This is a genomic window from Marinobacter excellens LAMA 842, from assembly GCF_001574445.1.
Lineage (GTDB): Bacteria > Pseudomonadota > Gammaproteobacteria > Pseudomonadales > Oleiphilaceae > Marinobacter > Marinobacter shengliensis.
In genome coordinates this window covers 1-49,062 of the sequence record NZ_LOCO01000018.1, presented here as the reverse complement: position 1 = coordinate 49,062, position 49,062 = coordinate 1, and the positions used below count along the sequence as shown (strand labels likewise).

Here is a 49,062-nt window from a genome sequence, read left to right as displayed (position 1 = left end):
CTTTCACCTCGTTGTCGGTGGTCGCCATGATCGTCGCTCCGTAATTCTCTCATCTGGGGCTTGGTGCCTGAGTGGCGGGTGGGGCTTTGTTGGCTGGCCCGCTTTCCCGTTGTTTCTGGCGAGTGATTATACAATACCAGAGTAATTTAGTCAGGTATTAAATCGGTCGATCAGGGATTATACCTTAATCGGCCCTCAGGGCACTAAGGGCCGACCGAAGGCGGGAGGTCAGCTGTGGGCAGGCAGGATGCGGGTCAGGTAGCTGAACTGTAGGGATTCCGGCAAGTCTTCGGGCCTGGGGATGCGCACAAAGTGGCCGCTGCCCGGTGCGTAGTCCATGGCTTCGCCGTTGCGGTTTTCCATGGAGCTGGCGCTGAAGCGCAGGTTGCCGGCCGGGGTGATGAGTTCGAGTTGGTCGCCGGGGGCGAATTTGTTTTTGACGTCGATGGTGAGCCATCGGTCATCCGCATCGGTAATGGTGCCTACCACTTGCTGGGTGCCGAGGTAGGAGGAGCCCTGTTCGTAGGTCTGGTATTCCTGGGGTACGTGGCGGCGGAGGAAGCCTTCGGTGTAGCCGCGGTTCGAGAGGGCTTCGAGTTCGTTCATCATGTGCATGTCGAAAGGTTTGCCGGCGAGGGCGTCGTTGATGGCCTGGCGGTAGACCTGGGTGGTGCGGGCCACGTAGTAGGTGCTTTTGGTTCGGCCTTCGATTTTCAGGGAGTGGACGCCCATGTTGACCAGTTCGGCGACGTGCTGGACGGCGCGGAGGTCTTTGGAGTTCATGATGTAGGTGCCGTGTTCATCCTCGTAGGCGGGGATGAAGCCGCCGGGGCGGTTGGGTTCTTCCAGGAGGATTTCTTTGGGTTCGTATGTTTCCACGGCGTTGGCGGAGGTGGCGATCAGGTCGCCGGTCTGGTCGTGGCTGTGTTGTACCGGTTTGTAGTTCCAGCGGCAGGCGTTGGTGCAGGCGCCCTGGTTGGCGTCGCGGTGGTTCATGTAGCCGGACAGCAGGCAGCGGCCGGAGTAGGCCATGCATAAAGCACCGTGCACGAACACTTCCAGTTCCATCCCGGGGACTTTTTCGCGGATCTCGCGGATTTCATTCAGGGCCAGTTCCCGGGACAGGATGACCCGGTTGATGCCCTGGCGGCGCCAGAATTCGACGGTGGCCCAGTTGACGGCGTTGGCCTGGACTGAAAGATGGATCGGTTGGTCCGGCCAGTGTTCCCGCACCAGCATGATCAGGCCCGGGTCAGACATGATCAGGGCGTCGGGCTTATGCTCCAGCACTGGCGCCAGGTCTCGCAGGTAGCTGCGTACCTTGTCGTTGTGGGGGGCAATGTTGGAGACCAGATAGAACTGTTTGCCAAGTTCGTGAGCCCGTTCAATGCCAGCGCCAAGGGCTGCAATGTCTTTGAAACTGTTGTTCCTTACTCTCAGCGAGTACCGTGGTTGGCCGGCATAGACGGCATCGGCGCCGTACGCGAAAGCGGTTTCAAGGTGTTCGGGGGTGCCGGCAGGCGCGAGCAGTTCCGGGGTGGTCATGGGGGCTCCGGGTGGTTCTGGTAATCAGTGGTTGCAGGAAGGGCATCATGAAAAATGTGGATTTTGCCCTAAACTGAGTGCATCGCCATTGATCTTGCTCAAAAGTCGTATTGATTGATCTCGGCTAACATGTGTACGCTGACAAACTTTCACAGTGGATTAAAACAGAATGGCAGGGGGAATTGGCATGGCATCGGAGCCTCTGGGGCCTGAGGTTTCAAAGCGTTCACTGAGTAATCGGGTCAGTGTGCTGATCCGGCTTCAGTTGGCGCGTGGCAAGGTGGGTGTGGAGGCGGTGGCAGGGCAGCTGAACATGAGTCGCTACACGTTGCACAAGAAGCTGCGGCAAGAGGGGCTGACGTTTGCGTCGCTGCTGGAGCAGGTGCGCCGTGAGCAGGCCATCACCTACATGAAGGATAAGACCAAGCCGCTGGTAGAGATTGCCGAACAGCTTGGTTTTTCGGAACTCAGCGCATTCAGCCGGGCGTTCAAGCGCTGGATGGGCACTCCGCCGGCTGAATATCGCTCGCTCAGGCTGTCCTGATCAGACTTTTTTGAAGATCAGGGTGGCGTTGGTGCCGCCAAAGCCGAAGCTGTTGCTCATCACCAGGTCCAGGTTCTGGTTGTCCTGACGTTCCCGAACGATGGGGTAACCTTCGGCGCCTTCGTCCAGGTTCTGGATGTTGGCAGACGGGGCAATAAAACCTTCCCTTTGCATGATCAGGGTGTAAATGGCTTCGTGCACGCCAGCGGCACCCAAAGCATGGCCGCACAGGGGCTTGGTGGAACTCAGTGGCGGGATCTTGTCGCCAAAGGTGTCCTTCAGAGCTTTCAGCTCGGTGATGTCACCGGCCGGGGTGCTGGTGCCGTGGGTATTGATGTATTTGATCTCACCGCCAGCCTGCGCCATGGCCTGCTTCATGCAGCGAACTGCACCTTCACCGCTCGGGGCGACCATATCGGCGCCGTCAGAGGTAGCGCCAAAGCCGACCAGTTCGGCCAGGATGGTGGCGCCGCGGGCTTCTGCGTGCTCCAGGGATTCCAGTACCAAAGCACCTCCACCGCCGGAAATAACAAAGCCGTCGCGGTCCGCATCGTAGGTGCGTGAGGCCAGTTCCGGTGTGTCGTTGTACTTGGTGGATAGCGCGCCCATCGCGTCGAACATCAGGCTCAGAGTCCAGTGAATGTCCTCACCACCACCAGCCAGCATGACTTCCTGACGGCCCAGGGCGATCTGATCTGCCGCGTGGCCAATGCAGTGGGCACTGGTGGCGCAGGCAGAGGTGATGCCGTAGTTGATGCCGGTAATACCGAACGCGGTGGTAATGGATGCGTTGATCGCGCTACCCATGGTGCGGGGCACCCGATAAGGGCCTACCCGGCGAATGCCTTTGTCGCGATGGGTGTCGATGGCGTCCAGAAGCTCCACGGTGGAGGCGCCGCCAGTACCAAATACCGCACCGGTGCTGTTGGCACGAACCTGTTCGTCGGTCAGGCCTGCCTGTTCGATGGCTTCTTTTGCTGACAGGTAGCAGTAGCCAGCCGCCGGCGACATGAAGCGCCAGATCTTGCGGTCGATCAGTTCCGACAGGTTCAGGTCGATCTTGCCCGCAACGTGGCTGCGCAAGCCGTTGTCTCTGGCCTCTTCGCTGAAGGCGATGCCGGAGCGGGATTCCCGAAGGGACTGGGCTACTTCTTTCTGGTTGGTTCCGAGGCTGGAGACAATCCCCATGCCGGTTACAACAACGCGACGCATCGTGCTAACTCCTAAAAGTCATCAGTAGATGTGAACAGGCCAACCCGAAGGTCTTTGGCGGTGTAGATTTCCCGGCCGTCGACTTCCATACGGGCATCCGCAATTGCCATGGTCAGCTTACGGCGGATGAGGCGTTTGATGTCCAGGCGGTAAGTAACCTTTTTGTTGGTCGGCAACACCTGGCCAAAGAATTTCACTTCGCCGGCACCCAGGGCGCGGCCTTTGCCTTCGCCACCAGTCCAGGCCAGAAAGAAACCCACCAGCTGCCACATGGCATCCAGGCCCAGGCAGCCGGGCATCACCGGGTCGCCCTGAAAATGCACTTTGAAGAACCAGAGGTCCGGGTTGATGTCCAGTTCGGCCACCAGGCTGCCTTTGCCGAATTCACCGTCGTCTGCCGCAATGTGGGTGATGCGGTCTACCATCAGCATTTCATCGATGGGCAGGCGCATGTCGCCCGGGAACAATTCGCCGTGACCACAGCGGATCAGGTCTTCTTTGTCAAAGTGATCAGGATACATATTGCCTGTGTCTCTGTTGCAGAATCATTTCTTCTACTTTAGCGCTTATCGCCAGAAGAGCTATTGACCTTTAGTGGATGATAGCCGGCGTGAAGTTCCTCTTGGTTTGGAAATAGTTCGCAGAAATCCTGTTTTGATGGTCATCAAGGTGCTCGCGCGGGAGGCTTGCTACTTTGGTCGCGCCTATGGGTTTTGAATCTCTCTACCCCTCTCGGCCATCGGCTCTGGGGCTGGCCAGTACACCGGTGTAGCGAACCAGGAAGATAGTGTAGGCGATCACCCACAGCGCGGTGCTGGTGCCGATGCCGGGGTGCCAGGGAATGACATCAAATGCGGTGATAACTCGAATAACCGCCGCCAGTTGCACCGCCACAAAAGCCAGAACCATGCCTTTGGGTAAAATCAGTGGGCGGCCGGTGTGACCCAGGGAGACCCGGGCGATCACGCCCAGAATCAGGCAGCCAACGGCGCCGGTACCCGCGGCGTGGGTCCAGGCATTGCTTGGCCAGCCTGCCAGCAAAGAACCGGCGAGTAACAGCAAGGCCACCGGTACCCAGAGAATGGACAGGTGCAGTATCCACAACAAGGGTTCACTGCGCACCAGCCAGCCTTTCCAGTTTGCCAGGCGAACCAGCATCAGCACGGCAGCCACCACCGCCAGTATGGCGGTTACCGTTTGCCACCCGGTAATCAGTGAGGCCATCAGCAGGATCATGGAGAACACCGCTGCCATATCCAGGGCTGGAATCATTTTGACAGCCTCGGCGTTGCCGCCTCGCTGGCGAAGCCAGCCGGCGGAGAAGGCTGGTGTAATACGGCCGCCAATGATGCTGATCAGGGCCATGGCCATAATCAGCGCGCCATAGCTGAAGGACATATCCAGCCGGGTCACAAAGCCGATCTGCATCAGCCAGAGCAGCCCCAGTACCACCAGTATCATCACCTGCCGTTTCTGCCGGGCTTTCCAGACACGCCAGCCGGCATCGATCATCACCAGCGGCAGGAAGGCGAGGTTGACGCCCTGCACCAGCCATTCCGGCAGGTTGCCGCCAAAGGCCAGGAGCAAGCGGCCAGCCAGCCAGACGCCCCAGAGACCCACCAGCAGTGAGCCATGGGTGCGTTCGGTTTGGGTCCAGACACATACCGCCGTCAGCAGAAAGCCCGCGATAGCCGCCGACAGGAAACCGAACAGCATTTCATGCTGATGCCAGAACAGGCCGGGCATAGCCAGGGGTAGTCGTACCGTACCGGTCACTTCCAGCACCCAAAGGGGGATGGCGACAATGGCCAGTACGGTCATAGACAGGAAGAAAATCCGGAATGGGTAACTGAAGAGCTGGCTGACGCTGGCGGAGGCGCGCTCAGGAGAGGCTGGAATGGACTGCATAACTAATCTCCCAAATACATGTATGTGCAGTATATGTTAAAGGTGATGGGATCGAGAAACCATACCTGCTTGGGGGTATTTTGCGTACAATGCGAGCATCATTTTGATTAGGAAAGGAATGTTCTATGAGTGCCTACGTATTGCTGAAGATGCTGCACATGGCCACCGCCTACCTGACGATTCTCCTGTTTGCTCTGCGGTTGGTCCTTGATGCGGCGGGTCGACCGGGCTGGCGGCAAACCCCGATGCGGTTTATTCCCCACATCAACGACACCATTTTGCTGGTGTCTGCCATCTCCCTGTTGTTTGTGGTCGGTTACATCCACGCCATGCCGGGCTGGCTGATTGCCAAGATTGTGCTGCTGATTGGTTACATTATTGCCGGCGTGTTTGCCTTGAAAACCACCGTGGCCAAGCCGGTGCGAATTGTCGCTTCTATTCTGGCCCTGGCCCAGGTGCTCGCGATTCTTCACCTGGCCATGGCCAAACCGTTCTTTGGCTAAAACGCCTATTTCCTCTCGCTGATCTGCCTGGTCAGCTCCTGGAGCTGCTGTTGAACAGCCTGGAGCTGGCGGGCGATCTCGTCCCGCTCGTCGTGGGCTTTCTCGGCTTCCTTGGCGTTCTGCTCTTCGCCCATCACTTCCAGTATTGCCCCGATCATCATGTTCAGAAACACAAACGCCGTCAGGAATATAAAGGTGAGGTAGTAGATCCAGCTTAACGGGTAGACCTCCATGGTGTCGTACATCACGTCAGTCCAGTCTTCAAACGTGGCGACGCGGAACAGAGTCAGCATGGCAATAGACACATCCCCCCACAGGAACTCGTCAATATCGGCAAAGAACATGGAGCCCATGGCCGCATAGATGTAAAAGATGATGAACATCAGCAGGGCGATGTAGCCCATGCGGGGGATGGCTTTGAGCAAAGAATTAATCAAAAAGCGCAGCTCAGGCACTACCGACACGAGCCGCAGCACCCGGAACACACGCAGCAGACGGCCGAGCAGCACAGCTTCGGCGTTATCCAGCGGAATCAGGCTGCCGATCACCACCAGGGTATCAAACAGGTTCCAGCCATCGAACAGGAAGCGTTTCTTGTTCTGGCAGACACCAAAGCGGAACAGGATCTCCACCAGGAAGAACAGAGTGATGGCGTTGTCCAGAACGCTCAGGCTTCGCTCTACCAGTGGTGGGACATCGTAGGTTTTGGCACCGGTGGTCAGCGCTGAAAGAATGATGATGGCAATCACCGCGCCCTGAAAGAGTTTGCTGGACTCAATGCGGCGCAGTTGCTCAAAACCGGAAACAGGGCTTAGTTCGGACGACATGGTAAACAAAGGCTCCAGAAAATTCGCGAGGAGCCGGATTCTAAAGCGCCGGGAGGGTATTGGGTAGCCTGAATGTTGATCAGCATTGGCCTGTGAGAGATGTATGCGTTTTATAAACAGTGCTTATTTCACATGATCAGAATTATTCATTCGTGCTATGAGGAAAGGGTTTCCATAATCAGGTGACTCACAACAAATACAAGAGAGTGACTTCCCATGGCAGAAAGACCTGAGTTAGCCGGCTGGCGCTGGGGCCCGTTTACCTTCCGCGTGCCGTTCTACCATACCCGGTTATGCTGGTCGGAGTTTCTGCAGGGGCTCTTTGTCTCTGCGGCGACCGGCCTGGCTTTGATACCGGTGATGACAGCCTTTTTCGGTTTGAGTTTTGAGGAGGCGGTTGCGCTTTCCATGATTCATGCTTCCTTGATAGCTTCGGCAGTCATTGTTTTCGGCGAACCCTACGCGGGCGGTTGGATTACGCCTGCCTTGCCGTTAATTCTTGCATTTGTGATCGGTGGCTACGACGACCCGGTCAGCCGGTTCCAGGCCATGACCGCCCTGAGCCTGGTGTTTGCCGCTCTGGTTCTGATGCTGGGCATTACCGGCTTGGGGCGGCGATTCATTATCTGGCTACCTGACACCCTGAAAGCGGGCATTATTCTGGGCGCCTCCATCGCCGCCCTCAAGCGGGTGTTCGTGGACGACGCCGAGCGTTTCCTGCTGGAACAGCCGATTGCGACAGGCCTGGCTTGTGCCATTTGCCTGATTTTCACCTTCTCGGTGCCGATGCAAAAACTGAAGGCACGAAGCCGGTTCTTCTTCATCCTGGGGGCGTTGGGTTTGTTGCCGGGCTTTCTGGCCGCCGCAATTATCGGGCCGCTGGTGGGTGAGGTGAGCTTTGATATCCAGTGGGGCTTTGTGGTGCCGCCATTGGGAGAGGCGCTGGCCAAGGCATCGCCACTGGTCAATGGCTGGCCGTCACGAGAGATGATCATCCAGAGTATTCCGCTGGCCCTGATTGCCTATATCATCCTGTTCGGTGACCTGGTTACCGGTAATGAAGTGCTGCGGGAAGGTCTGAAAGTCCGCAAGGACGAGCACATCGACATTAACCTGAACCGCACCCACTTTTCCCTGTCCATCCGCAACGCCATCATGGGCATTGTGGCACCGTTCTTCCCCACTCAGGGCGCGGTCTGGACCGGCGTGCACGTTATCGTGGTCCAACGCTGGAAGCAGGGGCCCAAGTCCATGAACAGCCTGCACAGTGGGCTGGCGTCTTATTACCTGATGGGCCTGCCGTTTATTTACTTCCTGCTGCCATTGCTGACTGGGCTCAAGCCCCTGCTGGGCGTGGCGTTGTCCCTGACTCTGGTGCTCACCGGCTTTGCCTGTGCCTACATCGCCATGTCGATACCCCGGGATAATGCATCACGGGGCACTGTGGTGCTGATTGGCGCGGCGCTGGCGTTTTTTGAACCCTGGCAAGGCTTGTTGCTGGGTGTAGTGGCTACTCTGGCATTGGTCGGCTGGGACCGGAGCCCTGACCCGATTCCCCACGACGAATGAGGTGGTGCACAGGCTGGATCAGCAATGGCTATCCAGCCTGTTTCAGAATGATCTGCCACTCTTCATCACTGACCGGCATCACCGACAATCTGCTGCCTTTCTTCACCAGCGGCAGGTTGTCGAGCCCCGGCAGGGCTTTCAGTTCATCCAGTGGGATCAGGCGCGGTAGTTTGCGCTCAAAGGCCATATCCACCGCCTGCCAGCGGGGTTTTTCCGGCGTGCTTTTGCTGTCGTGATAGGGCGATTCCGGATCAAACTGACTGGGGTCCGGGTAGGCGCTGCGGGTGACGGTCACGATGCCGGCAATGCCAATGTGCTTGCAGCTGGAGTGATAGATAAACACCTCATCACCTTCTGCCATCTGTGCCATGAAATTGCGCGCCTGGTAGTTACGCACGCCGTCCCACGGAATGCTGCCGCCGGACTTGTCGGCAAAGTCGTCAATACTGCATTCTGAAGGTTCTGTTTTTACCAGCCACTTGGCCATGGGCAAGGTCTCTCGTTGTCAGGACTGCTGTGGCGGCTTCACCAGTGGTGTTTCCTGGTGCTGCCGGCTGAGTGGGTAGAACAGTTGCGGCGAGGCCAGTTCCGGAAGGTCTGTGCGTTCTTCATGGGCCGCCCACTCGGCCCGTTCCGCCTTGCGAATCGCATAGTGCATCCAGGCCAGGGCAGTGGCGACAATGATGAACATCAGCATGAAACTGCTTTGCCAGACGCCGGTCATGTCGTTCAGCACACCGAACGCCAGTGGCAACAGAAAGCCGCCGATCCCGCCAATCATACCGACCACACCGCCTACCGCGCCAACATGCATAGGGTAGTACACCGGGATGTGTTTATACACGGCCGCCTTGCCCAGGGACATAAAGAACCCGAGCACGAAGGTCAGCACCACGAACAGCGCCAGAGTGATCTCGAAACTGAAGCGGATGTCGCCCTCAATGCCGTGGATAACGTACTCCGTTGGCGGGTAGCTGAGCAGGAAGGTGCATATCACTGAGGCCGTGAAGGTCCAGTACATCACCCGGCGGGCGCCGTAACGGTCAGATAGCCAGCCGCCGAGGATGCGGAACAGGGAGGCGGGCACTGTGTACATGGCGGCGATCATGCCGGCGGTCTGGATATTCAGCCCATAAACGCCGATCAGGTAATGGGGCAGCCAGAGCGCAAGGGCGACGAAGGCACCAAAAACAAAGAAATAGTAGAGCGCGAAGCGCCAGACCCTGAGTTCTTTCAATGGCGCCATTTGCTCGGCAAAGGATTTTTGCTCGGCGTTGGCCCGTGCTTGTGCCAGGGGGTCGGTTTTCGCCAACACAATAAAGAAAACACCCATCAGTGCCAGCACCAGGGCGTAGATCTGGGCGGTTTTTTCCCAGCCGAAGGCAACCATCAGGAAAGGCGCACCAAAATTGGTGACCGCCGACCCCACGTTGCCCGCCCCGAAAATACCCAGTGCTGTGCCTTGCCTGGAGGGCTCGAACCAGGCAGCGGTGTAGGCAACCCCCACGATAAACGCGCCGCCGGCCAGGCCAACGCCCAGGGCGCCGAGCAGCATCATCGGGTAGGTGGTGGCAAAGGTCAGCAGGTAAACACAGGCCGCTGTTGTCAGCATCAAAATGCCGAATACCCAACGCCCACCGTAACGGTCTGTCCAGATGCCCAAAAAAAGACGGCTGATAGAGCCGGTCAGAATCGGTGTGGCCATCAACAGGCCAAGCTGGGTGTCGGTCAGGCCCAGCTCTTCGCTGATACGGATGCCGATGATGGAGAAGATGGTCCAGACCGCAAAGCAGAGGGTGAACGCAAAGGTGGATAACCCCAGCGCCCGGTACTGGTCTTTGGGTGTCGGAGTGGTGGTCATGGCCGCTCTCGAACGGTGTGAATGGCTTCAGGTAAACGATATCAAATATGTTGGTTTGGCTTCTGGTGCATTGGAGGTACCTCCTGCTGGGTGCAGTGGTGGTACGGGTTCTGGGGCTATAACGCGGAAGGGGATAGCTGCGGGGTTTCTCTGGTGGGGTACCCGAAGAACCTCTTGATGTACGTCAATTATGGGGCCCGCGCGCTGTGGGGTAATGCTGAGGAAAGTCAAAGTCCTGCCGGGTGCCGCCGGCAGCAAATGCCTCGGAGAACCCCATGAACATCATGATTGCCTACGATGGTTCCAGAAACGCCAGGCTGGCCCTGGCCCAGACCATCACCATGTTTCGCGCACTGTCCCCCAGGCTGACTCTGGTGGCGGTGGCAGAAAATCCCCGGGATATCACATCCAGTAACGAAGACCTGTTCCAGGAAGAGGTGAGTGAGCTCAAGGGCCACCTCAAGGAGGCGCTGGAAGTGTGCCAGAGCCAGGGCGTGGAAGCAGAAACCATGCTGCTGGATGGTGATGCCCGCAAGATGCTGCTGTTCGCAGCTGAGAAAAAAGTACGGCCCGACATGCTGGTACTGGCCCGCCACAGCCACGAGCCTGATGGCGGCTTTATCGCTCGCTCCCTGACCTATTTCGTGGACGAACTGGACTACATGACCTTCGGCAGCGTCAGCTCGTTTCTGGCCCGCCGTGTCCAGTGCCCACTCCTGATTCTGCCCAGCCGCTGAAGTGGCTGGGATTATTTTTCCCCTTGTTGCTAGCCCCGGAGGCTCAAAATGAAAGTCGCTGACGTCTTCCGCGTCCGTAATCCGGAGATCAGGGCACTGCACCTGACCTGGATTGCATTCTTCATTACCTTTTATGTCTGGTTCAACATGGCGCCCCTGGCATCCAGTATGCTCAAAAGCGTCGACTGGCTGACCAAAGACGATCTACGCCTGTTCGCCATCTGTAACGTGGCGTTGACGATTCCGGCCCGGATTATCGTCGGCATGGCTCTGGACCGGTTTGGGCCGCGCCGCGTGTTCTCGGTGCTGATGGTGGTGATGGCCATTCCCGCCCTGGTGTTTGCCTTCGGTAACACCATGGCCCAGCTGCTGATCAGTCGTCTGGTGCTGAGCTCTATCGGTGCCAGCTTTGTGGTCGGTATCCACATGACCGCCATGTGGTTCAAGCCGAAGGACATCGGCTTTGCCGAGGGCTTCTACGCCGGCTGGGGTAACTTCGGTTCTGCGGCGGCGGCGATGTCTCTGCCGACCATCGCCATCACCATGTACGGTGGCGATGATGGCTGGCGCTGGGCGATTGCCCAGAGTGCCATTGTGATGGCCGGTTACGGCATCTGGTATTGGTTTGCCATTACCGATGGCCCGGAAGGCACCGTGCACCGCAAGCCCCGCAAGGCGTCCGCCATGGAAGTCAGTAGCTGGGGAGACCTGGTTAAACTGATCCTGTGGACTATTCCACTGATCGGCGTGCTGGCCATCCTGGTGTGGCGTATCCAGAACCTGGGCTACTTGAGCCCCATGGGTGCCGCTATCTGCTACGCGGTGATCTTCGCCATTGTTTGCTATCAGATCATCCAGATTCTGCGGGTGAACATTCCGATCCTGAAAAAAGGTGTTCCGGAAGACGACAAATACCCGTTCAGCAGTGTGGCTGCCCTGAACAGCACCTACTTCGCCAACTTTGGTGCTGAGCTGGCGGTGGTCTCCATGCTGCCGATGTTCTTCGAGGAAACCTGGAGCCTGAGTGCCACTGCGGCGGGCCTGATCGCGGCTTCCTTTGCCTTCGTAAACCTGCTGGCGCGCCCGATGGGTGGTTTGGTGTCTGACCGTATGGGCAATCGGCGGTTTGTCATGCTCAGCTATATGTTTGGTATTGGTCTGGGCTTTGCCTTGATGGGGTTGCTCAACTCCAACTGGCCGCTGATTATCGCTGTGGGAATCACCGTATTCACCTCCTTCTTCGTGCAGGGTGCAGAGGGCGCCACCTTCGGTATCATTCCGTCCATCAAGCGCCGCCTGACCGGGCAGATATCTGGTATGGCGGGGGCCTACGGTAACGTCGGAGCGGTGGTCTATCTGACCATCTTCACCTTCGTAACACCGTCTCAGTTCTTCTTCATTATCTCTGCCGGGGCGTTCATCAGCTGGGTGCTGTGTATCCTCTGGCTGAAGGAGCCTGAGAGCGCGTTTTCTGATGAGTACCATGTATCTTCTGTGGACCTTCAGATTGAAGAGGAAGAGCGCCAGAGAGCGGCACTTCAGGCAGCAAAATAACGTCTCAAACTCTACGAAAACAAAACCCGCCATGGAGCAATCCTGGCGGGTTTTTTGTTTGCCCGGCGAAGCCGGCAAACCCGGCCATCTGAAAGAAGATGGCGTCACCCCGACTGAGGGGAAGACAATCCGACTGGCAAGGGCGTCACTGGCCAACGGTGGGGTCTGAAGGAAGCCATAGGAAGTTAACGGTACACAACGCAAGTGAACCTGCTTCGGCAGTCCAGGTGGGTTAGCGTGCAAAATAGCGCGACGCCCGATACTCAGTCAGACCTGTGCTGTGTTTGAGGGTGGCATCGTTAACAGGGAGCCGGTGCAGTAACCGGGGAAGCCTGACACCGTATCCGGCGTAGCCGGAGGTTGTGGCTCAAGGTGAAAACCGAGGCCGCAATGGGTGCGAGGTGGCAGATGAAGCCGTAGTAGTGAAGAAGTTCCGTCCTGTGAAGCCTGGTAACAGTGTGGAGGATAAAACCGGAACGACCGCTGGCGGAGGTTCAGTGGACCGCACAAGGTCAAAAGCCTTGTTCGGATGCGAAGGGCGGAAGTCATTAACGAGAGTGACGGACGACGAGCGAACAGGTGGACGCTGCGTTCACAAGCTGCCCGACGGGGCAGAGAAGTGGGTTGAGGTGCTGCGGGAACGTAGTGGCTTTGGCCTTCTCTGAACGAGGGAGTAGAACGACACCGTGGCGGCAGATTGCCCAAGCGCTAGTACCCGGACGGTTCGTTTGAAACAGACCAGCAGCCAGACCGATCCTCGAAGCCGTCACCACAGAGATGAGCAGGCATGAGGAAATACTACAGTCTGTACGGGCAATTGCTGTCAAAACAGCGCCTGTATGAAGCCTTCAGACACATCAAACGCAACAAGGGCGCGGCCGGAATCGATGGGCAGAGCCTGGGTGCGTTTGAGGCGAATCTGGAGGTGGAGCTGTCGTGCCTGTTGCTCGAGCTGAAGGAAAAGCGCTATCGGGCGCAACCAGTCAGGCGCGTAGCCATCGCCAAGGATGACGGCGGTGAGCGTCTGCTGGGCATTCCGACGGTTCGGGACCGGGTTGTGCAACAGGCGCTGCGCCGTATTATCGAACCGATCTTCGAGCCGGATTTCCACCCGTCGAGTTACGGGTATCGTCCGGGACGCAGTGGTCACCACGCCATCGGCAAGGCGGAGTTGTTTATCCGCCGCTACCGGCGTGACTGGGTTGTGGACATGGACCTGTCGAAATGCTTCGACACGCTCAACCATGACCTGATCATCCGCCAGTTCCGCCAACGGATCACGGACGGCAGTGTCCTGTCACTGCTGCGCCAGTTCCTGGAAAGCGGCGTGATGGTGGGGTACCACCTTGAAGAAACGGAGCTGGGAAGCCCGCAGGGCGGCGTGATCAGCCCGCTGATTGCGAACGTCTATCTGGACGCCTTCGACCAGTTCATGAAAGCCCGGGGTCACCGGATCGTCCGCTACGCGGACGACATCCTGATCCTGTGCGGCTCACGAGCGGGCGCGGAGAATGCGTTACGGGTTGCCCGGCGCTATCTGGAAAATGAGCTGAAGCTAACAGTCAATGCCACCAAGACCCACATCGCCCACAGCGATGATGGCGTCAAGTTCCTGGGTGTAGTGATACACACCAAGTACACCCGCATCCAAGACAAGAAGGTGGTCAAGCTCAAGCAGAAACTCAAAGCGCTGACGAAGCGAAGCCGGGGTGGGGGTTTGGCAGCGATCATCCGTGAGCTGAATCCTGTGCTACGGGGCTTTGCCGGTTACTTCCGGGTAGCGAACTGCGCCACGGTGTTGAAACAGGTGATGAAGTGGGTTCGGCGGAGGTTGCGCTGCATCCAACTCAAGCAGTGGAAAAAGCCGGGCCGGCTGCATCGAAGACTGAAACAGCTGGGCTACCGCCCGCCGTTTAAGTTCATCAGGATGCAGAGCTGGCGTAATTCGGCGTCTCCGCTAGCGAGCCTGGCGATACCCAATGCCTACCTGCATGACGAGCTGAGGTTGATGGATATAACCGAGGTTAAAACCGGAATCACTGTCCCCGAGTTTAGGTAAGTTAATGGCATGAGCCGTATACGTGGCCCGTATGTACGGTTCTGTGAGAGGGATGAGGCGGTAACGCCTCACCCTACTCGATATTATGGCTGGAACGAGGAGGAGTGCGTATGAGCTTTTGGGAGCGTTGGTCCGGTGTCATCGGCGGTCTGGTGGCGGTTGGGTTGCTGTTGGCTCTTTGGCAGCTGTTCAGTGCTGGAGAAGATCTTGAGGCCCAGGATATGCGTGGCCGAACAGCGTTGATTGTTGCTGCGGAGGAAGGCGATGCCTCCCTGGTTCGACGCCTGGTTGCCCAGGGTGCTCGGATTGACGCCGGTGATGATTGCAACTGGACCGCCATGATGCGAGCGGCATCTGGCGGTCACGTGGAAATACTGGAGTATCTGCTGGATCAGGGAGCACGTATTGATCACACGGAAAAGACTGGTTACAGCGCCCTGATGGGAGCGGTCATCAGCAACAGGGCAGATTCTGTTGCCGTGTTGTTGGAGCGCGGAGCCAATCCGGACCTTCAGGAAGCGGAGAAAGGCCAGACCGCGCTGATGATGGCTATCCGCAATCGGTCTTCCGAGCTGGTGCGTGTATTACTGGCCGCTGGCGCAGACCCTGACATTGAAAACCATCAGGGCCAAACAGCAAAGGATCTGGCGCTGGCGGCGTCGGCGGGTGTTGAGGCAACGGATGAGCTGGAGCAAATCCGGCTGGTACTGGGCTGCAAGCCCTGAAGCGTTCTTCGTAAACTCCGGATTTCGGACACAAAAAAGCCGGCCCTTGTAGGCCGGCAAGTAGAGGTCTAACGCGTTGGTTGGTGCAATTACGGGTTTTTGATGTAGGCGTTTTTGCGCAGGTAGAACCACCAGTTAACCACCAGGCATACGGCATAGAATACGGCAAAACCGTACATAGCAACTTCCGGAGTGCCTGCCTGAATTTCCTGTCCCATCACCCGTGGTGCGATGAAGGCGCCGTAAGCTGCTACTGCAGAGGTCCATCCCAGTACCGGGCCTTTCTGCTGTTGATCGAAAATCACACCAATACTGCGGAACGTGGAGCCATTGCCAATGCCGCTGGCGGCGAACATCAGGATAAACAGCACCAGGAAAATCGGGAAGTAGGCGTTAGGGTCGGTTGAGTTGTATGCCAGCATCATCACGTAACCGGTGGCTACTGAGGCAACCACCATTACGACAGAGATGATCTGGGTGACAATGGAGCCGCCCATCTTGTCTGAAATCCAGCCACCTACGGGGCGAATCAAGGCACCCACAAACGGCCCCATCCAAGCCCATGTGAGGGCACTCGGAGCGTCAGGATTTGCCACTCGGGTAACGCTGCCATCCGCTGCCACTTCCATCATGTTGCCGAAGATAACGCTGATAGATAGCGGCAGGGCTGCAGAGAAGCCGATAAATGAGCCGAACGTCAGGATATACAGCACGGTCATAGACCAGGTGTGCTTGTTGCTGAAGATGGCAAACTGTTTCTGGATGTTGGGCTTGATATCACCAGGGATAAGTCGCAGCAAAACCAAGGTCAGGATAATTGTCAGTGGCAGTGCCACCCACATGTTCAGGATGCCTAATGCCCATACGCCGGCAAGGGAGGTCAGGAGGCCAACGCCATAAAGACCAAGGATCTTGCCGAAAGCGGATATCGGGTTGCCCAGGTTCGGCGTGATCACTTTCAGGTTATTCATGCCGAACCATCCAGCAAAGGCCAGTGGGATCAGGAAAACCAGCCAGATGAAGCCAGCGTTCTGGATCCAGGTGTCGGTACCCGCCTCAATCCGGCCAATGAGCGTGCCGCTTGGACTTTGCAGTTCCATGGGGGCGCCGGCAAGGGCGCCGAAAATGCCAACGGTCATCACCAGCGGAATCAGAATCTGCATGGTGGTCACGCCGAAGTTGCCAAGCCCGGCGTTCATGCCGAGGCCATAACCCTGCTTGCTCTTAGGGTAGAACGAGCTGATGTTGCTCATGGAGCAAGCAAAGTTACCACCACCAATACCGGACAGCAGTGCCAGTGCCTGGAACACAATGAAGGGTGTATCCGGGTTCATTAGTGCAATGCCGGTGCCCAATGCCGGGATCATGAGCAGGGCTGTGGTCAGGAATACGGTGTTGCGCCCCCCGGCAATCTTGATCATGAAAGAGGCGGGAATGCGCAGTGTCGCACCGGATAGGCCGGCAATGGCGGTCAGGGTAAAGAGTTGCTCAACCGAGAACGGGAATCCCAGATTAATCATCTGGGTGGTGATCATGCCCCACATCAGCCAGATGGCGAAGCCCATCAATAGGCTGGGTATGGATATCCACAGGTTGCGGGAGGCGACTTTCTTGCCTTCCCGTTCCCAGAATTCCTCGTTTTCTACATCCCAGTGTTCAATGTCTGCGTTGGTTTTTGCCATGGTGTTTGCTCCTTGGTGACAACATGCCGGAGCCACGGTCGTCGTGGTTTACGGACTATGAGCCCATTGTGCAAACGAAGCCGCAGAACCATTCTTGACAAATATCAGTGAAAAATTTGGGTGCCTTGAGCTAGCCAGGCGGTGCTCAGTGCGCTTTGCTCAAGTAGTCAATAAATTTATTTAAAACAGTGCCTTATATGGGTGGTACTTCGTCGGTGGTAGGTGGAGAGCGAAACGGTGCAGTAGAGGTAGCCAATGATTTCCAGGCTTTACAGGGCGCGATTTGAGGAACTTTTGCTGAGCAGGAACAGCACCAGTAACTGGCTGGCCAAACCGGAAAAAGCCAGGGCCCAGACGCCGCTGGCCAGCCAGAGCAAATCGGATTGAGAATAAGGCGCGTCACCGGTGAGATAGCGGCTGATGGCAGCGATTGCCATGGCACTCGCCAGTACCAGCACCTGCCAGGCCGGAGGGAGGGTGCGGCAAGCCCGTTGCCAGGCCAGCCGCAGCATGACACTGCCAGATAAAGTACCGAGGGCGCCAATGGTGATCAGGTGCAGGGCCGGCACCAATGATTGGCCCGTAAACAGGTGAACCCCTGTGGCCCCGGCTCCCGCAGCCAGCCAGAGGTAGCCGAGAGCCAGGACCAGAAGATCCGGCCTGTCGGTGCAACGCCAGAGCTTCCAGCGGACCGTTCGGACAATGATCAGGATGGCGGCTAGCAACAGGAGGGCACCGGATATCAGGCGGGTGCCAGAAAAAGGCAGACAAATCATTGCGAGGGGCAGCACAATCAGCAAAGCGCCCTCAATCCGAGGCTGAACCCTGGCTTCCAGGGGGATGCCCCGTTTCTCCAGGGTGCCAGCCACCGCCGGCGCGATGATTCGGCCCCCCATAAACGTCATCAGCAACATCAGGCCCAGAATGGCGACTTCCATCATGCTTCTTTGGTTCAGCGCCACTGGCATCCACTCAGCCAAGGCATAGGCCAATGCCAGCAGGCACAGAGCCAGGATCAGCGGTCCGGCAATTTTGTTGCGCCATTTCTTGGCAGCCTGAAAGCGCGGCACCACCTGCCAGGCCAGCAACAGGGCAAAGGCCGGGCTGAGCAGCTGGCTTACCAGCCACTCCGGAGCGAGCAGCCAGCTGAGCCGGGCAGCCAGCCAGAGGCCAAACAGCGGCGCGAGTATTCTCCAGGGTTGCGGGCCGAGGGTATAACCGGCAATCAGCGCCAGGGCAAACCCGAAAATCAGCTCATGGCCATGGCCGGCACCCAGTAAGCCCGGCGGCCAGCCGCTACCGGACATGACTGCAAACAATGACAGCGGCACCACTATGGCGGCCCACAGAGCTGCAGCGGGAAAGAAAAGCCAGAAGGCGTGGATCCGTCCGGGGCTTTGCGAAGCACTCATGCGGTGGGCGTCTTTTTCAGACCGTGTGGGGCAGAACACCGAAATAGATGGCACTGAAATGACAGGCGCTGCCGCCGATGACAAACAGGTGCCAGATGGCATGCATGTAGGGAATGCGGTCGGCCAGATAGAACGCCACGCCGGCGGTATAGACAATGCCCCCGGCGATGGTCAGGTAGAGGGCGGTTTCGCTCAGGTTGGCAACCAGATCGGATGAGGCGAAGATGATCAGCCAGCCCATGGCCACGTAGATGCCCACCCTGGCCAGTTTGAATCGGTTCTTGAAGATCACTTTCAGCACCACTCCGGTCAGCGCCAGGGACCAGATGACTGCAAATAACGTCCAGCCGGTGGTGCCGCGCAGATTGACCAGCAGGAAAGGTGTGTAGGTGCCAGCGATCAACAGAAAGATGGCGCAGTGATCCAGGGTTTTGAATGCGGTTTTCAGTTTTGGATGGCGGGTGCCATGGTAAAGCGCAGAGGCCATATACAGCAGAATCAGGGAGGCCCCGAACACACTGAAACTGACAATCTTCCAGACATCCCCCATCTGGCTGGCGCCCACTATCAGGGCGACAGTGCCGATAACGCTGAGAACAGCGCCCAGGCCGTGGGTAGCGCTGTTAATCCACTCCTCAATGCGGTTATGGAGGGATTCTGCCGTGGTCTGGGCTTGGTTCATAGGAGCGTTCATCTCAGGTTGTCTGTACGAGCTGAAAGTATATTCCAGCTCAGCGTACAAGTGTACGCAAACAAATGCCATGAACATCCTGTGACCATGTTCAGAAAAACTGAATAACCTGCCGGAAATCTTCCGTTTTCACCTTTTGCCCCGGCCCGTTACGCTGTGATCATTCATAGCGAACAAGGAGATTATCCGATGGCAAAAGTACTGGTTCTTTATTATTCAATGTATGGTCACATGGAAACCATGGCAAACACCGTGGCTGAGGGTGCAAAAAGCGTTTCAGGTGCTGATGTGGTGGTAAAGCGGGTGCCGGAGACCATGGCAGACCAGGCGTTCCTGAACGCCGGCGGCAAGGCCGATCAGGCAGCCCCGGTGGCCACTCCGACCGAGCTGGCGGACTATGACGCGATCATTTTTGGCACCCCGACCCGGTTCGGCAATATGGCCGGTCAGATGCGCACCTTCCTGGATCAGACCGGTGGCTTGTGGGCCGAAGGCAAGCTGCACGGCAAAGTGGCGAGTGTGTTTACCTCAACCGGCACCGGTGGCGGGCAGGAGCACACGATCAGCTCCTTCTGGACCACGCTGGCGCACCACGGCATGGTGATCGTGCCACTGGGTTACGGCATTCCGGACTTCTTCGACATCTCCGAAGTTAATGGCGGCACGCCCTATGGTGCCTCCACTATTGCTGGCGGAGATGGTTCACGTCAGCCTAGTGAAAAAGAACTCAACATTGCCCGTTATCAGGGCAAGCATGTGGCGGAGCTGGCAGTAAAGCTGCATGGCTGATTAACGGATTTGTGATTCGTTAAACGCGAACAAGGGCAGGGGGTGACCTCTGCCCTTGTTGTTTCCGGCGGTTTTTTTGCGGCGGGATCAGAACCGGTAGTTCAACTGGGCCGCCAGGTTGTGCAGCGTGCCCTCACTGGTGCCGATAGCCCGATGGTTGCTGCCAGCGGGGTTCTCAACAGCGGTCACGTCACCTTCCTTGATCTGAATCCACGAATAGGCCACATCAACCGAGAGGTTGTCCCGCCATTGGTAGCTGGCCCCCAGGCCGACGATATAGCGGTCGTTATCCGGCCCCCGCGGGGTGCGGAAATCTGAGTTGCGCAGCGGGCTCTGGTCAAAGCTGGCGCCGGTCCGGAGGGTTAACCGGTCATCCCATGCATAGCTGGCACCAACGCCGAAACGGTAACTGTCCTCAAATTCCAGTGGCTGAACCAGATCTCGCCGGCGCACATCGTCACCGCTTTCGGTAATGTCTGAGCCACCCCGGGCCGAGGTGTCTGCGTACGATAAACGCAGTTCGTCATACACACTCCAGTTGGTGTAGGTGACGCTGCCCATCACCGCTATGCGGTCTGTCCACTGATGGAATGCGCTCAGCGTCAGTACATCGGGCAGGGTGATGGTGGATTCCAGGTCGCCGCCCAGGGCGCCACGCTCATCGAACGCGGAGGCAACGGCATCCCGGGCATCTTCCTCGGTTATGTTGGCGAAGCCCTGAACCGTCTGTACCAGGCGTTCCCGGAACTCCGGGTCAGACACTTCTTTACGCGTGGCCTGGCCGGTGGCCACGTGCTCGGTGCGACTGCGGTAATTCAGCCCGAAACGGGTTCGGTCGCTGTATTCCCACAACAAGCCAAAGCTCAGGCCGAAGGCCATGCTGTCGATTTCAATGTCGTTCTCGATATCGAACTGGGAGCCAATGCGGGCGACGGCATCTTCCGCCGTGGCGCGGGCAGCGGCTTCGCCTTCCTGTTCCCGAACTCGATCCACCAGGGCTTCCGCCACCAGATAACCGGTATCAATCTGATTGGTGAGCTTGGCGTCATACATCTGGATGAAGCCACCAAAACCAACCGTCACTGTGTCGGTAGCGCGGAAGGCGAACACCGGGTTGATATTGACCGTAGTCTGGGAGGTTTCCTCCGAATGATAGCGCCCAGCCCAACCGGCGGGAAAATCACTGCCCGAGGCGAAGGGTGCATAGATGCCGACGCCCACAGCGGCATCGTCACTGATCCGGTGCGCCAGATACAGGTGTGGCGCGATGGAGACTTCCTTGCTGGTGGCATTGCCCGGGCCACTGACCGGTGTTGGATCAAGGCCGTAGGGCAGCTCGATTTTTTCCCGCTGCACGCGCACGTTGTAGTTCAGGTCGGCGTAGATGGAGCTGACGCCAAGACTGGTCTGTGTGCCGCTCAAGCGCAGCAGGCCTGCCGGGTTGTGGGCAACCACCGAAGCATCTTCCAGCAGGGCCGCAGTGCCGGCAAAGCCATGGCCTGTTTCCTTGGTGCCGTGCTGGGTCAGTTCCAGACCAGCGCCGTGTGCGGCCGATGAAGCAGCCATGATGGCTGCGGGCAACAAGGCCCGCAGCGGAGTGTTTGCAGAAAACATAATACGTGTCCTGTTAACTGATCAGAGGCGAACGTCGATAAATTCTTCGATAACGGTGAGTTCAGACGGGGTGTTGAAGAAGTCCGCCACCTGCATCTGCATTTCAAAGTGGACCTCTTCGCCGTTTGGCAGCGCCACGGTGGCGTCGGGATCATCGCTGCTCGGGTCGTCTACCAGGGTGTCTGGCAGCAACGGCGAGGAGTGGGCGCCGAAGCGGAAAGGCACGGCAATTTGCAGGCCCTGCGGCGTAGTGCCGTCGGCTCGGGTTGAAGGGGTAACTATGCCGTTGTCCAGATTGCTCTGGCTGACAAATTCAAGCCCCATGGCGTTGGCCTGCGGGGTGCTGCCGGCAAGCGGTGCGTTCTGGCCAACCGAGGGTGGCAACACCAGGTCAGACGGGCTGGCCTCGCTGCCATCATTACCGACTACCTGCGACAGGTATACCGGGCGGGCGAAACTCTCTCCATCGGTATCCACCGGGTTGGCGATGGCCTGTGCGTGATTGAGCGGGTCCACCGAATCAATGGCGGCCTGCACTACGGCAAAGAACCGGAAGTAATCCTCTGTGCCCGGAAACACGCCGGATTCTGCAAGGCCTGCAGCAAGCTGTGGCCCGATGGTGTCAGAGGCAGCCAGGGTTTCCATGATACCGCCGGTGGGGGTCAGCATGGCAACGGAGCGAATGTCCGGGTCCTGGGCCAGGAAGGGTGCGGCAACGATGTTGCCCACGGAATGACCGAGGAAGTGGAGTTCGTTAAAGTTGACGTGGTTGAACAGATTGATGTTAAAGCGACTGGCGTTGCAGGTTTTCAGCAGGCCCGCTTCACCGAGCAGGGCATCGGCCATACCGCACTGGCTCATCTGGCCGCTGCGAATGTAATGGGCTAGCGAAACCAGATCCAGCCCACCCTGGCGCAGGGTGTCGCGCTGGGTGAGCGGCTGGGACGGATTCAGGAAGTGAGCGCCGGAACCGTCAATCACGCCATCGGCTGTGTCGTCTTCACCGCCAGTCAGGTCCAGATAATAGGTGCGCTCGATTTTCAGGGGAATGATGTTCCTGGCGGCGTTCAGCGGTGAGTTATAAAGCTGGTCGTTCAGGTTGGCGGCGTGCAGGGCCAGCCGGCTGTCATCGGCCGGCAACTGGTTGCGCACCAGCCCGTGCAGGGGCATGTCGATGGCAATCACCGCAAAACCCTTTTGGGCAAGCTCAGAGGCAATGGCCAGGGCATTGGTTCTGTCCTGTTGGATGGCGTGCTGGAACATCACCAGAGGGTAACCACCCGCAGGCCGCGCCGGCACTCCGGATGCGCTTGGGTCTGGCACGGCAAGTACCACGGGAACGGTGTTCCAGGTTGTCAGTTGTGGTGCCTGGGCGTTATCACCGTTGCTGAGGCCGCGGGCATCGTCCGAGTTGCAGCTGCCGGCTTCGCAGGTCCATTTGGTTGACAGGACAGCGTCGTCGGTTGCCGGTGTATTGCCCCAGATGTCGGTATTTTCAGGCGTTGCAATGAAGGATGGCAGCTGAATCGTGCCAGGGTAGACAATGGCTTTATCACCCGGTGCTTTTGGTGCGTCCTGGCCGAGCAGCGAGCCAATGGTCAGAAAGCAGATGGCGGTCTGGCAGGTTGTATCGCCATTGCCCGGCATCGAAAGCTGGTTGTTCTTGATGGCCTGGGCGGCAGCCAGGAAGGTGTCATCCTGCTGCTGCGTAGTCACACCCCAGCCCAGCAACAGATCATCCCGGCTCAGGCCGAAACGGCTGTCCTCCACCAACGGTGCGATGGCCGGGTTGGTGGTGCACTGCAACAGGGCTGGGTCGGAACGGTCCGGGCTGTCGCACTGGTCCAACAGGTTGGTGCCCTTGGCGATGGACCATTGCAACGGGCTGCCAACCAACGCGCCGTCAGGGTCCAGCACGCCTTTGGTAATGACGGCGGTATAGCTGGTGCCTTTGTCCAGGGCGCGGGTGGGTATGATCAATAACTCCCGGGCTTCCGCGTTGTACTGCACACGGTACTCCGTATCGGGTGCCAGCTCACGGTCGACGGCGGTGGGTTGAACCCGCTCCGGGTAGGTGTTGGCGGCCGTGGTCATCCGGAACACGCGAACTGTATTGCCTGCCTGCAAGCTGGCCGCATCCACATCACCGGTAAAGGCGACGCGCCAGGGAGCGATGGTGGAGAAGCCATCCAGCTCGTTCAGGCCTTGGACCAGTGCGGCGGAAGAAGCCTCCGGGTCGGCTACCGGCGCGTTGATGGTGCCGTCTTTCGCAGCGGAAGCGTCGGCCTCGAACAGCAGGTTGGTGGGAAATGGCAGAACCTGATTTGCTGGATCAAAGGCGACGTTCACTGTGGAAAACGCGCGCCCATCCTGACCTTCGGAGCCGTTGCCGGCGCCTGTGGCATCGTTAGAGGTGGCTTCACCTCCTGTGCTCAGGCACCCGGCCAGCATGATGGCAATGGAACTTGCCAGTACTCCTTTTATCGAAGCAACCGGCAGACGACTTGACTGCAACTTCATTGTGCAACACCCCATGTTACGACTTTTCGTATTTGTTTACGGAACGGAACAGGATGTTACGTATGTGGCGGAGAGGTTTATTGGCCTGATCAGCAAAGGGCCGCGTCAGAATGGCATAATTTGCGCGTTGACGGGGCTCAGGCCCTTGGCATGGCGGTCATTGGGCGATTTTGTGCGTGATGTCTCAAATTGGTCGGTTCAAGACTTCGCTGCGGTTTTGAGTCGGGAGAAAGTGGCGGGTACAACACCAAGCCATGAGGCAAGCTGGTTGTCTGGCACCCGCTTGATCAACTCCGGGTACTCATCCAGTAGCAGTTGGTAGCGCTCGTTCGCCGGCATGGTGTGCTTGCGGAATTCCCGCATGCTGGTCAGCTCGGCAATTTCCTCGGTCAGCACCAGTGCGAACTTGTGCCAGAGCCCGTTGCCATGGTTCTGGATCGCCGAACGGAACGCGCTGAAATCCGCCACCCATACGGTAGCCGGCAATACGCTGGTCAGGCACAGGGTATTACGTACCGTTCTGCTGCGACCGAATACCGGCCAGATCAGGTCGCCTTCGGTAAAAAAATGATGAATCGCGACCTTGCCAGCAGAGGATTCCCGGAACAGGCGCAGTACCCCGTACTGGATCAGGTACACGTTAGCCCAGGGCCGGTCGTGCTTTTCGAGGGAGGTTTCTGCGTCTACCCGGCGCTGATGGAACAGGCGGGCGATATCGCCCAGAAACAGGGCTTCCGGGGTATTCTGCTTTTCGTTCAGGCAGATGCCAAAGGCGCGGCTCAGGCCGTTCAGTAGGGCGACCTCGGCGGTTGCTGCGTCGTGGCGAATAATGTCCGGGTGATCTTCACCCAACAGGCAGGGCGAGGATGCCATTGGTGGTCGGAAACTGCTGTTCATAGCAAAACCTTCGCTGCATTCGCGTAGGTCAATTATGCTATCAAAAAACAAACATTTTAAATGGCTTAAACCATTAAAGATATTTGACTTAATCGATAAGCGGCGCTCGATGCTGGAATGCGGCTTGTGGGGAGGGCAGCTTGTGCGGGACCTCCCCCCAAAACACGCTCCTGCGGCACATCCATTTCAGTCCGTCCCACTCGCCTTCTACCCACAGGTGTTTGCCCCTGACCACCTGCTCGGTCAGTTGGCCGCGATTATCCCGCTCGGCCATTAGTCTCTCTCCTTGGTTGTTTCAAATACCTGACAGCCCCACCAGGATATAAAGATGCATTCCTGATGTTGTTGGTGATTATCAAAGAACGCCCGGTGTTTCACTATTGCGCCGGGGAGTTACCTCCAGATGGGTAGGTGTTAGACTGCTGCGCTTGAGGTAAAAGATCGTCTTTTGGAGGCGCCATGGCGGCCGCGTTGGCTTTGTTTGTAAAACTCCTTCCCCTGTATGTCACCGTTGCTCTGGGCTGGGTTGCCGGGCGCTACCTGGAGGCCAGTGGAAAACATATCGCCGGGATCATGCTTTACATCGTGACGCCGTCGGTAGTGTTCTCAGGAGTCATGGCTGCACCGCTGACGCCCGAGGTCATTCTGTTGCCCGCCCTGGTATTCGGTTTCTGCACCCTGATTGCCCTGATTCACCTGACCATTGCCCGCAAAGTACTGACCGACGGCAGTGCATCCGTTATCCCGTTATCGGTGGGTACCGGCAACACGGGTTACTTCGGTATTCCTGTGGCTTTGCTGTTGTTTGGAGAGCAGGGGCTGGCCCTCTATATCGTGTGCATGCTGGGCACCACGCTGTTCGAGAATTCGGTGGGCTTCTATCTGGCGGCAAGGGGCAAGTACAGCATTCGCGACGCACTGGTGCGCGTGGCACGACTTCCGTCGGTGTATGCGTTTGCCGCGGCAGTGGCGTTGAATCTGTCTGGAGTGTCGATTCCGGAGGCGTTTGTGCCGTTGTTCGATAATCTGCGCGGCGCCTACAGCATTCTGGGCATGATGATCATCGGGATGGGCATTCTGAGTTTCCGGGGCTTGGCCGGCAATCCGGTGTTCACTGGCCTGGCCTTTTTTGGCAAATTCGTCAGCTGGCCGGCGCTGGCGCTGGCCTTCTGGTGGCTGGATGCCCAGGTGCTGGGCATTTACGACCTGGCGGTGCACCAGGCTATTTTCCTGATTTCTATCACCCCGATTGCTGCCAACACGGTAGTGATTGCAACTTTACTGGATGCAGCCCCAAGACAGGCGGCCGGTACGACCCTGCTCAGTACGCTGTTCGCGCTCGGTTTTATTCCGGTGATGATTGCCTTGGTGTTCGGGGCGTAAGCCGGTTTACTGCCCGGGCATTGGCGATGTCTGACCGGGCATGGCGGACCACGCTGATACCGGCAGTCAGTGCCAGGGTGCCCATAATGCCCGCTACAATCAGGTCCGGCCAGGCGGAGCCGGTGCCAAATACGCCCAGGGCTGCGCCCATCACCGCCAGATTGCCGACGGCATCGTTACGGCTGCAAAGCCAGACTGAGCGCATATCGGAATCGCCCTCCCGGAACTTGAACAGCATCACCGCCACACCCACGTTGGCCGCCAGGGCCAGTAACCCGACAATCCCCATGGTCAGTGGCTCCGGTGTAACGCCGCTCTGGAGCACCCAGATGGCACGGCCCCAGACCACCAGCCCAAAGGTAGCCATGGTTAATCCTTTGACCAAGGCCGCCCGCCCACGCCAGAGCATGCCCATGCTGAGCACACTCAGGGAAAGCAGGTAGTTGGCGCTGTCGCCAAAGAAGTCGATGGCATCCGCCATGAGTGCCACGGAGCCGGACTGGAGGCTTGCCAGGCCTTCCACGAAGAACATGGCGAGATTCACCCACAGGGCAATCCAGAGCGCTTTACGAAAGCCGGGAGCCGGGCCTTGGGGTTCCGGTACGGAACAACTGCATGCCATCAGAGACCTCCTTTGAATCAGGTTGTCTCTATTGAAAACCCTGAAGTTGCTACAGGGTCAACTCTTCAGCTGAGATTATTTTCCATGGGTGCCGGGAACGTGGTTAGCATGGTGGTTATCTTCAAGTTGGCCGATTTCTGAGTTAAGACCATCCAGAATCCCGCATTCGCTGACGGTTCTCCCCCGAGAACAGGCCTTTTGCAGTCGTTCCAGCGTCTGCTCCAACCGGGTCAGTTCCGCGAGACGCTCCCGTACATGGTTCAGGTGTCTGGCAAGCAAGGCATCTACCTCGCCGCAGTCCGCCTCGGGCTGGTTAGTAAGCTGGATCAGTTCCCGGATTTCGTCCTGGGTCATGTCCAGATTGCGACAGCGTTTGATGAACAGCAATCGATCAAGGTGATCACGCCGGTATTGGCGATAGCCGCTGGCGTTGCGCTCAGGCGCTGGCATCAGGCCGATCTTTTCATAGTAGCGGATGGTTTCTACCGGCAGGCCCGTTGTCTTTGACAGTTCACCGATTTTCATACTTTGGCCCCTCTATGACTTTCGCGGCAGCTCTACTTCAACGCTCAAGCCACCTTTTGCGCCATCGCTGAAGTTTACCCGGCCACCATATCGCTGCACGATATCCCGGACAATGGCCAGCCCCAGACCATGGCCGGGTGTTTGCTCATCCAGCCTGAGCCCCCGACTACCAAGGTGCTCCAGGTTTTCCGCAGCGACCCCCGGGCCATCATCCGTCACAACCATCCTCACGGTGTTCGCTGACTCACCGAGTGACAGCTCTATGCTGTGAGTGGCCCATTTGCCGGCATTGTCGAGCAGGTTGCCGAACACTTCATTCAGGTCATGCTCTTCAACCGGCCAACGGTGTTCGTCTGTTAAATCCGTCGTCAGCTCAAACGATTTTTCAGGGTGCAAGCGGCCCAGCATCCACAACAAATCCCTGGCCTGCTTGACGGGTAATGCACTTTTTCCAACCTGCGGCCCTGCAAACTGACTCCGGCGCATCTCGGTTTCAAGCTGCTTGTCTATGTGGCTGAGCCGGCGCGCCATTTCGTCCCTCAAGGCTGTATCCAGAGGGCGGCTGTCGTCCTCAAGTATCTGGCGGACCGCAGCAATGGGGGTTTTGACACTGTGGGAGAGGTTGGCCAGGGCGTCCCGGGAGCGCTCCAGGCGCTGATCCAGCGAATCTAACAGCTGGTTCAGTTGGTTTACCAGGGGCCGGAATTCTTCTGGCGCCCGAACATCAATGCGTGAAATGGTGCCACCCTGCAATTGTGTCAGCGCAGACTGCAGCGAGGCCACTGGCCTCAGGGCAAGCGCGATACCAACCCAGATGACGGCAACCAGTAACAGAATGAGCAGAATCGATACGATGGCCGTCCATGCGTGTAACTCCGACTGGCTGGATCGGAGCGCGTCCATGTCTTCTGACACGATGATGACATAGGGCACGCCATCAACCGCAATCTGTCGGCGATAAGCAAGTATGTCTGATGGTGCACCGGCGGCTCCGGAGCCCTGAACCCGGATGCTCCCTTGCTGCTCGGTCTCCAGTAGAGGCTCCAGTAAAGGGCGCCAGGATTCCGGAGAAATTGTGGTTACGGTGGGGGAATGAAGCGCGAACGCATGGTGGAAAACTTCCTCGAAATAGTCCCCGGTCTGCAGGGCGTCCAGTTGGCCTCCGGATTGACGCACCTGCAGTTCCAGGAAGGCAACTTCGTCGTGCAATCTGCCCTCCACGAAATCCCGCGACATACGGTCTAACAGCAAGCCATGGACTATCCATGCCAGTGCCATCAACACAATGCCTGATGGCAACAGGAGCGTCAGCAGGGTGGTCCTGACGGACAGGGGTTTAGTGATCGGCATCATTGAAAAGATATCCCTGGCCCCGCCGGGTCGCAATGGTTTCAGCGCCCACCAGTTTCCTCAATCGGCGGATGTAGGCTTCGATGACGTTGTCACTCGGGTTGTCGTTAAGGCTGTAGAGTTGTTCCATGAGCTGGTCTTTGGAAAAGACATGCCCCGGGCGGTTCATCAGGCATCGGAGCAGGCGGAACTCGGTACCCGTGAGCGAGTGTTCGGTGCCATCCTGCATTTTCAGGCTCTGACGGTTTTCATCCAGCTCAAACCGGCCCGCTCTAACGGTAGAGGACACGCGCCCATCGCCGCGCCGGACGATTGCATTAAGGCGGGCGACCAGCTCTTCCGTCTGGAACGGCTTGGCCAGGTAGTCATCGGCACCTGCTTTAAGGCCGTCAACCTTATCTTGCCAATCGCCTCTGGCGGTCAGAATCAGCACTGGAAAATCGATGTGGTGAGCGCGCCATTGTTTGAGCACCGTCAAACCATTGCCATCTGGCAGGCCGAGATCCAGCACACACACGCGATAGCTCTCCTGCGAGCCGAGAATGCCAGCCTCTTTCGCTGTACTTGCGATATCGACACTGAAGCCTGATTTTTCAAGCTGACGTGAAAGGCCATCAGCCAATAAGCGGTCATCCTCTACCAGCAGTAATCTCATCTCACTCGCCTCGATTGCAGCGGTTCCTGTTGTACCCCAAAGCACTATGCCGCAGTAGCCTGAATTCAGCCTGAACAGCAATTAATCGGCTTTTTCAGAAAGAATTCAGGTTGGTGGGCCATGGTATCGCCTGTTCGCTCTGCACTTGAATGTTGCTCACTCCGGGCCTGCATTCCTCACCAGTCACAATACAGGAGACATTTCCATGAGAATAACAAAGTTCATCACTGCGGCGGCCGCCTTGTCACTTTCTGCTACCGCCTTTGGCGCCGGCGCCCATGGGCACAGCCACGGGCATGGACACGGCTCTGGCGCTGCCATTGGCGAACCGGCAAACGCTTCGGAAGCCACTCGCACCGTCACGGTGGCTATGTATGACAACTACTACGAGCCGGAAACCATCGACATTCAGAAAGGTGAGGTGGTGCGTTTCGTGGTGGAAAATCACGGCCAGTTGGTGCACGAGTTCAACATCGGAACGGCCGATATGCACGAAGCCCATCAGCAAGAAATGGTCATGATGGTGGAGCACGGGGTTATCCAGGGTGGAACCATCAACCACCAGATGATGGAAATGGATATGGGGGACGGACACACCATGAAGCATGACGATCCGAACAGCGTACTGCTGGAGCCGGGCCAGAGCGGTGAACTGATCTGGCGTTTTTCCGGTGACACCACCCTGGAGTTCGCCTGCAACGTGCCCGGCCATTACCAGGCAGGCATGTACGGTGACGTAAGGTTCCAACAGTAACAGGAGTAGAACCATGACCAGACGTCTGATAGCGGTTACCCTGGCCCTGCTGTTGCCGGCCATCGGCGTGGCAGGGGAATATGACCTGACGGTTGACCGGGTAAAGATCGATACCGGCGATTTCGTCAAGGAAGGCATTGGCTACAACGGCAGCTCGCCCGGCCCGACCCTTCGATTCAAAGAGGGCGAGGACGTGGTGATCAACGTCACCAACAACCTGAAAGAGACTACCTCGATACACTGGCACGGCCTGATCCTGCCGTTTGAGCAGGACGGTGTGCCCGGTATCAGCTTTCCCGGCATCCAGCCGGGTGAAACCTTTACCTACCGATTCCCAGTGGTGCAGGCAGGTACCTACTGGTACCACAGCCACTCCGGTTTCCAGGAACCGAATGGCGCCTACGGGGCCATCATTATCGAGCCTGAAGGTCGGGAGCCGTTCCGATATGACCGCGAGTACGTGGTGCAGCTGACCGACAAGCACCCGCATTCCGGTGACCGCATCATGCGGAATCTGAAGTCGTCGCCTGACTACTACAATCGCCAGCAGCAAACGGTGATGGATTTCTTTACCGAATCCCGTGAGCAAGGCTTCATGGCTACGCTGCATGATCGCAGGATGTGGGGCCAGATGCGGATGATGAAAGCGGATATTGAAGACGTGCAGGGCTTCACCGGACTGATCAATGGCAAAGGGCCGGAGCAGAACTGGACGGGGCTGTTCAAGCCCGGTGAGCGGGTGCGCCTGAGGTTTATCAACTCCTCCGCTATGAGCTACTTCGACATTCGTATTCCTGGCTTGAAGATGACGGTGGTCCAGGCCGATGGCAATAACGTCCAGCCGGTGAATGTGGACGAGTTCCGGATTGGTGTGGCAGAAACCTACGATGTGATTGTGCACATCCGTGATGAGCAGGCCTATACCATCTTCGCCGAGTCCATGGGCCGTTCCGGCTATGCCCGTGGCACGCTGGCACCCCGCGAGGGCATGGTGGCTGAAGTGCCGGAACTGCGCAAAGCGCCGATGCTGACCATGGCGGATATGGCCGGCCACATGGACCATGGCGATATGGACCACGGCTCGATGAATCATGGCGGTATGGACCATGGCAATATGAGCGATGGGGCGATGGATCACAGCAACATGAACCACGGCAGCATGAACCACGGCAGCATGAACCACGGCAGCATGGATCACGGTTCCATGAACCACGACTCCATGAGTCAGGGTGGCATGGATCATTCGGCCCATCGTGCTGGAATGCCGGAAGACCCCTTCTACGCCAGCGGCAGTGGCTTGCTTCCAACGGCCAGTAATGGCGGTAAGTTTCTGTCTTACTCCGATCTCCGGGCTCAAAGCCCGCTCTATGAAGAGCGTGAGCCGACCCGTGAAATCGAAATGCGCCTGACTGGCAACATGGAGCGTTACGAGTGGAGCATCAACGGCGTGAAGTATGAGGATGCTGACCCAGTGGTGCTGCAATACGGAGAGCGGGTCCGGTTCAAGTTTGTGAACGAAACCATGATGACGCACCCGATGCACTTGCACGGCATGTGGTCAATCCTGGATGTCGGGGCCGGTAAGTGGAATCCGATCAAGCACGTGATCAGCGTGGCGCCGGCTACCACGGTGTATATGGAAACCGAGGTGGATGCACCGGGTGAGTGGGCGTTCCATTGCCATCTCTCCTATCACGCAGCGGCCGGTATGTTCCGCAAGATTGTGGTTGAGGGCGGCCCGGATGAAGAAGTCGCCTCTGGCGATGCACAGGCCAAGGGAGGTGACGCATGAGAACGTGTAACCCATGGCTCGCCCGGATTTCTGCTTTGACACTGATGGGTCCTGCCGTCGTGTTGGCAGACGAGGCGATTGATGCGAACAGCGTTAACGCGTTCTGGGGTGTCAGTGCCGAAAAATTCGAGTACCGCTACAGCGACTCCGATGAAAAGCTGGCGGTGATTGAATCCGATGCCTGGTATGGCAGTGACGAACTGAAGTTTCGGTGGCAGTTTACGGGGGAGTGGGAGGAAGCCCACAACGCGTGGGAAACCCTGGAAAACCAGTTTCTGGCCCAGACCCCGATCAGTGAGTTCTGGGATGCCAAGGCAGGTATTCGCATCGATACACCGCAAGGCCCGGACCGGGTTTACGGCGTGATCGGGCTGACCGGTCTGGCGCCTTACTGGTTCGAGATCGACACCAACCTGTATGTCAGTGATGAGGGCGACGCCTCGGTGGATTTTGAGGCTGAGTACGAGCTGCTGATCACTAATTACTGGATTGTCTCTGCCACCTTCGAAACCTTGCTGGCGTTCTCGGAAGACCGGGAGATTGGCGTGGGTAAGGGTATAAACTCCACCGAGATGGGCTTGAGGCTGAGTTACGACCTGATCGACCGCTCTTTCTCACCTTATGTGGGCGTGGTCCATGAGCGCAAATACGGCGACACAGCCGATTTCGCTCGCGCCAGTGGCGGAGGTACCGAAGACTGGTTCGCGGTGGTTGGGGCGAGACTGGCCTTCTGATCACCGTTTTAACGGGCTCCGGGAATTCCTGGAGCCCGTTTTCCATCTACTATTTGATGTATGTCAGTTCCATCGAAATCCTTCGTCTCTTTTCAGTTTTAGTTCAGGTTGGGGTGCCGTAATAAAAGGAATTAACCTGGTGTAGAGGTGCAGCCCGATGACAAAAACACACAAAGCAACCAGTCAAGAACAGTTTCTGATGCACAGGAAACTGACAGTACAAGGCCTTGGCGAGCGGCAGTGGGAAGAGCTCATCCAAGAGCTCAACAATAACCCCGGCGTCGATTTTGCCGAGCGCAAATCCGGCAACCAGTTGCATGTCACCTATGATGGCACACATTACTCTACTGACGAGTTGATTGAGTTGATTGGGGCTCATGGCGGCGGCCTGAAGCCCGGGTGGTGGACTCGCCGGAAACTGGCTGGATATCGTTTTACAGATGAAAACGTCCGGGCCAATGCCAAGCATGTACCTGTCTGCTGTTCGAAAATGCCACCGATGAAAAAGTGACCGGAGGCTAAATGAGCAAGGAACAGGACAGAGTCACTCGCTACAAAAAAGGCAGCCTCACGCTGGCGGGTACGGTCATGCTGGGTACCGGTGTCATGATTGGCGCCGGTATTTTTGCATTGACCGGGCAAATGGCACAAATGACGGGTGCTCTGTTCCCGCTCGCGTTCCTTGCAGCGGCGGTGATTGTCAGCTTCAGCGCCTACTCCTATATTAAAATCTCCAATACCTGGCCGTCTGCGGGCGGTATTGGCATGTACTTGCACAAGGCCTACGGCAATCGGCTGCCAACCGCGTTTAATGCCTTGCTGATGTATTTTTCCATGGTGATTGCCCAGAGCTTTCTCGCGCGCACGTTTGGCTCCTACACCATGCAGCTTTTCGAAGGCGATGAAAGCGGGCGAATGGTTCCCATTTTGGGGGTATCACTGATTCTGGTGGCATTTCTTGTCAATCTTCAGGGCAACCGGATGATTCAGGGCATGGCTTCCTTTATCGGGGTCCTGAAAATCGGCGGCATATTGATTTTTGGGTTGGTTGGTTTGTGGATTGCCGACAGCATTTCGGTCGATTTCTCGAGCCCGGGCGACGCTGGAGCTGCTGGTAATTTTCTGGGAGCTACTGCGCTCGGGATTCTGGCTTTCAAGGGTTTCACCACCATCACCAACAGTGGCTCGGAAGTTAAAGACCCGAAGCGAAACGTGGGGCGCGCCATTGTTATTTCCATTGCGGCCTGCGTGGTGATTTACACGCTGGTCGGATTTGCTGTCGCCAGCAACCTGTCATTGGCTGAAATTATCGAAACGCGAGACTACTCCCTTGCCGCTGCCGCGCGCCCGGCACTGGGGGAATACGCTGTCTGGTTCACCGTTGCCATTGCCATGATGGCTACCGCCGGAGGTATTCTGGCCAGCATTTTCGCGGTATCCCGGATGCTCGCGATGCTGACGGAAATGAAACTGGTTCCTCACCGGCATTTCGGCATGCCGGGTAGCATCCAGAAGCACACACTGGTCTACACTGTAGCTCTGGGGCTGATTCTGACCGCATTCTTTGACCTCTCCCGCATCGCGGCGCTGGGCATTGTGTTCTATCTGATCATGGACATAGCCATCCATTGGGGCGTACTTCGCTATTTGCGCGAAGATGTGCAGGCCAAAGCGTGGGTGCCAGCTATCGCCATTTTGCTGGATTTGCTCGTCCTTGGAGGCTTTGTCTGGGTCAAACTGAATACCGATCCGTTCGTTATCGGCGTGGCAGTTGTCACCATGATTGCAATCGCGGTAGTCGAGCAGATCTTCCTGAAAAAGTCTGAGAATTCCCGGCAATCGGGACATGAGAAGCCTCATGAACATAACCACTAATAACCAGGATACAACGAGGAGGGCAGGACCATGATGGAAGATAATATGTTTGGCCACACCATGTGGGCAGGGCATTGGCTGTGGATGCTGGTGATTGCCATCGTTGTTGTCATTCCGGCCTGGCGCATTTGCCAGCGCACGGGATATCCGGGGTGGATGGGTATCCTGATATTGATACCGATAGTGAACCTGATTCTGTTGTACATCATTGCGTTTGGAGACTGGCCAAGCAACAAAGACGGCGAAGGGAGGTCTTGATGGACAAGGCGAAAAATCAGGCACCGCAGGGACAAAGAGAACTTGAGTTGATTGTGCCGGGAATGGGATCAGACCACTGCGCCGGTATTATCAACAAGACGATCAGTCGCCTGGACGGAGTCAGTAATGTTCAAACCAACATAGCCAGGCACAGGGTGAGTGTACGCTCCTTCACGTCTGGCCCTGACGGAGATGCTGTAAGAAAGGCAGTGGAGGGGGCTGGCTACGATGTGGCTTCCGTCAGAGAGGTTGGCACCAGAACGTTCAAGGTGACTGTTCCGGGGATGGGGTCTGATCACTGCGCAGGCATCATCAAAAGCACACTTGGGCGACACGACGGCGTGCAGACCATTTCAACCAATATCGCCAACCACACCGTAAGCGTGGTGGTCGGCCCGGCGGGTCCTGCAGAGCAGGAGCTGAAGAAGCTGATCGAGGGCGCCGGATACGACGTTGCCGCTGTTGCGCTGGAGGGAGACACCAACCAGGAAGAAGACTCAGCCGTCGAGGAGGCTTACCTCAAGCTTGCCTTGCGAAGGCTCTGGATTGCTGCGGTACCGACCACGCTGATCATGCTGCTGATGATGCCGCATATGTTCTGGCAGCCCATCCCGGGCTATCTGGCGATTGTCGTCGTGCTGGCATTCCCCGTGGTGTTTCTCTTCGGCGGTGCCGCTACCCATAAGGCGTCCTGGCGCTCCCTGAAGAACGGCACCTTCAACATGGATGTGCTGATATCCATGGGCAGCCTGCCGCCGTTCATCATTGGCCTGGTGGGCTTTGTCTATCCGATGACCTCCTTCATCGAGATGGCTGCCACCATCATGACCTTCCACCTGGTTGGCCGATATCTCGAGGCCAAAGCCAAGGGCAAAGCCTCCCAGGCGATTCGGCGGTTGCTCACCCTGGGGGCCAAGACGGCTCGCGTCGAGCGGGACGGCGAGGAAATTGAAATTCCCGTGAAAGAACTGGCTCCTGGCGACATCATGGTTGTTCGGCCCGGCGACAAGGTTCCTACCGACGGCGAGGTCGTGGACGGTGAGAGCCACCTGGATGAATCCATCGCCACGGGCGAGTCGATCCCGGTCTATAAAAGTGCGGGCGACACCGTTATCGGCGCGACCATCAACAAGGAGGGGCGCCTGAGGGTGAAGGCAACCCGCGTTGGTGGTGATACCTTCCTGGCACAGGTGGTAAAGCTGATCGACGAGGCCCAGGGCTCCAGGGTGCCGATCCAGGAATTTGCCGACCGCATGACCGGTCGCTTCGTCCCGCTGGTTCTTATTATTGCGCTGGGCAGCCTGCTGGCCTGGCTGTTCGCCGCTGATACCCTGCGCCCAATCCTTGAATGGGGTGCCGGATTCCTGCCCTGGGTAGATCCGGCGGCGGCGACGCCGGTGCTGGCGATCCTGGCGGCGATTGCGGTGTTGGTGATTGCCTGTCCGTGCGCCCTGGGACTGGCAACGCCAACGGCCCTGATGGTGGGGTCAGGTATTGGTGCCGAGCGCGGCATCCTGATTCGCTCGGGAGAGGCTATCCAGACCTTCAAGGACATCAAGGTCATGGTGTTGGATAAAACCGGAACAATTACCCGGGGAGAGCCAAAACTCACGGAAACCGTCGTCGCCTCGGGGATAACGGAAACCGAACTGCTGGAGCTTGCGGCTGCGGTAGAGAATGCCTCTGAACACCCCATCGCCCGAGCGATCGTCGACGGCGCCCGGGAGCGGGGCGTAAAGCCCGGTGATGTATCTGACTTCCGGTCCACCGGTGCCCGGGGCGTGTCCGGAACCGTGGCGGGTCAGACGGTGCTGATCGGTAACCGTCTGCTATTGGAAGAAAGCGGTGTGCAAGGGCTGGACGCCCTGGACCAGGCGCTTCAGGACCTGGAGGGCAAGGGCAGAACCGCCGTCATTGTCGCCCGCGACGGTCAGGCCTGCGGCATTGTCGCGGTTGCCGACACGCTCAAGGACGAATCCGTCGCGGCGATCAAAGCCATGCACGAGCAAGGGCTGCACGTCGTCATGATTACCGGTGACAACGAGCGGGCCGCCAACGCCGTGGCCAAAGAAGTCGGTATTGATGAGGTGCGTGCCGGCGTGTTGCCCGAGGGCAAGGTGGACGCCATTCGGGAACTTCAGGAAAAATACGGCAACCACGTCGCCATGGTGGGTGACGGCATCAACGACGCCCCGGCGCTGAAACAGGCAAACGTGGGTATTGCTATAGGCGCCGGTGCGGACGTGGCCATAGAAGCTGCGGACGTCACTCTGGTTCGTGGGGAGCTGTCGGGCGTTGTCGACGCCATGGTGTTGTCCCGTGCCACCTTCAAAAAGATCGTTGAAAACCTGATATGGGCCAGCGGCTACAACGTCGCCGCTATTCCTATCGCCGCGTCGGGCCTGTTGCACCCGATGATCGGTGTGGTGGCAATGACCGCCAGCTCGCTGTCCGTCATTGGTAATTCGATGTTGCTGCGTCGGCGTTACGATAAAGTGCGCCGCTAACATGGTGAACCGTGGTTGGCGTCGGGTCAGTTGATGTCGATACGATCAATTGTCGGCATGTTGCTTGTCACGGTGTTATGGGCAATCTGCTTTCCCTTTATCGTGGTGGGTCTTCCAGACGCGCCACCCTTGCTTTTTGCGGCGTTACGGGCATTGCTGGCGGGTATCTGCCTGGTTCTGATCGCCCTTGCAAGGGGCGGTCGCGTCCGATACTCCCCCCGACGGTTTTTTTTGTTGACGGCTATCGGCTTCAGTTACACGGGTATGGGGCTTGGCGGGATGTTTCTCGGAGCCGGAGAATTGGGCCCCGGGCTTGCAACCGTTTTGGCAAACGCACAACCACTTTTTGCAGCTGTGTTGTCCTATTTGGGGTCAGTTCACGAAACGGAAAAAATTGTACGCTAAGCCTTTGGCATCAATGATATCGACACCATTTTTTCCACAATTCATAAAGTTGCGCAGTAATTAGTCGACGACTGGCCCTTGCTAAATAATTTTCATTTCAGCATGAGTTGTGCTTTAAAAATTCAATTCTGCAACTACACTCATTGGGCGAACAGAGCGAGAAATCCGCCGTTAATTCCAATAGCGGGTACGCGAATGAATATCAGCTCTTAGGGGAATATTATGTTAAATTGTCTATTCACCGCTGAAGAACTAACCCCCCAATAACCCCTGCGCAAAATGCCCAGTAGCAAACGCCAGCCCCGCTGCGGCCGTACCCATGATCAAAGTCCGGAGTCCTGATCGCATTGCTGGTAAGCCATAGACGATACTTTTAAGCATTCCGATACCCAAGAAGACGACGCCTGCCAAACCAAGACTCGTCAGGAACTGAATCTGACTCTCCATACCCGGGATGGCATAAGGCAGTAAAGGTAAAGCACCAACCGACAAAAATGCGGCGAAGGTAGTCAACGCGGCTCGGCGTGGGCTGAGTCCGGCACCCGAGAGTCCGTACTCTTCTCGCAACATGGTTGCTACCCACACATCGGGATTACGACTGATAGCCTCCACTACTTGCTCCAGCAATTCGCCGTCGAATCCCTTCGCCTGAAACAGCTGGCGAATTTCCTCACGTTCACCTTCTGGCACAGCACGGATATGTTCACGTTCTGTGCGTTCAGCAAATTTGATCTGATTCAACTGCGCCTGGCCCGCTTCGTAATTACTTACCGCCATGCTGAAGCCGTCTGCAATCAGGTTTGCAAAGCCGAGTACCAACGCAACCTGTGGCGAGAAACCTGCGCCGAACGCACCCGATACAACCGCAAACGTTGTAACGCAGCCATCGATGCCGCCAAGCACAGCATCTGGTAGCGTCGAGGCCTTAACGGGACCAGCAAGCCGTGCACGAACGGCATTAGGCTGGTGCTCGCTGAGCAGTCTTTCATTTTCTGTGGATGGCATCTTTCAGCTTCCTGTTCAGGACGCGATTTGGTGCTTTGGGATTATAGGCTCAGTTCGACCTTGTCACTTTATCTGTCAATATACATCTTCAAGATAACGTCCCTGGCCTCTCAGAGTTTCAATATCGATGTGCAAGGGTTTGAGAATGTCTTCTATAACCTGCCGCACAGCCGCCGCCATATCCCGGCCACCACAGACCAGTATCTGCGCACCGGTGTTAACCATCTGTCGCACGGCTAATTCATCCTGTTTGAGCTTATCCTGCACGTAGGCGCGCTCGTCTGTTCTTGAGAAGGCTGTGTTCAGCCCGCTCAGTCGATGATCCTCAAGATAGCGCCCAAGCTCAGGTTGGTAGAGAAAATCTGACCTGGCATCGCGACCGCCCCAGTACAGATACATAGGGTTGCAACTGGTATTGTTTCTGATGAAACCGGTTAACGGACCAATCCCGGCACCTGCACCGACAAGAATCACTGGTCGGTTACCGGTAGCTGGCCGAAAGCCTGGATTGGGGCGGATGAAGCCATCGATACAATCACCCGGCTTGAGGTCATGCAAATAACCGGAGCAAAGACCGCCGGCCTGCTTACGGACGCATATCTCAACAATTTCGTCATTTGCCGAGGACGCGAGCGAGTAGAACCGCGGGGGTTGACCGTGTGGGGGAATAACCCCCAAAAGGTCTCCCGCCTCGAACGGTGGCAGCGCTTTAAATCTTCTTGGAGAAGCCGTTAGCCATCCGCCCTGCTCCGCCGGTTTGAACCGGAAGATACTGGTGGGCGCCTGAACCGCAATCCCGTAATCCGCCCTTTCTACCAGTTCCAGTTTGACCGTTGCTGGCTGCAATGCACAGTAGTTCAAGAAAAGCGGAGTACCGATAACCTCACCAACCCGGTTTCCCCACTCACTGAATTGCGAGGCAGAACACCGATCAATCAGTTCAATGGCGTGCAAACGGCTGACGCCTTTACCGGCGAGCGCAGCATCCACCGACAAGGCAAACTGACAGAAGTTCGGAAACTGCCGGTCACCAAAACCCAGTACCGTGTATCGCAGGTTCTTCTCAGCCCGGAATTCTTTGAGCCTGGCCATAAACTGCCGGGCCGATGCGGGTGCATCACCATCACCGTATGTCGAAGTCAGCACGAACAGCCTGGAAGCCTGCGGATACTGCTTAGCCAGGGCATTCATCTCGCTGCAATGCACGCGGAAACCGGCCTTATTCAGGCTGCTATGGAGTTCCTGGGCAAATCCCCAGGTGGCATTACCTTCGGAGCCGACCAGAATAATTGTATCCGCCTGAGCGGCATCGGCGTTGTCAGGAAGCTGCCCTGAAGACCGGCGACGCTGCCACCAGATGGTTGCACCTGTTATCGAGAGAGCTGGCACAGTCAGTGCCGCAGCGCCAAGAATCAGGCCAAGCCACCATAGGCCTTCACCGGTGTGCAAACGTACAATCCAGTCCTGCAATACGCCGCTGTCAGAGCGCGGCTGGAACTGCAGCAACTCGCCCGTAGCCTGGTCCACGAATCCGGAGCCGCCGGCGGTTGACAGCGAATAGACGTCCTGCGGATCACCGGGATAGGGAAACACCAGTTCCCGGAGTTCGCCAAGATCGAAATTGCCTAGCGCTTTTAAGGTGCCCACAGGCGATGGTTGCCCGCCCGAGACCTCAGCCGGAAACCCTGGCCCTGTGTCAGGCGCTTCCGGCAGCAAACCAAAGCGCTGTGCCGACATATAGCTACCGGTCAGTGCGGATAACAGTAGGCCGAGCACGGCAAACCGGGCCAGCTCGGCATGGATTCGTTTCCCGCCTGAGCCGGAAAGCGGTCTTAGTATATTCTTCCAACCCCCGGTACGCCGGGCTATCAACAATATTCCCGAAAGACACAGAAGTACCATCAAAGCAGCTAATACGCCGGCCAGCGCTCTACCGGCATCATCCAGCATAAACGCACGGTGCAGGTCCTTGATCCAGCCAAAGAATGCGGAAGGTTCGTAGGGCGTGCCCTCACCTGTTACCGGATTCACCAGATCCGCACCGGCCTGGCCGTCACGGCTGTAATAGACAATGACCTTGCCAGAAGGCTCTCGCACGATCTGCTCAGTCCCGGGATAGTGAGCAACGACCCGGTCTGCCAGCTCGGCAATACTGACTTCACCGGAAGCCGGAATGACCGCTGACACTCTATCCAGCGTCGGAGCCAAAGCCAACACAGCTCCCGTGACCGAGAGAACGATCAGGAACACGCCTGCAAGCAAACCCGGTAAACTGTGGAACTTGCGCAACATAATAGCCGATGCTCCTGGTGAATTATTGAAGCTCGTAGGTCAGAGCGCGCACGTAACCACGTCCTGAAACCGGCTTTCCGGACCCTTCGGTGGTCAGGGGGGCTATCACATCGGCTCTGATATCGCGCATATCTTCAACAGCAGAGTCGACTCGAACCTCATAGCCGTTGTCGATCAGCGAATCATCGAGGTTCAGAGTCACTTTCAGCGTGCGGCCACTGGTAACACTGGCGCCAGTCAAGCCGTCATACTCTGCAGGATCAAGCCCACTGCCCCGGGCCCAGCCTCCCAGGTGTTTGTAGTATTTAGATTTCTTCCCGGAAACCCAAAGGGTACCCTGATACTCTCCGGCGGCATCGGTAAGATACAGCGCCAGATAGGCTCCATCGCCGCCGTAATTCTGTAGTTCCGTAGTGAAGGTCACGTCACGGGCCTGGGCGAATACCGGTAAAGCCAAGGCGGCGAAAAGGCTGCAAGTGAGAACAAACGTTTTCATAAATGGTCTCCAAAAACCTGATGAACGTTAAAGGAACAGGGCAAATTCGCTCAGTTACTCAACGGTAACCGTGGGACGCCCCTTGACGATGCCGTTGCGTGGCGCCTGACTTTTGGGATTGTCCTGTCCATTTTTCCTGTTGCCGCGGTCCCTCTCCTCATCGTCACTGTCTTCACGCTCCCATTTCATCATGGTCAATGAAGCGGGCGCGAAAGAGGCTTCTGCCCTGACCCCATCGGCATCGAGGCCCCGGACTTCATAACAACCGTCGTCAACCTTTATTCGGTGAACTGTCCAGCCTTCGGCTTCCAGCTTTTCACGCAGATTTTCACGGGGCTGCCAACTCGCCACCGGATCATCGCAGTCGTCATCGGCCAGTGCGGTGCCGCTCAGAAGTAACAAAGACAGGCTCAGAATAATGGGTTTGGTCTTCATGGTGTCTCTCCTGCTGGTTGTGTTAAATCCACTCTAAGGCGCTAACCTGACAACGACCTGAACAAACGAGGCCATTTCAGCGGAACTGAAAAGCTTCTTTATGGAAGCGAGTCAGGCGGAAGGGTGCTGCCCGCAAGCCGTTTCTAATGGCTTCCCCCAGCCCTGCCGGGCCGCAGAACCAGACCTCTGCGCCTGCTGCCGAGCGTCCGTTGGTAGACAACGTCTCGGCAGACAACCCCTGCCCCTTGCTGCTGTCATGAATCTCGAGGTGTATCCCGGGAAAGCCATCGCAAAGCGCCCGAAGTCGATCCACCATGGGATCCTGGCCGGCGTTGCGCGTGCAGTAATGCAGATCGGCTTCAGGCACGGTGGCGTCGGTGGCGCTGCTTAGAGCTTCGAGCCAGGCCAGAAACGGCGTGATCCCGATGCCACCGGCTATCCAGATCTGGTGGGATTTGCGGTTGCGGCGATCGAAGTTAAAACAGCCGTAAGGGCCTTCTATATTTACGGTTTGCCCCACGCTGATTTTCTGGCTCAGATTGCGGGTAAAGTCTCCGAGGGATTTGATGAGGAAGGTAACAGTGCCATTTTCCCGATCCGCACTGGCGATGGTGAACGGGTGCGCACCCTCAATCCGGTCGAAGGTCACAAAGGCGAATTGCCCCGCACGGTGACCGGGCCATGCCGGCCCCATGTGGCAGGTAACTTCGGTGACGTCCCGGTCTGGTGTTTTGATCGCGGTGACCATGCCGCGAACCTGGCGACGACGACCAACTCTGCCGGTCAGAGATAGCCCGCTGGCGATGCTCCCGCCAAAGAGCAAAATGGCCATCAGTAGTCCGATTGGCTGCTGCCACCATTGCAGCGGAGTCAGCCACGCCGCGTGGAAAGCGAGCAACAGATAAAGCACCGGCATGCCGCGATGCAAATAACGCCAGTATTTGTAGGGAAACTTGCGCCACAAAGTGATCAACAGCATGGCGAACAGCAGATAGACGGCGAACTCCCCTACCTCTTCCGCAGCATCGCGCATGGTGTCGATGAACCCGGAATAATCCTGATCGTGCAGCCTGCCGGCTTTTCCGAAAATCGACTCTATAACATCGTCACCCATTTCAATCAGCCAATGAGCTGCCGCGAATACCACTGCCAGAATGCCCGCCCATTTGTGGGTGCGATAGATCTGATCCAACCCGCCCAGCGGTCTCTCCAACCAGGCTGGGCGCAGTGCCAGCATCATGGTCAGTGACATCAGAGCAATGGATAACAGCCCACTGAGCAGCAGGCTCTGGTCATAGACTGCCCAGGGAGAACCGGCCCCAGGACCTGCAAAGAGGTTCCAGGCCCATAGGCCCAAAACCAACACAACGAAAGGAAAAATCATCCGCATCATCACATCTCCTGCGATCGGTACCTGGAATATTCCCCCGAAGGCTAGCGCCCAAACCTGACAGCCAGCTGAAGGTCGGTGAAGAGAGATCGAAGCGTTATTGACCATTCAGGCTGTTGTCAGGTTCGAGCTGTAGTATCTTGATTTCAGGGCTGGGTCAGAGGTGAACAATGCGGGTTCTTTTGGTGGAGGATACGGCGGGATTGGGCGAGGCGGTCCGGGATCAGATTGCGGACGACGGCCACGCCGTGGACTGGGTGCAAACTCTGCGCTTTGCTGAGGCGAGTATCAGGACCACAGCCTACGACCTGATTCTGCTGGACCTGATGCTGCCCGACGGCCATGGCTTCGGCTTTTTGCGAACGATCCGGGCTACCGGAATAACAACACCGGTGATCATTCTGACCGCCAGGGATCAGGTGTCTGACCGGATTGAAGGATTGAATGCCGGTGCTGACGACTACCTGGTCAAACCCTTTGATCTTTCGGAGTTGTCGGCCCGCGTGGCCGCGGTGGCTCGCCGATATCGCGGCAATCCAAGCCCGATCATACAAGTGGGCGAGCTGATGATTGATCTTGGCGATCACCGCATCAGTCGCAACGGCCTGCCGGTAGAACTTACGGCACGGGAGTGGGCATTGTTTGAGGGCTTTATCCAGCGACCCGGAATGCTGTTATCGCGATCGCAACTGGAGGATCGTCTATACGCTTTCGGGGCCGAAATCGAAAGTAACACCATCGAAGTTTATGTCAGCCGTCTGCGTAAAAAGCTGGGGCGGGACGCTATCGTAACCGTCAGGGGAATGGGCTATCGCCTGGAAACACATGACCACTAGAACCAGCCTGCAAAAAACACTCGGTATCGGCCTGACACTCGGTGTCACCCTACTCTGGCTGTTGGGCGTGACCGCTTCGGGACTGGTGGCACAGCATGAAATGAACGAGGTCTTCGACAGTGCCCTGGAAGAAACCGCCCAGCGCATACTGCCACTGGCGGTCACCGACATCCTGAACCGTGAGAACGGCGCGGGCAATCAAAAGGCCCCAGCCCTGAAAGACCATGACGAATACCTGACCTATCTGGTACGGGACGAAGCTGGAAATATTCTGCTCCAGTCCCACGATGCCGACCCTGGCGTGTTTAGCAGGACCCCCGCGGAAGGGTTTTCAGATACTCTGACCCACCGGCTATATGGCGTATCTGCAGTCAGCTATACCATCTATCTTGAAGTGGCCGAACCCTTGGCGCACCGGCGTGAATCCGCTCTGGAGGCGGGATTAGCCTTACTGTTGCCTTTACTGGTGCTGATTCCGGTCAGCCTGTTGGGTGTCTGGTGGATTGTCCGGCTTTCCCTTCGTAAGGTGGTCGATTTTCAGCAAGACATTGAATCCCGCGGCGCGGGAGATCTGTCCCCTGTTGTAGAAGAGCAGTTACCCCGTGAATTTGAACCAATCGCCGGTGCCATCAACCGGCTGCTTGAGCGTTTGCATCGTGCTCTCGAATCAGAACGCAGCTTTACCGCCAACAGTGCCCATGAACTGCGAACTCCCCTGGCAACAGCGCTTGCCAAAGTGCAGCGACTGAAAACCAGAATGCCCGATGATTATCTCAAGAATGATGTTGCAGAAATTGAAGAAGCGTTACGCAGTCTCTCGGTGCTGTCCGGAAAACTGCTCGAGTTGGCAAAAGCAGAAGGTGGCGGTGCACTCTCACAAAGCCAGCAGGATCTTGTGCCCATCCTCGCGATGATTGCCCGGGATTTTGAGGCCCAGGCACCCGGGCGAGTTGTTTTATCCCTGCCGGAGCGCGAAGTGAACTCCTTTCTTGATCCCGATGCCTTCGCCATCCTGGTGCGTAACCTGATCGAGAATGCCCTTAAGCATGGTTCCCGTAGCGAGCCGGTGAAGATCAACCTGAACGATAATGGGGTTTTAAGGGTCTGCAATGGCGGTGCAAGAGTGCCACCGGAACAGCTCGCTCTTTTAAGAAACCGGTTTGCACGCGCCAAAACGGACGCTGCAGGTTCTGGCCTGGGCCTCGCGATTGCCGATGCGATTGCTAAAGGTGCCGGCATGACCCTGCATCTCAGATCGCCGGCAACAGGACGGCAGGATGGTTTTGAAGCGGAGCTGAATCTGGCATGTATCTGACACTCACCGACATTGTGCTGCTGACGAGCATCATTCAATCGCTGGCTCTTGCCGTTTTTCTCCTACTTCCATCCAACAGTGGGCTCATATCTAACCGACTCCTGGTTGCCACTCTGGTGTTCTTCGCCGCCGGGCTGGGAGAGATCTTCCTCTATGGCAGCGGGCTTGCGCTCCAGTACCCAAACTTCGCCTACCTCGGAACACTCATCGGACTTCTACAAGCCGGCACGCTCTATCTATATGCGCAATCGCTGATGTATCAGAATTTCCAGTTACGCGGGAAGCATCTCGTGCACACGTTGCTCTTCTGGGTGGTCGGCGCAATTTTTCTGATTGAATATTATTTACAGCCAAGCGAGACCAAAGTTCAGATTCTGCTTGAACGGGACCACCCGGGCGTACTTACCTCTCCCCTTCTTGCAGTCGCTATTCACGCGGTCTTTCTGGGCTACCTGTACGCGACTATTCGTGCGATTAACCGTTTCGGCCTTGGTATTCGACAGATTTTCTCGAGTATTGAAAACAAACAACTTGCGTGGTTACGGACGCTTCTGATCGGCTATGCAGTGGCTTGGACCGTGAGCATGATGTACTGCCTTACAGCGCATGTGTTTAGAAGCGTGCCTGGAACCGAGTGGGTGGCCGGCGCTGGCGCTGTAACGGGCTTCATTTTCATCAATTTTCTGATGATAAACTCTCTTCGCCAACCCGTTGTTTTCTCTGGATTGGCAGCAGACCAGGCCGCCTTGCTGGAAGAAGAGCCCACGCCGCAGTTTGATCAAACTTTAAAGGTCAGGCTCCAACAGTTAATGCACCAGGAAAAGCCCCACTTGCACCCCAACCTGACCCTGGAACAACTTTCACGGAAATTGGGCGCCCCTTCAAGAGAGGTTTCACGGGCCATTAACCAAGGCTTTGGCTGCAATTTCTTTGAGTTCGTCAGTCGCTATCGCATCGACGAGGCGAAATCGCGCCTGGCCGATGCAGCCAATCAGGCAAATATTCTGCAAACTATGTATGACTCTGGCTTCAACTCGAAGTCCGTATTCAACACTGCTTTCAAGAAAGAGACAGGATTTACCCCCAGTGAATATCGCCGACGAGCCCTGCAGGGCGATATCCGACCCTAGCCACGATCCTGAACCTGGCTACCCGGCGTTCGAGTACGCTCTCACCCGATACTGAAACCTCTATCCTTTTGAATTATATATTTTATTTCCAAACCATGGAATCGGTTCGGTTTCGTACCTGAGAACGCTTCTTTGACCTCCCTTCCGTACTCTGATTGCCAAGCGCCACCAAACCCGGTGCTCGTGAAGCTCAACGCACTATGAGGAGGTCATGTATGAAAACCAAATTACGCAAAACCACTGTTCCCGCAGTGGCCGCAGCAATCTTCAGCCTGATGTTTGCCGGTAGCGCCCAAGCTCATTGTGATGCTCTGGACGGTCCCGTGATTACCGAAGCCCGTGCGGCACTGGAGTCAGGCAATGTTAAGCCCTTGCTCAAATGGGTGCCGGCAAAGGATGAGGCCGAAATCAAAAGGGTATTCGCCGATGTGCGCCAAGTCCGCGGGCAAAGCGAAACTGCGAAAAACATTGCCGATCAGCATCTGTTCTCGACGCTCGTTGAGGTTCATCGTGCCTCCGAAGGCGCACCCTTTACCGGCATCAAGCCTTCCGGACAGATTGATCCGGGTTTAATGGCGGCGGATGCGGCGTTGGAAAACGGGCAAATTGATCGCCTCGTGGCAAATATAACCCGCAAGATCGAGAACGGTATTCGTGAGCGTTATCATGAGGCTCAGCGTGCAAGGGCCATGGCTGATCAAAGCGGCGATAAGGGGCGTGCCTTTGTCGCTGACTACGTCAATTACATTCACTATATAGAGGGCGTGCATGGCGCTGCTGGAGGGCAGGGGCACTAATTCCTATCTTCACGCAGACGCAAAGCAGGCTGACGGCCTGCTTTGCCGTTGTATTCATTTCCAGTTTCGCCTTCGGCTGAATTGGTACCATCATTCTATTAAGGCGCATCAAAAAACATAAATGAAGCCAACACCAATCTCCGCTTCATAATCATTCCGGGATATCGGGCTATCTGAGACGTCACTCCCATAAACTTCGTAAAGAGCTTCGCCGAAGATCTGCCAGTTCTTGTTCAGGTAGTTCCGGTAATTAACATTGACGCCCGTCGAGCGATACCCGCTATCAACGTCGGTTTCTGGAAGACCTGAATCTATCGATTGCCGGGTGTTCACACCAAAGTCCCGGTTGGCTAACTTGCCATCGTGGAACGTTGCAGGGGTCAGTTCACGAAACGGAAAAAATTGTACGCTAAGCCTTTGGCATCAATGATATCGACACCATTTTTTCCACAATTCATAAAGTTGCGCAGTAATTAGTCGACGACTGGCCCTTGCTAAATAATTTTCATTTCAGCATGAGTTGTGCTTTAAAAATTCAATTCTGCAACTACACTCATTGGGCGAACAGAGCGAGAAATCCGCCGTTAATTCCAATAGCGGGTACGCGAATGAATATCAGCTCTTAGGGGAATATTATGAGACAGATAAGACCATTACGTTAGATCTTTGCAGCTTTATTGTTTGCCACATCACTACCGACTCTCGCGGCGGCCACGACTATAGAGCTGGTGAATGACAGCAATTCAGATGAAACTTTAATCAGATCGAATACGTCTGGAATTGTGACACCTCCAGCGCCAGATCCGTTATTTGCGAACGATACCAGCGTTGTTGTATCAGAAACCCCCGGCACCGTTGATGCAGGTGCTTTCACTTATCAAAGCTGCAGATTTAACTGGTCGGTAATTAAAGTCGGATCTCTATACCAGTTCTCAGATGGAGCTGAGCCTGCATCGGATTGTGAATCACAAGTAATTCTACAAAACTTTATTACTGGTGAGTATTCTGTACGATTTACCGTAGAATAAATTTTTTTAAACTGATCTTACTAAAATTAATTCACTGTGTAACGTAGATATACATTGCACAGTGAATTATTTATAAGATATTGTCTTTTCGGCTATTTATTTAGTGAATTTGGGTACGTATAGCTCTCTGGTGGCGTTTATAGAATCATCCAACCTATTCTCGTAACCACTAAACCAAGACTGTTTTCGTATATCCTCCGCGTTCAGAATTTGACCCTCTGTAATACTTTTTGATCCAAACTTCTCTGCTGCATCCATAGCTTCATATAACAACATTATAAGAGGACTATCTGACATAAAATCCTCTGGTATCTCTCCGTTTTTGATTGACGCACTTTCATATGCTTTTTGAACGCCCGCGCGCTGGTGCGCATATTCAAAAGAGGTCCCTTTTTCCTCATTGCCTACAGCATCTAAAAATTCTATCCCAGCTTTGAACTTAGACGCCATATTCCCAACAAAAGGGTCGGAAAACTGATCCTTTTCGCTCGTCGGACCGCTGTAAAGTCCCATGGCAAGCCCCTGTTGTTGATTCATTTTATTACGAGCTATGGCCTGCTCATCTTTTGTGAACATTTCGCCTTGATTACTTGCAACAGCATAGAGTGCTCGCCTATCAAGCTCACCCAGTAACGAATTTCTGCTTTCTGCAGGTGCGTTATTTGGCGGATATGACTTTCCAATCGACTCCAGGCGCTCATAATTACTAATGGGTTCGAAAGTAAGCGAACATCATTTATAATGTAGGCTCCGTTCGCCAAGCTTATCGGATATTTACACACATGCGCCACGATGACGGTCGTAAACTTGATCACAAAACATTAGAAGC

General features: G+C 56.6%; 46 protein-coding genes. 21 read left to right on the top strand and 25 right to left on the bottom strand.

Annotation, left to right across the window (positions count from 1 at the left end):
* Positions 1-228 precede the first annotated feature (228 nt).
* Positions 229-1,545 carry a tRNA 5-hydroxyuridine modification protein YegQ gene (yegQ, locus tag J122_RS14410; protein ID WP_061332964.1) on the bottom strand — a complete coding sequence of 439 codons (1,317 nt, stop codon included), beginning with the start codon at positions 1,543-1,545 and terminating at the stop codon, positions 229-231.
* 187 nt (positions 1,546-1,732) lie between these two features.
* Here yegQ and J122_RS14405 point away from each other — a divergent pair, with 187 nt between their 5' ends.
* Positions 1,733-2,089, top strand: a complete 357-nt coding sequence (locus tag J122_RS14405) for a helix-turn-helix transcriptional regulator (RefSeq protein ID WP_061332963.1) — start codon at positions 1,733-1,735, stop codon at positions 2,087-2,089.
* On the opposite strand, the gene fabB is transcribed toward J122_RS14405, so the two are convergent.
* The 3 genes from fabB to J122_RS14390 all read right to left on the bottom strand — a co-directional run bounded on the left by fabB (position 2,090) and on the right by J122_RS14390 (position 5,209).
* On the bottom strand, positions 2,090-3,301 hold the full coding sequence (gene fabB, locus J122_RS14400) for a beta-ketoacyl-ACP synthase I (protein WP_061332962.1): 1,212 nt from the start codon (positions 3,299-3,301) through the stop codon (positions 2,090-2,092).
* A gap of 11 nt (positions 3,302-3,312) precedes the next feature.
* Positions 3,313-3,822, bottom strand: a complete 510-nt coding sequence (fabA, locus tag J122_RS14395) for a bifunctional 3-hydroxydecanoyl-ACP dehydratase/trans-2-decenoyl-ACP isomerase (protein ID WP_061332961.1) — start codon at positions 3,820-3,822, stop codon at positions 3,313-3,315.
* A 202-nt stretch (positions 3,823-4,024) separates the two neighbouring features.
* Complete coding sequence (locus tag J122_RS14390; protein ID WP_061332960.1) at positions 4,025-5,209, bottom strand: NnrS family protein; 1,185 nt, start codon at positions 5,207-5,209, stop codon at positions 4,025-4,027.
* A 125-nt stretch (positions 5,210-5,334) separates the two neighbouring features.
* Between J122_RS14390 and J122_RS14385 the strand changes: the two genes are divergently transcribed.
* Positions 5,335-5,712: a SirB2 family protein gene (locus J122_RS14385; protein ID WP_058092613.1), complete on the top strand. Its 378-nt coding sequence runs from the start codon at positions 5,335-5,337 to the stop codon at positions 5,710-5,712.
* Between the two features lie 5 nt (positions 5,713-5,717).
* Here the strand turns inward: J122_RS14385 and J122_RS14380 are convergent, their stop codons facing one another.
* A complete protein-coding gene (locus tag J122_RS14380; RefSeq protein WP_058092614.1) occupies positions 5,718-6,539 on the bottom strand; it encodes an ion transporter in 822 nt (273 codons plus the stop codon).
* 216 nt (positions 6,540-6,755) lie between these two features.
* Between J122_RS14380 and J122_RS14375 the strand changes: the two genes are divergently transcribed.
* Entirely contained in the window at positions 6,756-8,108 is a 1,353-nt protein-coding gene (locus J122_RS14375) for a hypothetical protein (RefSeq protein ID WP_061332959.1), read from the top strand.
* Positions 8,109-8,136: 28 nt separating this feature from the next.
* Here J122_RS14375 and J122_RS14370 read toward each other — a convergent pair whose 3' ends face one another.
* A complete protein-coding gene (locus tag J122_RS14370) occupies positions 8,137-8,595 on the bottom strand; it encodes an EVE domain-containing protein (RefSeq protein ID WP_061332958.1) in 459 nt (152 codons plus the stop codon).
* 18 nt (positions 8,596-8,613) lie between these two features.
* Positions 8,614-9,969, bottom strand: coding sequence for an MFS transporter (locus J122_RS14365; RefSeq protein ID WP_061332957.1), 1,356 nt, complete (start codon positions 9,967-9,969; stop codon positions 8,614-8,616).
* Between the two features lie 275 nt (positions 9,970-10,244).
* On the opposite strand from J122_RS14365, the gene J122_RS14360 reads away from it, so the two are divergent.
* The 4 genes from J122_RS14360 to J122_RS14345 all read left to right on the top strand — a co-directional run bounded on the left by J122_RS14360 (position 10,245) and on the right by J122_RS14345 (position 15,044).
* Entirely contained in the window at positions 10,245-10,706 is a 462-nt protein-coding gene (locus J122_RS14360; protein ID WP_061332956.1) for a universal stress protein, read from the top strand.
* 48 nt (positions 10,707-10,754) lie between these two features.
* Positions 10,755-12,260, top strand: coding sequence for an MFS transporter (locus J122_RS14355; protein WP_061332955.1), 1,506 nt, complete (start codon positions 10,755-10,757; stop codon positions 12,258-12,260).
* Positions 12,261-13,047: 787 nt separating this feature from the next.
* Positions 13,048-14,319, top strand: a complete 1,272-nt coding sequence (gene ltrA, locus J122_RS14350) for a group II intron reverse transcriptase/maturase (RefSeq protein WP_061332954.1) — start codon at positions 13,048-13,050, stop codon at positions 14,317-14,319.
* 110 nt (positions 14,320-14,429) lie between these two features.
* Positions 14,430-15,044 (top strand): ankyrin repeat domain-containing protein, encoded by a 615-nt coding sequence (locus J122_RS14345; RefSeq protein ID WP_061332953.1) that lies wholly within the window; start codon positions 14,430-14,432, stop codon positions 15,042-15,044.
* An 89-nt stretch (positions 15,045-15,133) separates the two neighbouring features.
* On the opposite strand, the gene J122_RS14340 is transcribed toward J122_RS14345, so the two are convergent.
* The 3 genes from J122_RS14340 to trhA all read right to left on the bottom strand — a co-directional run bounded on the left by J122_RS14340 (position 15,134) and on the right by trhA (position 18,820).
* On the bottom strand, positions 15,134-16,726 hold the full coding sequence (locus tag J122_RS14340) for a hypothetical protein (protein ID WP_061332952.1): 1,593 nt from the start codon (positions 16,724-16,726) through the stop codon (positions 15,134-15,136).
* Positions 16,727-16,995: 269 nt separating this feature from the next.
* Positions 16,996-18,138, bottom strand: coding sequence for an NnrS family protein (locus tag J122_RS14335; protein ID WP_061332951.1), 1,143 nt, complete (start codon positions 18,136-18,138; stop codon positions 16,996-16,998).
* A 16-nt stretch (positions 18,139-18,154) separates the two neighbouring features.
* A complete protein-coding gene (trhA, locus tag J122_RS14330; protein ID WP_061332950.1) occupies positions 18,155-18,820 on the bottom strand; it encodes a PAQR family membrane homeostasis protein TrhA in 666 nt (221 codons plus the stop codon).
* Positions 18,821-19,018: 198 nt separating this feature from the next.
* Here trhA and wrbA point away from each other — a divergent pair, with 198 nt between their 5' ends.
* Entirely contained in the window at positions 19,019-19,618 is a 600-nt protein-coding gene (gene wrbA, locus J122_RS14325) for an NAD(P)H:quinone oxidoreductase (RefSeq protein ID WP_058091898.1), read from the top strand.
* A gap of 87 nt (positions 19,619-19,705) precedes the next feature.
* Here wrbA and J122_RS14320 read toward each other — a convergent pair whose 3' ends face one another.
* From J122_RS14320 to J122_RS14305, 4 genes are all read right to left on the bottom strand, one after another.
* Complete coding sequence (locus J122_RS14320) at positions 19,706-21,232, bottom strand: OmpP1/FadL family transporter (protein ID WP_061332949.1); 1,527 nt, start codon at positions 21,230-21,232, stop codon at positions 19,706-19,708.
* Positions 21,233-21,253: 21 nt separating this feature from the next.
* Complete coding sequence (locus J122_RS14315) at positions 21,254-23,752, bottom strand: Ig-like domain-containing protein (protein WP_197463854.1); 2,499 nt, start codon at positions 23,750-23,752, stop codon at positions 21,254-21,256.
* A gap of 198 nt (positions 23,753-23,950) precedes the next feature.
* Positions 23,951-24,649, bottom strand: coding sequence for a Crp/Fnr family transcriptional regulator (locus J122_RS14310; RefSeq protein WP_061332947.1), 699 nt, complete (start codon positions 24,647-24,649; stop codon positions 23,951-23,953).
* 88 nt (positions 24,650-24,737) lie between these two features.
* Positions 24,738-24,923: a hypothetical protein gene (locus tag J122_RS14305; RefSeq protein ID WP_061332946.1), complete on the bottom strand. Its 186-nt coding sequence runs from the start codon at positions 24,921-24,923 to the stop codon at positions 24,738-24,740.
* A 185-nt stretch (positions 24,924-25,108) separates the two neighbouring features.
* Here J122_RS14305 and J122_RS14300 point away from each other — a divergent pair, with 185 nt between their 5' ends.
* Positions 25,109-26,032 carry an AEC family transporter gene (locus tag J122_RS14300; protein WP_061332945.1) on the top strand — a complete coding sequence of 308 codons (924 nt, stop codon included), beginning with the start codon at positions 25,109-25,111 and terminating at the stop codon, positions 26,030-26,032.
* On the opposite strand, the gene J122_RS14295 is transcribed toward J122_RS14300, so the two are convergent.
* The 4 genes from J122_RS14295 to J122_RS14280 all read right to left on the bottom strand — a co-directional run bounded on the left by J122_RS14295 (position 25,995) and on the right by J122_RS14280 (position 29,184).
* Positions 25,995-26,654 (bottom strand): cation diffusion facilitator family transporter, encoded by a 660-nt coding sequence (locus tag J122_RS14295; protein WP_061332944.1) that lies wholly within the window; start codon positions 26,652-26,654, stop codon positions 25,995-25,997. The genes J122_RS14300 and J122_RS14295 overlap by 38 nt on opposite strands.
* Before the next feature lie 75 nt (positions 26,655-26,729).
* Complete coding sequence (gene cadR / locus J122_RS14290) at positions 26,730-27,179, bottom strand: Cd(II)/Pb(II)-responsive transcriptional regulator (protein WP_061332943.1); 450 nt, start codon at positions 27,177-27,179, stop codon at positions 26,730-26,732.
* A gap of 12 nt (positions 27,180-27,191) precedes the next feature.
* Positions 27,192-28,532 carry a sensor histidine kinase gene (locus J122_RS14285; protein ID WP_061332942.1) on the bottom strand — a complete coding sequence of 447 codons (1,341 nt, stop codon included), beginning with the start codon at positions 28,530-28,532 and terminating at the stop codon, positions 27,192-27,194.
* Complete coding sequence (locus J122_RS14280) at positions 28,516-29,184, bottom strand: response regulator transcription factor (RefSeq protein WP_061332941.1); 669 nt, start codon at positions 29,182-29,184, stop codon at positions 28,516-28,518. Before J122_RS14280 ends, J122_RS14285 begins: the two co-directional genes overlap by 17 nt.
* A 205-nt stretch (positions 29,185-29,389) precedes the next feature.
* Between J122_RS14280 and J122_RS14275 the strand changes: the two genes are divergently transcribed.
* The 8 genes from J122_RS14275 (at position 29,390) to J122_RS14240 (ending at position 37,509) form a co-directional block, all read left to right on the top strand.
* Positions 29,390-29,938, top strand: a complete 549-nt coding sequence (locus tag J122_RS14275; RefSeq protein ID WP_061332940.1) for a cupredoxin domain-containing protein — start codon at positions 29,390-29,392, stop codon at positions 29,936-29,938.
* Positions 29,939-29,951: 13 nt separating this feature from the next.
* The gene (locus J122_RS14270) at positions 29,952-31,730 is read left to right on the top strand and encodes a copper resistance system multicopper oxidase (RefSeq protein ID WP_061332939.1); all 1,779 of its coding nucleotides are present in this window, start codon (positions 29,952-29,954) and stop codon (positions 31,728-31,730) included.
* Positions 31,727-32,464, top strand: coding sequence for a copper resistance protein B (locus J122_RS14265; RefSeq protein ID WP_082780605.1), 738 nt, complete (start codon positions 31,727-31,729; stop codon positions 32,462-32,464). The genes J122_RS14270 and J122_RS14265 overlap by 4 nt, the downstream gene beginning before the upstream one ends.
* Positions 32,465-32,621: 157 nt before the next feature.
* Entirely contained in the window at positions 32,622-32,975 is a 354-nt protein-coding gene (locus J122_RS14260) for a hypothetical protein (RefSeq protein ID WP_058091910.1), read from the top strand.
* Between the two features lie 11 nt (positions 32,976-32,986).
* Complete coding sequence (locus J122_RS14255; RefSeq protein WP_082780604.1) at positions 32,987-34,339, top strand: APC family permease; 1,353 nt, start codon at positions 32,987-32,989, stop codon at positions 34,337-34,339.
* Positions 34,340-34,369: 30 nt separating this feature from the next.
* The gene (locus tag J122_RS14250; RefSeq protein ID WP_058091911.1) at positions 34,370-34,597 is read left to right on the top strand and encodes a hypothetical protein; all 228 of its coding nucleotides are present in this window, start codon (positions 34,370-34,372) and stop codon (positions 34,595-34,597) included.
* Positions 34,597-37,104 carry a heavy metal translocating P-type ATPase gene (locus J122_RS14245; protein ID WP_061332938.1) on the top strand — a complete coding sequence of 836 codons (2,508 nt, stop codon included), beginning with the start codon at positions 34,597-34,599 and terminating at the stop codon, positions 37,102-37,104. The genes J122_RS14250 and J122_RS14245 overlap by 1 nt, the downstream gene beginning before the upstream one ends.
* 33 nt (positions 37,105-37,137) lie before the next feature.
* On the top strand, positions 37,138-37,509 hold the full coding sequence (locus J122_RS14240) for an EamA family transporter (protein WP_082780608.1): 372 nt from the start codon (positions 37,138-37,140) through the stop codon (positions 37,507-37,509).
* A gap of 252 nt (positions 37,510-37,761) precedes the next feature.
* On the opposite strand, the gene J122_RS14235 is transcribed toward J122_RS14240, so the two are convergent.
* The 5 genes from J122_RS14235 to J122_RS14215 form a co-directional block, all read right to left on the bottom strand.
* Positions 37,762-38,514: a VIT1/CCC1 transporter family protein gene (locus J122_RS14235; RefSeq protein WP_011784790.1), complete on the bottom strand. Its 753-nt coding sequence runs from the start codon at positions 38,512-38,514 to the stop codon at positions 37,762-37,764.
* Positions 38,515-38,589: 75 nt separating this feature from the next.
* Positions 38,590-40,806 (bottom strand): PepSY domain-containing protein, encoded by a 2,217-nt coding sequence (locus J122_RS14230; RefSeq protein ID WP_061332937.1) that lies wholly within the window; start codon positions 40,804-40,806, stop codon positions 38,590-38,592.
* Positions 40,807-40,828: 22 nt separating this feature from the next.
* Positions 40,829-41,302, bottom strand: a complete 474-nt coding sequence (locus J122_RS14225; protein ID WP_011784788.1) for a DUF2271 domain-containing protein — start codon at positions 41,300-41,302, stop codon at positions 40,829-40,831.
* Positions 41,303-41,356: 54 nt separating this feature from the next.
* Positions 41,357-41,737: a PepSY domain-containing protein gene (locus tag J122_RS14220; RefSeq protein ID WP_019677800.1), complete on the bottom strand. Its 381-nt coding sequence runs from the start codon at positions 41,735-41,737 to the stop codon at positions 41,357-41,359.
* Between the two features lie 76 nt (positions 41,738-41,813).
* On the bottom strand, positions 41,814-43,130 hold the full coding sequence (locus tag J122_RS14215) for a ferric reductase-like transmembrane domain-containing protein (RefSeq protein WP_061332936.1): 1,317 nt from the start codon (positions 43,128-43,130) through the stop codon (positions 41,814-41,816).
* Between the two features lie 167 nt (positions 43,131-43,297).
* Here J122_RS14215 and J122_RS14210 point away from each other — a divergent pair, with 167 nt between their 5' ends.
* The 4 genes from J122_RS14210 to J122_RS14195 all read left to right on the top strand — a co-directional run bounded on the left by J122_RS14210 (position 43,298) and on the right by J122_RS14195 (position 47,205).
* The gene (locus J122_RS14210) at positions 43,298-43,963 is read left to right on the top strand and encodes a response regulator transcription factor (protein ID WP_011786648.1); all 666 of its coding nucleotides are present in this window, start codon (positions 43,298-43,300) and stop codon (positions 43,961-43,963) included.
* Positions 43,953-45,278 carry an ATP-binding protein gene (locus J122_RS14205; protein ID WP_019677803.1) on the top strand — a complete coding sequence of 442 codons (1,326 nt, stop codon included), beginning with the start codon at positions 43,953-43,955 and terminating at the stop codon, positions 45,276-45,278. Before J122_RS14210 ends, J122_RS14205 begins: the two co-directional genes overlap by 11 nt.
* Positions 45,269-46,408 (top strand): helix-turn-helix domain-containing protein, encoded by a 1,140-nt coding sequence (locus tag J122_RS14200; protein WP_019677804.1) that lies wholly within the window; start codon positions 45,269-45,271, stop codon positions 46,406-46,408. Before J122_RS14205 ends, J122_RS14200 begins: the two co-directional genes overlap by 10 nt.
* Positions 46,409-46,623: 215 nt before the next feature.
* A complete protein-coding gene (locus J122_RS14195) occupies positions 46,624-47,205 on the top strand; it encodes a DUF6448 family protein (protein WP_061332935.1) in 582 nt (193 codons plus the stop codon).
* Positions 47,206-47,313: 108 nt separating this feature from the next.
* Here the strand turns inward: J122_RS14195 and J122_RS14190 are convergent, their stop codons facing one another.
* Both J122_RS14190 and J122_RS14185 read right to left on the bottom strand, forming a co-directional pair.
* Positions 47,314-47,589: a MipA/OmpV family protein gene (locus tag J122_RS14190; RefSeq protein ID WP_227510224.1), complete on the bottom strand. Its 276-nt coding sequence runs from the start codon at positions 47,587-47,589 to the stop codon at positions 47,314-47,316.
* Between the two features lie 740 nt (positions 47,590-48,329).
* Complete coding sequence (locus tag J122_RS14185; protein ID WP_061332933.1) at positions 48,330-48,809, bottom strand: hypothetical protein; 480 nt, start codon at positions 48,807-48,809, stop codon at positions 48,330-48,332.
* Between the last annotated feature and the right edge of the window lie 253 nt (positions 48,810-49,062).

What these genes read in the sequence shown, in the direction of transcription:
- wrbA (WP_058091898.1), top strand. Translation starts at nt 19,019, where the DNA reads ATGGCAAAAGTACTGGTTCTTTATTATTCAATGTATGGTCACATGGAA.
- ltrA (WP_061332954.1), top strand. Translation starts at nt 13,048, where the DNA reads ATGAGGAAATACTACAGTCTGTACGGGCAATTGCTGTCAAAACAGCGC.
- fabA (WP_061332961.1), bottom strand. Translation starts at nt 3,822, where the DNA reads ATGTATCCTGATCACTTTGACAAAGAAGACCTGATCCGCTGTGGTCAC.
- J122_RS14285 (WP_061332942.1), bottom strand. Translation starts at nt 28,532, where the DNA reads ATGATGCCGATCACTAAACCCCTGTCCGTCAGGACCACCCTGCTGACG.
- J122_RS14305 (WP_061332946.1), bottom strand. Translation starts at nt 24,923, where the DNA reads ATGGCCGAGCGGGATAATCGCGGCCAACTGACCGAGCAGGTGGTCAGG.
- J122_RS14215 (WP_061332936.1), bottom strand. Translation starts at nt 43,130, where the DNA reads ATGATGCGGATGATTTTTCCTTTCGTTGTGTTGGTTTTGGGCCTATGG.
- J122_RS14335 (WP_061332951.1), bottom strand. Translation starts at nt 18,138, where the DNA reads ATGAGTGCTTCGCAAAGCCCCGGACGGATCCACGCCTTCTGGCTTTTC.
- J122_RS14320 (WP_061332949.1), bottom strand. Translation starts at nt 21,232, where the DNA reads ATGTTTTCTGCAAACACTCCGCTGCGGGCCTTGTTGCCCGCAGCCATC.
- J122_RS14235 (WP_011784790.1), bottom strand. Translation starts at nt 38,514, where the DNA reads ATGCCATCCACAGAAAATGAAAGACTGCTCAGCGAGCACCAGCCTAAT.
- fabB (WP_061332962.1), bottom strand. Translation starts at nt 3,301, where the DNA reads ATGCGTCGCGTTGTTGTAACCGGCATGGGGATTGTCTCCAGCCTCGGA.
- J122_RS14280 (WP_061332941.1), bottom strand. Translation starts at nt 29,184, where the DNA reads ATGAGATTACTGCTGGTAGAGGATGACCGCTTATTGGCTGATGGCCTT.
- J122_RS14250 (WP_058091911.1), top strand. Translation starts at nt 34,370, where the DNA reads ATGATGGAAGATAATATGTTTGGCCACACCATGTGGGCAGGGCATTGG.
- J122_RS14195 (WP_061332935.1), top strand. Translation starts at nt 46,624, where the DNA reads ATGAAAACCAAATTACGCAAAACCACTGTTCCCGCAGTGGCCGCAGCA.
- J122_RS14345 (WP_061332953.1), top strand. Translation starts at nt 14,430, where the DNA reads ATGAGCTTTTGGGAGCGTTGGTCCGGTGTCATCGGCGGTCTGGTGGCG.
- J122_RS14385 (WP_058092613.1), top strand. Translation starts at nt 5,335, where the DNA reads ATGAGTGCCTACGTATTGCTGAAGATGCTGCACATGGCCACCGCCTAC.
- J122_RS14340 (WP_061332952.1), bottom strand. Translation starts at nt 16,726, where the DNA reads ATGGCAAAAACCAACGCAGACATTGAACACTGGGATGTAGAAAACGAG.
- J122_RS14360 (WP_061332956.1), top strand. Translation starts at nt 10,245, where the DNA reads ATGAACATCATGATTGCCTACGATGGTTCCAGAAACGCCAGGCTGGCC.
- J122_RS14265 (WP_082780605.1), top strand. Translation starts at nt 31,727, where the DNA reads ATGAGAACGTGTAACCCATGGCTCGCCCGGATTTCTGCTTTGACACTG.
- J122_RS14205 (WP_019677803.1), top strand. Translation starts at nt 43,953, where the DNA reads ATGACCACTAGAACCAGCCTGCAAAAAACACTCGGTATCGGCCTGACA.
- J122_RS14255 (WP_082780604.1), top strand. Translation starts at nt 32,987, where the DNA reads ATGAGCAAGGAACAGGACAGAGTCACTCGCTACAAAAAAGGCAGCCTC.
- trhA (WP_061332950.1), bottom strand. Translation starts at nt 18,820, where the DNA reads ATGAACCAAGCCCAGACCACGGCAGAATCCCTCCATAACCGCATTGAG.
- J122_RS14370 (WP_061332958.1), bottom strand. Translation starts at nt 8,595, where the DNA reads ATGGCCAAGTGGCTGGTAAAAACAGAACCTTCAGAATGCAGTATTGAC.
- J122_RS14355 (WP_061332955.1), top strand. Translation starts at nt 10,755, where the DNA reads ATGAAAGTCGCTGACGTCTTCCGCGTCCGTAATCCGGAGATCAGGGCA.
- J122_RS14230 (WP_061332937.1), bottom strand. Translation starts at nt 40,806, where the DNA reads ATGTTGCGCAAGTTCCACAGTTTACCGGGTTTGCTTGCAGGCGTGTTC.
- J122_RS14220 (WP_019677800.1), bottom strand. Translation starts at nt 41,737, where the DNA reads ATGAAGACCAAACCCATTATTCTGAGCCTGTCTTTGTTACTTCTGAGC.
- J122_RS14260 (WP_058091910.1), top strand. Translation starts at nt 32,622, where the DNA reads ATGACAAAAACACACAAAGCAACCAGTCAAGAACAGTTTCTGATGCAC.
- J122_RS14185 (WP_061332933.1), bottom strand. Translation starts at nt 48,809, where the DNA reads ATGTTCACAAAAGATGAGCAGGCCATAGCTCGTAATAAAATGAATCAA.
- J122_RS14270 (WP_061332939.1), top strand. Translation starts at nt 29,952, where the DNA reads ATGACCAGACGTCTGATAGCGGTTACCCTGGCCCTGCTGTTGCCGGCC.
- J122_RS14200 (WP_019677804.1), top strand. Translation starts at nt 45,269, where the DNA reads ATGTATCTGACACTCACCGACATTGTGCTGCTGACGAGCATCATTCAA.
- J122_RS14405 (WP_061332963.1), top strand. Translation starts at nt 1,733, where the DNA reads ATGGCATCGGAGCCTCTGGGGCCTGAGGTTTCAAAGCGTTCACTGAGT.
- J122_RS14275 (WP_061332940.1), top strand. Translation starts at nt 29,390, where the DNA reads ATGAGAATAACAAAGTTCATCACTGCGGCGGCCGCCTTGTCACTTTCT.
- J122_RS14225 (WP_011784788.1), bottom strand. Translation starts at nt 41,302, where the DNA reads ATGAAAACGTTTGTTCTCACTTGCAGCCTTTTCGCCGCCTTGGCTTTA.
- J122_RS14375 (WP_061332959.1), top strand. Translation starts at nt 6,756, where the DNA reads ATGGCAGAAAGACCTGAGTTAGCCGGCTGGCGCTGGGGCCCGTTTACC.
- J122_RS14365 (WP_061332957.1), bottom strand. Translation starts at nt 9,969, where the DNA reads ATGACCACCACTCCGACACCCAAAGACCAGTACCGGGCGCTGGGGTTA.
- J122_RS14240 (WP_082780608.1), top strand. Translation starts at nt 37,138, where the DNA reads ATGTCGATACGATCAATTGTCGGCATGTTGCTTGTCACGGTGTTATGG.
- J122_RS14245 (WP_061332938.1), top strand. Translation starts at nt 34,597, where the DNA reads ATGGACAAGGCGAAAAATCAGGCACCGCAGGGACAAAGAGAACTTGAG.
- J122_RS14295 (WP_061332944.1), bottom strand. Translation starts at nt 26,654, where the DNA reads ATGGCATGCAGTTGTTCCGTACCGGAACCCCAAGGCCCGGCTCCCGGC.
- J122_RS14315 (WP_197463854.1), bottom strand. Translation starts at nt 23,752, where the DNA reads ATGAAGTTGCAGTCAAGTCGTCTGCCGGTTGCTTCGATAAAAGGAGTA.
- J122_RS14380 (WP_058092614.1), bottom strand. Translation starts at nt 6,539, where the DNA reads ATGTCGTCCGAACTAAGCCCTGTTTCCGGTTTTGAGCAACTGCGCCGC.
- cadR (WP_061332943.1), bottom strand. Translation starts at nt 27,179, where the DNA reads ATGAAAATCGGTGAACTGTCAAAGACAACGGGCCTGCCGGTAGAAACC.
- J122_RS14390 (WP_061332960.1), bottom strand. Translation starts at nt 5,209, where the DNA reads ATGCAGTCCATTCCAGCCTCTCCTGAGCGCGCCTCCGCCAGCGTCAGC.
- J122_RS14210 (WP_011786648.1), top strand. Translation starts at nt 43,298, where the DNA reads ATGCGGGTTCTTTTGGTGGAGGATACGGCGGGATTGGGCGAGGCGGTC.
- yegQ (WP_061332964.1), bottom strand. Translation starts at nt 1,545, where the DNA reads ATGACCACCCCGGAACTGCTCGCGCCTGCCGGCACCCCCGAACACCTT.
- J122_RS14300 (WP_061332945.1), top strand. Translation starts at nt 25,109, where the DNA reads ATGGCGGCCGCGTTGGCTTTGTTTGTAAAACTCCTTCCCCTGTATGTC.
- J122_RS14310 (WP_061332947.1), bottom strand. Translation starts at nt 24,649, where the DNA reads ATGAACAGCAGTTTCCGACCACCAATGGCATCCTCGCCCTGCCTGTTG.